The organism is Acinetobacter zhairuonensis (assembly GCF_022601715.1).
Taxonomy (GTDB): domain Bacteria; phylum Pseudomonadota; class Gammaproteobacteria; order Pseudomonadales; family Moraxellaceae; genus Acinetobacter.
In genome coordinates this window covers 115,344-172,462 of record NZ_JAKVIM010000004.1, presented here as the reverse complement: position 1 = coordinate 172,462, position 57,119 = coordinate 115,344, and the positions used below count along the sequence as shown (strand labels likewise).

General features: G+C 43.8%; 59 protein-coding genes and 1 pseudogene (3 of these 60 running past the window's edge). 30 read left to right on the top strand and 30 right to left on the bottom strand.

Annotated elements, in window-relative coordinates; all coding sequences use genetic code 11:
* Positions 1-16: the end of an aminotransferase-like domain-containing protein gene (locus MKI85_RS05135; protein WP_241625622.1), read on the top strand. Its footprint begins 1,430 nt before the window's first position; 16 of the gene's 1,446 nt are visible here — the last part of the coding sequence; its start codon lies beyond the left edge, outside the window; it ends in the stop codon at positions 14-16.
* Here the strand turns inward: MKI85_RS05135 and ahr are convergent.
* From ahr to MKI85_RS05095, 8 genes are all read right to left on the bottom strand, one after another.
* Positions 1-1,023: the 5' portion of an NADPH-dependent aldehyde reductase Ahr gene (gene ahr / locus MKI85_RS05130; RefSeq protein WP_241625621.1), read on the bottom strand. It extends 15 nt beyond the left edge of the window; 1,023 of the gene's 1,038 nt are visible here — the first part of the coding sequence; the start codon lies at positions 1,021-1,023; the stop codon falls past the left edge of the window. The two genes, MKI85_RS05135 and ahr, sit on opposite strands and share 31 nt — an antisense overlap.
* 29 nt (positions 1,024-1,052) lie before the next feature.
* Positions 1,053-1,619 carry a DNA-3-methyladenine glycosylase I gene (locus MKI85_RS05125; RefSeq protein WP_241625619.1) on the bottom strand — a complete coding sequence of 189 codons (567 nt, stop codon included), beginning with the start codon at positions 1,617-1,619 and terminating at the stop codon, positions 1,053-1,055.
* Positions 1,620-1,644: 25 nt separating this feature from the next.
* A complete protein-coding gene (locus MKI85_RS05120; protein ID WP_161932825.1) occupies positions 1,645-1,890 on the bottom strand; it encodes a hypothetical protein in 246 nt (81 codons plus the stop codon).
* Positions 1,891-1,907: 17 nt separating this feature from the next.
* Positions 1,908-2,447 (bottom strand): M23 family metallopeptidase, encoded by a 540-nt coding sequence (locus MKI85_RS05115; RefSeq protein WP_241625616.1) that lies wholly within the window; start codon positions 2,445-2,447, stop codon positions 1,908-1,910.
* A gap of 59 nt (positions 2,448-2,506) precedes the next feature.
* On the bottom strand, positions 2,507-3,541 hold the full coding sequence (gene mutY, locus MKI85_RS05110; RefSeq protein ID WP_241625614.1) for an A/G-specific adenine glycosylase: 1,035 nt from the start codon (positions 3,539-3,541) through the stop codon (positions 2,507-2,509).
* 129 nt (positions 3,542-3,670) lie between these two features.
* Complete coding sequence (locus tag MKI85_RS05105; RefSeq protein WP_241625612.1) at positions 3,671-4,036, bottom strand: HIT family protein; 366 nt, start codon at positions 4,034-4,036, stop codon at positions 3,671-3,673.
* A gap of 75 nt (positions 4,037-4,111) precedes the next feature.
* Positions 4,112-4,852 (bottom strand): dienelactone hydrolase family protein, encoded by a 741-nt coding sequence (locus MKI85_RS05100; RefSeq protein WP_241625610.1) that lies wholly within the window; start codon positions 4,850-4,852, stop codon positions 4,112-4,114.
* 291 nt (positions 4,853-5,143) lie between these two features.
* Positions 5,144-5,302 carry a DUF1328 domain-containing protein gene (locus MKI85_RS05095; RefSeq protein WP_241625608.1) on the bottom strand — a complete coding sequence of 53 codons (159 nt, stop codon included), beginning with the start codon at positions 5,300-5,302 and terminating at the stop codon, positions 5,144-5,146.
* A 188-nt stretch (positions 5,303-5,490) separates the two neighbouring features.
* Here MKI85_RS05095 and MKI85_RS05090 point away from each other — a divergent pair, with 188 nt between their 5' ends.
* From MKI85_RS05090 to MKI85_RS05080, 3 genes are all read left to right on the top strand, one after another.
* Positions 5,491-5,943 carry a YcgN family cysteine cluster protein gene (locus MKI85_RS05090; RefSeq protein WP_413351728.1) on the top strand — a complete coding sequence of 151 codons (453 nt, stop codon included), beginning with the start codon at positions 5,491-5,493 and terminating at the stop codon, positions 5,941-5,943.
* A gap of 78 nt (positions 5,944-6,021) precedes the next feature.
* Entirely contained in the window at positions 6,022-6,936 is a 915-nt protein-coding gene (locus MKI85_RS05085) for an alpha/beta hydrolase (protein ID WP_241625604.1), read from the top strand.
* A gap of 82 nt (positions 6,937-7,018) precedes the next feature.
* Positions 7,019-8,293 (top strand): replication-associated recombination protein A, encoded by a 1,275-nt coding sequence (locus MKI85_RS05080; protein WP_241625602.1) that lies wholly within the window; start codon positions 7,019-7,021, stop codon positions 8,291-8,293.
* A 227-nt stretch (positions 8,294-8,520) separates the two neighbouring features.
* Here MKI85_RS05080 and MKI85_RS05075 read toward each other — a convergent pair whose 3' ends face one another.
* From MKI85_RS05075 to MKI85_RS05055, 5 genes are all read right to left on the bottom strand, one after another.
* A complete protein-coding gene (locus tag MKI85_RS05075) occupies positions 8,521-9,297 on the bottom strand; it encodes an ABC transporter ATP-binding protein (protein ID WP_241625600.1) in 777 nt (258 codons plus the stop codon).
* An 11-nt stretch (positions 9,298-9,308) separates the two neighbouring features.
* On the bottom strand, positions 9,309-10,022 hold the full coding sequence (locus tag MKI85_RS05070) for an ABC transporter permease (RefSeq protein ID WP_241625598.1): 714 nt from the start codon (positions 10,020-10,022) through the stop codon (positions 9,309-9,311).
* Positions 10,019-10,708: an ABC transporter permease gene (locus tag MKI85_RS05065; RefSeq protein WP_100241114.1), complete on the bottom strand. Its 690-nt coding sequence runs from the start codon at positions 10,706-10,708 to the stop codon at positions 10,019-10,021. Before MKI85_RS05065 ends, MKI85_RS05070 begins: the two co-directional genes overlap by 4 nt.
* Positions 10,709-10,802: 94 nt before the next feature.
* Positions 10,803-11,588 carry an ABC transporter substrate-binding protein gene (locus MKI85_RS05060; protein WP_100241115.1) on the bottom strand — a complete coding sequence of 262 codons (786 nt, stop codon included), beginning with the start codon at positions 11,586-11,588 and terminating at the stop codon, positions 10,803-10,805.
* A 347-nt stretch (positions 11,589-11,935) separates the two neighbouring features.
* Positions 11,936-12,505: a LysE family translocator gene (locus tag MKI85_RS05055; protein WP_241625596.1), complete on the bottom strand. Its 570-nt coding sequence runs from the start codon at positions 12,503-12,505 to the stop codon at positions 11,936-11,938.
* Positions 12,506-12,644: 139 nt separating this feature from the next.
* On the opposite strand from MKI85_RS05055, the gene MKI85_RS05050 reads away from it, so the two are divergent.
* A complete protein-coding gene (locus MKI85_RS05050) occupies positions 12,645-13,103 on the top strand; it encodes an Lrp/AsnC family transcriptional regulator (protein ID WP_241625593.1) in 459 nt (152 codons plus the stop codon).
* 115 nt (positions 13,104-13,218) lie between these two features.
* Here MKI85_RS05050 and purC read toward each other — a convergent pair whose 3' ends face one another.
* Genes purC through dapA form a run of 3 tightly spaced genes read right to left on the bottom strand, consistent with a single transcriptional unit; the run spans position 13,219 to position 15,497 of the window.
* A complete protein-coding gene (gene purC, locus MKI85_RS05045; RefSeq protein WP_241625591.1) occupies positions 13,219-13,938 on the bottom strand; it encodes a phosphoribosylaminoimidazolesuccinocarboxamide synthase in 720 nt (239 codons plus the stop codon).
* 37 nt (positions 13,939-13,975) lie between these two features.
* The gene (locus MKI85_RS05040) at positions 13,976-14,584 is read right to left on the bottom strand and encodes a lipoprotein-34 precursor (NlpB) (protein WP_241625588.1); all 609 of its coding nucleotides are present in this window, start codon (positions 14,582-14,584) and stop codon (positions 13,976-13,978) included.
* Between the two features lie 13 nt (positions 14,585-14,597).
* Positions 14,598-15,497, bottom strand: a complete 900-nt coding sequence (gene dapA, locus MKI85_RS05035) for a 4-hydroxy-tetrahydrodipicolinate synthase (RefSeq protein ID WP_241625586.1) — start codon at positions 15,495-15,497, stop codon at positions 14,598-14,600.
* 626 nt (positions 15,498-16,123) lie between these two features.
* On the opposite strand from dapA, the gene mhpT reads away from it, so the two are divergent.
* From mhpT to ppk1, 4 genes are all read left to right on the top strand, one after another.
* Positions 16,124-17,335 (top strand): 3-(3-hydroxy-phenyl)propionate transporter MhpT, encoded by a 1,212-nt coding sequence (mhpT, locus tag MKI85_RS05030; RefSeq protein WP_241625584.1) that lies wholly within the window; start codon positions 16,124-16,126, stop codon positions 17,333-17,335.
* A 148-nt stretch (positions 17,336-17,483) separates the two neighbouring features.
* A complete protein-coding gene (gene pncA / locus MKI85_RS05025; RefSeq protein WP_241625659.1) occupies positions 17,484-18,113 on the top strand; it encodes a bifunctional nicotinamidase/pyrazinamidase in 630 nt (209 codons plus the stop codon).
* A 53-nt stretch (positions 18,114-18,166) separates the two neighbouring features.
* A complete protein-coding gene (locus MKI85_RS05020) occupies positions 18,167-19,132 on the top strand; it encodes a bile acid:sodium symporter family protein (RefSeq protein WP_241625583.1) in 966 nt (321 codons plus the stop codon).
* A gap of 154 nt (positions 19,133-19,286) precedes the next feature.
* Positions 19,287-21,347, top strand: coding sequence for a polyphosphate kinase 1 (gene ppk1 / locus MKI85_RS05015; protein ID WP_241625580.1), 2,061 nt, complete (start codon positions 19,287-19,289; stop codon positions 21,345-21,347).
* 58 nt (positions 21,348-21,405) lie between these two features.
* Here the strand turns inward: ppk1 and MKI85_RS05010 are convergent, their stop codons facing one another.
* A complete protein-coding gene (locus MKI85_RS05010) occupies positions 21,406-22,659 on the bottom strand; it encodes a hypothetical protein (protein ID WP_241625577.1) in 1,254 nt (417 codons plus the stop codon).
* 77 nt (positions 22,660-22,736) lie between these two features.
* On the opposite strand from MKI85_RS05010, the gene serB reads away from it, so the two are divergent.
* The 3 genes from serB (at position 22,737) to MKI85_RS04995 (ending at position 25,542) form a co-directional block, all read left to right on the top strand.
* Positions 22,737-23,957, top strand: coding sequence for a phosphoserine phosphatase SerB (serB, locus tag MKI85_RS05005; RefSeq protein ID WP_241625576.1), 1,221 nt, complete (start codon positions 22,737-22,739; stop codon positions 23,955-23,957).
* A gap of 412 nt (positions 23,958-24,369) precedes the next feature.
* Positions 24,370-24,702 (top strand): ciprofloxacin tolerance protein AciT, encoded by a 333-nt coding sequence (gene aciT / locus MKI85_RS05000; protein ID WP_241625573.1) that lies wholly within the window; start codon positions 24,370-24,372, stop codon positions 24,700-24,702.
* A gap of 360 nt (positions 24,703-25,062) precedes the next feature.
* The gene (locus tag MKI85_RS04995; protein ID WP_241625572.1) at positions 25,063-25,542 is read left to right on the top strand and encodes an SCP-2 sterol transfer family protein; all 480 of its coding nucleotides are present in this window, start codon (positions 25,063-25,065) and stop codon (positions 25,540-25,542) included.
* A gap of 69 nt (positions 25,543-25,611) precedes the next feature.
* Here the strand turns inward: MKI85_RS04995 and dtd are convergent, their stop codons facing one another.
* Positions 25,612-26,052 (bottom strand): D-aminoacyl-tRNA deacylase, encoded by a 441-nt coding sequence (gene dtd, locus MKI85_RS04990; protein ID WP_241625569.1) that lies wholly within the window; start codon positions 26,050-26,052, stop codon positions 25,612-25,614.
* A gap of 156 nt (positions 26,053-26,208) precedes the next feature.
* On the opposite strand from dtd, the gene pncB reads away from it, so the two are divergent.
* From pncB to asd, 3 genes are all read left to right on the top strand, one after another.
* Positions 26,209-27,417, top strand: a complete 1,209-nt coding sequence (pncB, locus tag MKI85_RS04985; protein ID WP_241625567.1) for a nicotinate phosphoribosyltransferase — start codon at positions 26,209-26,211, stop codon at positions 27,415-27,417.
* Positions 27,418-27,527: 110 nt separating this feature from the next.
* Entirely contained in the window at positions 27,528-28,376 is an 849-nt protein-coding gene (locus MKI85_RS04980) for a sulfurtransferase (RefSeq protein ID WP_241625566.1), read from the top strand.
* Positions 28,373-29,224: an archaetidylserine decarboxylase gene (gene asd, locus MKI85_RS04975; RefSeq protein ID WP_241625563.1), complete on the top strand. Its 852-nt coding sequence runs from the start codon at positions 28,373-28,375 to the stop codon at positions 29,222-29,224. The genes MKI85_RS04980 and asd overlap by 4 nt, the downstream gene beginning before the upstream one ends.
* A gap of 71 nt (positions 29,225-29,295) precedes the next feature.
* Here the strand turns inward: asd and phoR are convergent, their stop codons facing one another.
* The 3 genes from phoR to MKI85_RS04960 form a co-directional block, all read right to left on the bottom strand.
* A complete protein-coding gene (gene phoR, locus MKI85_RS04970; protein WP_241625561.1) occupies positions 29,296-30,654 on the bottom strand; it encodes a phosphate regulon sensor histidine kinase PhoR in 1,359 nt (452 codons plus the stop codon).
* 10 nt (positions 30,655-30,664) lie between these two features.
* The gene (phoB, locus tag MKI85_RS04965) at positions 30,665-31,375 is read right to left on the bottom strand and encodes a phosphate regulon transcriptional regulator PhoB (protein WP_241625560.1); all 711 of its coding nucleotides are present in this window, start codon (positions 31,373-31,375) and stop codon (positions 30,665-30,667) included.
* A gap of 220 nt (positions 31,376-31,595) precedes the next feature.
* Positions 31,596-32,282 carry a TetR/AcrR family transcriptional regulator gene (locus MKI85_RS04960; RefSeq protein WP_241625557.1) on the bottom strand — a complete coding sequence of 229 codons (687 nt, stop codon included), beginning with the start codon at positions 32,280-32,282 and terminating at the stop codon, positions 31,596-31,598.
* Positions 32,283-32,493: 211 nt separating this feature from the next.
* Here MKI85_RS04960 and MKI85_RS04955 point away from each other — a divergent pair, with 211 nt between their 5' ends.
* On the top strand, positions 32,494-33,333 hold the full coding sequence (locus MKI85_RS04955) for an SDR family NAD(P)-dependent oxidoreductase (RefSeq protein ID WP_241625555.1): 840 nt from the start codon (positions 32,494-32,496) through the stop codon (positions 33,331-33,333).
* Between the two features lie 54 nt (positions 33,334-33,387).
* Here MKI85_RS04955 and MKI85_RS04950 read toward each other — a convergent pair whose 3' ends face one another.
* The 5 genes from MKI85_RS04950 to MKI85_RS04930 form a co-directional block, all read right to left on the bottom strand.
* A complete protein-coding gene (locus tag MKI85_RS04950; protein WP_241625552.1) occupies positions 33,388-34,761 on the bottom strand; it encodes an MATE family efflux transporter in 1,374 nt (457 codons plus the stop codon).
* A gap of 119 nt (positions 34,762-34,880) precedes the next feature.
* Positions 34,881-36,035, bottom strand: coding sequence for a methionine aminotransferase (locus MKI85_RS04945; protein WP_241625551.1), 1,155 nt, complete (start codon positions 36,033-36,035; stop codon positions 34,881-34,883).
* A 99-nt stretch (positions 36,036-36,134) separates the two neighbouring features.
* Positions 36,135-37,439 (bottom strand): DUF445 domain-containing protein, encoded by a 1,305-nt coding sequence (locus tag MKI85_RS04940; RefSeq protein WP_241625549.1) that lies wholly within the window; start codon positions 37,437-37,439, stop codon positions 36,135-36,137.
* 25 nt (positions 37,440-37,464) lie between these two features.
* Positions 37,465-38,022, bottom strand: a complete 558-nt coding sequence (locus MKI85_RS04935) for a CC0125/CC1285 family lipoprotein (RefSeq protein ID WP_241625547.1) — start codon at positions 38,020-38,022, stop codon at positions 37,465-37,467.
* Between the two features lie 54 nt (positions 38,023-38,076).
* Complete coding sequence (locus MKI85_RS04930; protein ID WP_241625545.1) at positions 38,077-38,616, bottom strand: DUF924 family protein; 540 nt, start codon at positions 38,614-38,616, stop codon at positions 38,077-38,079.
* 317 nt (positions 38,617-38,933) lie between these two features.
* Between MKI85_RS04930 and gshA the strand changes: the two genes are divergently transcribed.
* On the top strand, positions 38,934-40,511 hold the full coding sequence (gshA, locus tag MKI85_RS04925) for a glutamate--cysteine ligase (protein ID WP_241625543.1): 1,578 nt from the start codon (positions 38,934-38,936) through the stop codon (positions 40,509-40,511).
* 18 nt (positions 40,512-40,529) lie between these two features.
* Positions 40,530-41,045, top strand: coding sequence for a disulfide bond formation protein B (locus tag MKI85_RS04920; protein WP_241625541.1), 516 nt, complete (start codon positions 40,530-40,532; stop codon positions 41,043-41,045).
* A 62-nt stretch (positions 41,046-41,107) separates the two neighbouring features.
* Here the strand turns inward: MKI85_RS04920 and MKI85_RS04915 are convergent, their stop codons facing one another.
* On the bottom strand, positions 41,108-42,439 hold the full coding sequence (locus MKI85_RS04915; protein ID WP_241625539.1) for a GPI inositol-deacylase: 1,332 nt from the start codon (positions 42,437-42,439) through the stop codon (positions 41,108-41,110).
* A 244-nt stretch (positions 42,440-42,683) separates the two neighbouring features.
* On the opposite strand from MKI85_RS04915, the gene MKI85_RS04910 reads away from it, so the two are divergent.
* From MKI85_RS04910 to urtE, 7 genes and pseudogenes are all read left to right on the top strand, one after another.
* On the top strand, positions 42,684-43,268 hold the full coding sequence (locus tag MKI85_RS04910; protein ID WP_241625537.1) for a YqiA/YcfP family alpha/beta fold hydrolase: 585 nt from the start codon (positions 42,684-42,686) through the stop codon (positions 43,266-43,268).
* 14 nt (positions 43,269-43,282) lie between these two features.
* Positions 43,283-45,163 (top strand): DNA topoisomerase IV subunit B, encoded by a 1,881-nt coding sequence (gene parE, locus MKI85_RS04905; protein ID WP_241625536.1) that lies wholly within the window; start codon positions 43,283-43,285, stop codon positions 45,161-45,163.
* A 312-nt stretch (positions 45,164-45,475) separates the two neighbouring features.
* On the top strand, positions 45,476-46,759 hold the full coding sequence (gene urtA / locus MKI85_RS04900) for an urea ABC transporter substrate-binding protein (protein ID WP_241625534.1): 1,284 nt from the start codon (positions 45,476-45,478) through the stop codon (positions 46,757-46,759).
* A gap of 203 nt (positions 46,760-46,962) precedes the next feature.
* Positions 46,963-48,474 (top strand): annotated as a pseudogene (urtB, locus tag MKI85_RS04895) (urea ABC transporter permease subunit UrtB); the annotation flags it as partial.
* 5 nt (positions 48,475-48,479) lie between these two features.
* The gene (gene urtC, locus MKI85_RS04890; RefSeq protein ID WP_241625530.1) at positions 48,480-49,553 is read left to right on the top strand and encodes an urea ABC transporter permease subunit UrtC; all 1,074 of its coding nucleotides are present in this window, start codon (positions 48,480-48,482) and stop codon (positions 49,551-49,553) included.
* Positions 49,550-50,368: an urea ABC transporter ATP-binding protein UrtD gene (gene urtD, locus MKI85_RS04885; protein ID WP_241625528.1), complete on the top strand. Its 819-nt coding sequence runs from the start codon at positions 49,550-49,552 to the stop codon at positions 50,366-50,368. The genes urtC and urtD overlap by 4 nt, the downstream gene beginning before the upstream one ends.
* Before the next feature lie 10 nt (positions 50,369-50,378).
* A complete protein-coding gene (gene urtE / locus MKI85_RS04880; protein WP_241625526.1) occupies positions 50,379-51,077 on the top strand; it encodes an urea ABC transporter ATP-binding subunit UrtE in 699 nt (232 codons plus the stop codon).
* A 28-nt stretch (positions 51,078-51,105) separates the two neighbouring features.
* Here urtE and MKI85_RS04875 read toward each other — a convergent pair whose 3' ends face one another.
* The gene (locus MKI85_RS04875; protein WP_241625524.1) at positions 51,106-51,855 is read right to left on the bottom strand and encodes a hypothetical protein; all 750 of its coding nucleotides are present in this window, start codon (positions 51,853-51,855) and stop codon (positions 51,106-51,108) included.
* Between the two features lie 233 nt (positions 51,856-52,088).
* Here MKI85_RS04875 and MKI85_RS04870 point away from each other — a divergent pair, with 233 nt between their 5' ends.
* Entirely contained in the window at positions 52,089-52,589 is a 501-nt protein-coding gene (locus MKI85_RS04870) for a DUF1877 family protein (RefSeq protein WP_241625521.1), read from the top strand.
* A gap of 72 nt (positions 52,590-52,661) precedes the next feature.
* Here MKI85_RS04870 and MKI85_RS04865 read toward each other — a convergent pair whose 3' ends face one another.
* Both MKI85_RS04865 and puuE read right to left on the bottom strand, forming a co-directional pair.
* Positions 52,662-53,387 carry an outer membrane protein OmpK gene (locus MKI85_RS04865; protein WP_241625520.1) on the bottom strand — a complete coding sequence of 242 codons (726 nt, stop codon included), beginning with the start codon at positions 53,385-53,387 and terminating at the stop codon, positions 52,662-52,664.
* Between the two features lie 513 nt (positions 53,388-53,900).
* Positions 53,901-54,875, bottom strand: a complete 975-nt coding sequence (gene puuE, locus MKI85_RS04860) for an allantoinase PuuE (protein WP_241625518.1) — start codon at positions 54,873-54,875, stop codon at positions 53,901-53,903.
* Between the two features lie 240 nt (positions 54,876-55,115).
* Here puuE and MKI85_RS04855 point away from each other — a divergent pair, with 240 nt between their 5' ends.
* The 4 genes from MKI85_RS04855 to dsbD all read left to right on the top strand — a co-directional run.
* Complete coding sequence (locus tag MKI85_RS04855; protein WP_241625516.1) at positions 55,116-55,493, top strand: HPF/RaiA family ribosome-associated protein; 378 nt, start codon at positions 55,116-55,118, stop codon at positions 55,491-55,493.
* A 143-nt stretch (positions 55,494-55,636) separates the two neighbouring features.
* Positions 55,637-56,179, top strand: a complete 543-nt coding sequence (locus MKI85_RS04850; RefSeq protein ID WP_241625514.1) for an ankyrin repeat domain-containing protein — start codon at positions 55,637-55,639, stop codon at positions 56,177-56,179.
* 14 nt (positions 56,180-56,193) lie between these two features.
* Positions 56,194-56,964 carry a transporter gene (locus MKI85_RS04845; RefSeq protein ID WP_241625513.1) on the top strand — a complete coding sequence of 257 codons (771 nt, stop codon included), beginning with the start codon at positions 56,194-56,196 and terminating at the stop codon, positions 56,962-56,964.
* Positions 56,965-56,981: 17 nt separating this feature from the next.
* Positions 56,982-57,119 carry the start of a protein-disulfide reductase DsbD gene (dsbD, locus tag MKI85_RS04840; RefSeq protein WP_241625511.1) on the top strand. The gene runs 1,683 nt beyond the window's last position, so 138 of the gene's 1,821 nt are visible here — the first part of the coding sequence; it begins with the start codon at positions 56,982-56,984; the stop codon falls past the right edge of the window.

The following is a 57,119-nucleotide window of genomic DNA, read 5'->3' as shown; positions in this document are numbered from 1 at the left end:
TGCAAAGTCGGCTTGAAGTACAATCCGATAACGGGCTTTGCCTGAATGTAAGCGTTCAATCGCTTGATTCAGTTGTGACATTGGGAATAACTCAATTTGCGGTGCAATATTTTTCCGTGCAGCGAATTTGAGCAGTTGGCGTAAAGCCGCAGGTGAACCCGTTGGGGAGCCTGTGATCGACTTTGCGCCACTAATCAGACTGCCCGCATTCAACTGGATAGGCTCTAATGGCACTCCTAACAGATGGATTGTGCCATTCGGTGCTAGCGTACTGATATACGCAGGCCAATTTAGAGTGACATTCACGGTGCTCAGTAACAGATCGAATTTTCCACGCTGAGTTTTAAGCGCATCCACATCGCGGCTATTCACCACATGGTCTGCGCCCATGGCTTTGAGTTCATCGGTCTTGTCTAAACTTGAAGTAAAGGCAGTAATTTCACAGCCCCATGCTTTCAGTAATTTAATCGCGATGTGTCCCAAACCGCCAATGCCAATCACACCGACATGATGCGTAGCTTGAATTTGATGTTTGAGTAAAGGATCAAATACGGTAATGCCACCACAGAGTAATGGACCTGCATTTTCAGGCGCGAGATCATCAGGTAAGGGGATCACCCATTGCCATGCGGCACGGACTTTATCGGCAAAGCCCCCTGCATGACCCACGATAGTTGCAGTACTGCCACCTGTACACAGCACGGGTTGTCCTGCTACACACGAATCACAATATTGGCAGCTTTCCGCGGTCCAGCCTAGCCCGACACGTTGACCAATCTCCAGCCCTTTGGCTTCAGTTCCAAGACGGGCAATGATACCAATTACTTCATGTCCTGCTACCACTGGATAAACTGCATTGTTCCACTCGTTTTCAATCATCGAAAGATCTGAATGACAAAGCCCGCAATATTCCACTTTAATTTCAACTTGATGGGGAAGCAGTTCCCCTGCATCAAATTGAAACGGTATCAATGCTTCACCTTGTTGCAGGGCAGCATAGCTATTGATCAGGTTGTTATTCATGGTGACATCCTCAATTTTTTTATCGTGTTTTATTGGGTTGCAGTGTTCTTGGCTGGACAGCAGTCTTCATGATCATCGACCATGCCCACGGCTTGCATAAAGGCATAACAGGTGGTGGGACCAACAAATTTAAAGCCCTTTTTCTTTAAGGCTTTGGACATCTGCTGGCTAATGTCCGTTTGTGCAGGTGCAGTCTTATAGTTAGGTACCGCATTCAAAATAGGCGTGTGATTGACAAAACTCCATAACCACTCCACCACATCATGTTCTTGTTTCAGGTTCTGCCAAGCCCGTGCGTTATCGCGAATCGCATGCAGTTTACCGATGTGTCGAATCAGCCCAGCATCTTGTAATTTGGCTTCCAGCTCGGCATCGCTCAGTTCTGCAATGTGTTGAATGGAATGCTGGAAAAAATGCTGGCGATAACTTTCGCGTTTTTTCAGCACGGTAATCCATGACAGTCCTGCCTGTTGTCCTTCAAGACACAGCATTTCAAACAGATGTTGTTCATCATGTACAGGCTGCCCCCATTCATGATCATGGTAGGCAATGTAGAGAGGATCCTCGGTACACCAGCCACAGCGTTGTTTTGTCATTCTTCCTCTCTATCTTATTTTCAGTTTATAAGGTGAAGTCCACCCATTGATCTGCTTTATTGTCCCAGTAGGATAAAGCGGCTTGTTGTAAGTCGTTAAACGAAATCCAGAAATCTTTGCCTGACTTGTCTGCAAAACCTGTACTAATTAACAGGGCATCATCAGTAATTTCCATGATCCAGCCTTGATAGCTTTGTCCTGCAACCACAATTTTTTGTTGATTGCCTGATTCTGCAAATTCAACCAGACGATTCATCAACACTTCAGACATGTGTATTTCCTAAAAAATTAACGTAAATATGGAAAAGGATTGACCGCACCGCGACCTTTACCTGCTAAATAAATTCCATAATGTAAATGTGGCGCCGTATGTCGGGCATTGCCCGTGTTACCTACATAGCCGATGAGATCGCCTTTTTTCACGAAATCTCCAACGGATAAGCCACGTTTATGCTCATTCAAGTGCGCATAATAATGCCACGAACCGCTAGGTCCCAACACCCAAATTACTTTACCACCCAAATTGTTATCGCGTAAGTCTGCAATTAAGCCATCCGTGGTGCTATACACTTTTGTTCCACGTGGAGCCATGATATCGATGCCTTCATGTCGACGCCCCTGACTGCGTGAAGCGCCCCATGTGTCGCTCAGATGTTTGGCTCTAATATTTTGTACAGGGATGGGGAGGTTTGATTTGAGCGGCATACGTTGCAGCTCTTGTACCGTTGAGGGTGGAAGCACTGAGCCTGTCTTCTTGGGTGTCGAGGTACAGGCGGTCAGGGTTATTAGACCGATAGTCAAACTGGTAATCGCAAAATGACGAAGCACAATTTATCCCTTTCGTTATTGTGATTTTCAAGACGCTAAAATTTCAGTTCCTGACTATGTCATATCTCTAAGGCAGAGATCAATTTTTTCATGGCAGTAGGCAGCCCCATTTGTGTAGCTTTTTGTGGCGTGTACCAAGTGCCTGAAAGTTCGATGGCAATATGTTCTTGCTGTTCAGGTTCCACGTGGAAACAGATGGCATCTAGCAGCCATGTGAAATGCGTAAAACTATGCGAAATTTGCGTGCGTTTACTGTTTGCTTTTAAACCCAGCATTTGCGTGGTTTGACTCAGTTGCGCACTCTCTTCATAGATCGGCAAGCTCCATAACCCACCCCATAAACCTGAATTGGGACGTTGTAGCCATAGCCATTGATCTTGGCACTGCAACACCATCACTTGTGCAGATTTTACAGGAACTGCTTTTTTGGGCTTTTTATACGGCAGTTCGGTTTCGAGTCCCTGTTGATGGGCTTTGCAGTGTTGCTGCATCGGGCAATACAAACACAATGGTTTTTTCGGGGTACAGATGGTTGCCCCTAAATCCATTATCGCTTGAGTGTAATCATGATTACGTGGCTCTGGACACAATTGTTCAGCCAATTGCCACAGTGCACGCTCATGGATAGGTTTGCTCAAGTCATCTTCAATGGCATAAAAGCGTGCCAAAACCCGTTTCACATTGCCATCCATAATCACGCCATATTGGCGCAGTCCCAAGGACATCAGTGCGCCAGCGGTGGAACGACCAATGCCAGGCAGCGCCATCCATTCTTCCAAGTTACGAGGGAAATGACCTTGCTGTGCCACAATGCCAGCGGCTTTGTGTAAGTTGCGCGCGCGGGCATAGTAACCTAAGCCTGCCCAATAGGGAGCAACATCATCCCATGAGGCACGCCCTAAATCTTCAACTGTGGGAAAGCGCTCGATAAAACGCTCGAAATATTGCAGGACGGTTTTGACTTGTGTCTGTTGCAGCATAATCTCGGAGACCCAAACTTGGTACGGGTTATCTGCGACTTGCCAAGGCAGGTCATGTCGACCATGAAGATCAAACCAGCTTAAGAGGGCTTCAGAGAAAGAAAACAGAGACATGCGAACTCAATACAATTGCAAGCCGCTTAGTATAGCGGAGCCATCGATATTGTGCGGTGTGAGAGCTAGAAATTTTTGCAATAAAAAAATGATGCAGAAGCATCATTTTTTTATAGGTCAGAAAGGCAATTAAGCTTCGCTTAACATACCCCAGCGCGAATCCAGTTTAAGGGGTTGCTCTTCATAACGTGGAATAATATGAATATGTAGGTGTTCAGAGGCATCGCCAAACACGCTGCCATCATTAAAACCCACGTGGAAACCTGAAGGCTGATGACGCAGTTTTAACTCGTTACGCGCCAGTTCTAACAACGACATTAAGCTTTTACGTTCTTTGTCCGTGATGTCAAAGAAAGAGCTGACATGGCGTAGAGGGATAATGACGCAATGTCCTTTAGAGAGTGCATTCGGCTCAGGCAAAATGACACCAAACTCATTTCTATCGATGATATCAAACTCATCAAAATGGCAGTATGGGCAGTTGTTCTCAGTCATTATCTTGTCCTCTTAAAAAATCAATCAAAATTTAAAATGGATGCAGGATCAATCCAGCATCTACTTTTCTACTTTTTATTCGCCTAAACGACGTTGAAGCAATTCGTACATTGCTTCAAGTCCTTGGCGCTCTGCTTCAGCATTGTAGCCTAAGTCAACACCATTGGCTTTGGCTTTCTCATCGGCTTCAGGGTTACTAAACCCGTGCTTGGCATCTTCAAATACAATCACGTCATGCGGTACTTGCGCGGCATACATTTCTTCACGGAAATGTGCCACATCATCTAGGCTGACCATGCTGTCGAGTTCGCCATGCAGAACCAAGATTTCAGCTTTGACCTGACCCACTTGAGCAGGGGTTTGCGCTGAAAGGTTGGCATGGAAGGTCACGACGGCTTGTAAATCTGCACCAGAGCGCGCCAAATCCAGCATGACTTTACCGCCATAGCAAAAGCCAATTGCAGCCAGTTTATCTGCATTTACCTCGTTTTGTGCAGCCAACGCTGCTAATCCTGCTGACGCACGAGTCACAATGGTGTCTGGTGTCTGAAAGGTTTGCATCATCCATTCGCTGGCTTGTGCCGCAGAGGAAGTCACTTTTTTATCGCCATACATATCAATTGCTAAGGCTGCATAACCATGTTCCGCTAGTTCACGCGCACGTTGTTCGGTATATGCATTGCGTCCCCACCATTCAGGTGCGACCAATACGCCTGCAACAGGTGCCGCAGTGCTTGGTGCGGCAAAATATCCAATCAGGCGAGTACCGTCTGCTGCGGTATATTCGATTTCGCGTGTCTGAATGTTGCTGGTCATCCTTTAGTCCTTAGTATTATTGCGTATCAGAATGATCTGATTAAAGCATAAAAATAATCAATGATTTTTAAAAATTGATGTCGACAGCGCAAAGAAGTGTAAAAAAACATCAATGAATTTGTTTTTTTGAATTTAATTGCATGATAATTAATATTATTTTTGGTATAAAATTTATCGATAAAATATTGGAAATAACGCATAGCTGCTTATTTTTATGTATAAATGGCTAAAATTTAAGACAAAAAAAGAAGGAAAAATCCTTCTTTTTTGAGTTAACCTGATGACCGTATTCTAAGCTTTCCCTCTTGAGATAAAGCCAATGATGGCTAAAATGACAGCAATGACCAATAAGATCACTGCGAAGTCTTTGGATAGCCCTGCAACACCACCAAAGCCGAGTAAGCTTGCAATTAATGCAATCACTGCAAAAATAATAGCCCAACGGAACATAAGTCTTCTCCATGTTTTTGTTGTCTTATAATCAGTATAGGTTCGGGTAGGCATTCAGAGTGTTGAGCTTTTGTCTAAAAAGTGTTCATGTCTTATAGTAAGCCTATGATTTAACGTAAATGAGATTGCTGCATTGTTGCAGGAGTTTATTGATATAATGGTCATGTTATTTTTAATTTATGCTGACCATGACTAGTGAATTACGCCCGCAGTTCTGGAAAAAATACCCGCTTGAAGCCCTGAATTCACAGGAATGGGAGGCTTTATGTGATGGCTGTGGCTTATGCTGTCTGGTGAAATTGGAAGATGAAGATACGCATGAAGTGGCGTATACCAAAGTGGCGTGCAAGTTATTAGATTGCAGCAGTGCGCGCTGTAGCAATTATCCAGAGCGGTTGCAATATGTACCTGACTGTATTCAACTCACCCCAGAAAAATTAGAACAAATCCACTGGTTGCCAGCCAGTTGTGCTTATCGACGGCTGAGTGAAGGCAAAAATTTACCTTCGTGGCATTATTTGAATACGGGTTCTCGGCAGAGTGTCATTAAAGCCAGAAAATCAGCTGCGGGACGCTGTATTTCAGAAACCGAAGTGAATGAAGATGAGATTGATGACTATATTGTGCGGTGGGTACGCTAATTCATTATCTGGACTTTATTGATAATAATTCTTAATCTTATTAGTGTGAGCATGCCCGCTTATTCCTGAGAAATTGAGATGTCGACTGTTCGTATTAAAGCTGTGCTAATGGCAGGCTGGATGTGTTTGAGCTTTTTTGCGCTGACCACCCAGCTACAGGCGAAACCGAGTCTCACTGCCTTAGCTCCCAATATTGCGGATACAGGTTCAGCGTATTATCAGTTTCAGATTCGTTATTTCAGTTCCGCAGATCAGCAACGTCGCTATAAGGTCTGGTTAGGGCTGCCGCGTACCGTACAGTCCCAAGCAAAGCCAGCTCCCGCATTATTTATGCTGGATGGTAATTCTGCGATGTCCTATTTAAGCGAAGAGCTGCTGCAAAAACTCAGTATTCATCAGGCACCCGTCTTGGTAGCAATCGGTTATGACACCAATCGACCATTTGATACAGCAGCACGTGCCTTGGACTATACCCCTGCGGATGCGACAGGAAAAATATCGGCAGATCCACATCAGCCCGAACGTTTAAGTGGTGGTAGTGCGCAATTCCGTGAAGTGTTGCTACAACAGATCCAACCGTGGGTGGCTTCTCAAGTGCAATTAGACCCTCAGCGGCAAGCTTTGTGGGGGCATTCTTATGGCGGCTTATTTGTGCTGGACAGTCTGTTGCATGCTCAGTATTTCAGTCACTATTTTGCGGCAAGTCCATCCTTGTCTTGGGCGGATGCACGGATGATGAACAAACTACAAAGCAAAGCGGCAGCCGCAGTTCAGACGTCAACCTTATGGGTCATGGAAGGGGATTTGGCTGCCCAGCATCAAGGACGCGCTAGCCCGAATTTTAATCCGAATACAGTTCAAGATAACCGCCAAGTGATCGCCAGCTTTGAACAGCGTGGGGTACAAAGCAAGTTATTGCTGTATCCAAATCGCAGTCATGGGCAAATGTTCTCGGCATCTTTGCTGGATGTTTTGAACTATAGCTTATTCTAGGCGGATCTTCAGCATTCAGGTGTTCAGTCTGATTGCCATTCCAGTGTAGACTAGAGCCACACTTATTGGCTGAAATAACCGTATGTCAGACACCCAGATTCCACTTCCAGAACGTCTTCGTCCTCGTGATTTGTCTGAAATTATTGGGCAAGATCACCTATTGGGAGAACAGGCACCGTTACGTCAGATGATTGATCAAGGACATTTGCCTTCGATTATTTTCTGGGGACCGCCAGGAGTGGGCAAAACTACCATTGCTTTATTGTTGGCGCAGGCGGTGGACCGTACTTTTGTCAGTCTGTCGGCATTGAATACAGGTGTCAAAGAACTACGGGAAATTATTGCAGAAAGTGGCGATTTACTCACGCCAGTGGTGTTTATTGATGAAATCCATCGCTTTAATAAGTCTCAGCAAGATGCATTATTGAATGCGGTAGAGAAAGGCAAAATTACCCTGATTGGTGCAACCACCGAAAATCCATCTTTTGAGGTGAACAGTGCCTTATTGTCGCGTTGTCAGGTCTATACCTTAAATGCACTCACGAATGAGGCGATTCAGGAACTGATTCTGCGCGCGGTGCAACAAGATTCATTTTTAAAACAACGCTACATCCAGATTGAGGAGTTTGATGCCTTAATTCAGTTTGCCGCTGGTGATGCGCGGAAGGCATTGAATTTATTGGATCTGATTGCCAGTACCTTTGAAGCCGATGTCGAAAACATCATCACCAATGCCATTGTGGTCAAAGTTGCTCAGCAAAATATTGCCCGTTATGACAAATCGGGCGAGCAACATTATGATTTGGTTTCGGCTTTTATTAAGTCTATTCGTGGTAGCGACCCCGATGCGGCTTTGTATTGGATGGCACGAATGTTAAAGGGCGGCGAAGACCCTGTATTCATTGCACGTCGCATGCTTATTTCCGCTTCGGAAGACATCGGGAACTCCAATCCGAATGCATTACTATTGGCAGGCGAGTGCTTCCGTTCTGTTCAAGCGGTCGGCATGCCTGAGGCTCGGATTATTCTGGGGCAATGTGCGGTGTATCTGGCGACCAGTGCCAAAAGTAACAGTACTTATTTAGCAATCAATAAGGCTTTGGATTTGGCAGAAAGAACTGCGAATTTGCCTGTACCATTACATTTACGCAATGCGCCAACCAAATTGATGAAGCAGCAGGGCTATGGGGTGGACTATCTCTATCCGCATAATTATCCTGAGCATTTTGTGCTGCAAGAGTATTTGCCACCTGAATTAAAAGGCACCAAGTTGTACGAATCGGCACGTAATAAGCGGGAAGTGGAAGGCGAGCGTTTACAGCAACGCCGTTGGATGCAAGAACAACAGCAGCAGTAAGAGATTACTTATAGATATAAAAAAAGCCCGACATCCTGTCGGGCTTTTTCGTATGCGTTAATTAGGTATAACTCCTGTCGTACCTCACATCCTGGTGGTGTCACTTATGATTATTGTTTTATGTGTTGGAACATCCTGTTCTCTATGTCCCCATCATATGCAAAACATGCAGAGCGACATAGAGGACATCGTCTCGAATCTTTGTAAGCTTTAGCCTACAAAGTGAATTATTTAAAGTTGCCTTCTAAAAATTGCTTTAAGCGCTCACTTTTAGGTTGAGTGAGCACAATTTTCGGGTCGCCTTGTTCTTCAATTTTGCCTTGATGCAGGAAAATCACATGATTGGAGACATGTTTTGCAAAGCCCATTTCATGCGTGACCACAATCATGGTTCGACCTTCTTCAGCCAAACTTTGCATGACTTTCAACACTTCACCAACCAACTCAGGATCTAGTGCACTGGTTGGTTCATCAAACAACATCACTTCAGGTTCCATGGCCAAAGCACGTGCAATTGCAACCCGTTGCTGTTGTCCACCAGATAAGAAGGATGGATATTTACCTTCTACACTTTCAGCCAGCCCGACTTTTCTTAAGTATTTGCGTGCACGTTCTTCAGCTTCTGCACGTTTTAAGCCCAAAACATGAATCGGACCTTCCACGATGTTTTCCAATACAGTCATATGTGACCATAAATTGAAATGCTGGAATACCATCATCAGCTGGGTACGCATTTTTTGCAGTTGGCGTGGACTGGTAGCCTTAAGATTGCCTGATTTGTCGATTACTGTGTCCAGTTGTTCGCCATTCAGTTGAATCGAACCTTGACTCGGTTGTTCTAAGAAGTTGATACAACGAAGAAAAGTACTTTTACCTGAACCCGAAGATCCAATAATACTGATCACATCGCCTGCATTGGCATCCAGTGACACCCCTTTAAGTACTTCATTGTCGCCAAAGGTTTTATGTAAATCACGAATCACCAGTTTTGCTGAGTTTTCCATCTATGTTTCTCCTAATGATTCGATGGTTTTAAAAATGCCAACCAACGTTGTTCCAATTTGCGGAATATCCAAATCAAGATAAATGCCAAACATGCGTACAAGATTGCCGCGATACCAAAGGCATCAAAGGTGGCATAGGTTGCCGCATTTACATCTCGTGCAATTTTCAAAATATCAGGCACAGTTGCGGTAAAGGCAATGGTGGTCGCATGCAGCATTAAAATGACTTCATTGCCATAGAACGGCAATGCGCGGCGTAACATGGATGGAATGATAATACGGGTATAACGCTTCCACGGAGACATACCAAATGCGCGTGCTGCCTCAATTTCGCCATAAGGAATAGAGCGAATGGCGCCTGCAAAAATTTCCGTGGTGTAGGCTGCGGTATTCAGGGCAAAAGCCAAAATGGTACAGTTCAATCCTTCGCGGAAGAATTCATCTAGGCGTTCATGCGCATGAATGTATTCGAGGCTATAAATACCAGTGTAAATAATCAGGAGTTGCACATACAGTGGCGTACCGCGGAAGATATAGGTGTACAGCCAAACAGGCAGGCGTAAAAAAGGATTTTCTGATACGCGCGCAATCGATAACGGCACCGCCATGACAAAGCCGATGGCAATGGAAAGCACCAACAGCCATGCCGTCATAGCAACGCCTGTCATTTGAAAACCATCGGTCCAAAGGTACGACTGCCAATATTGTTGAAGAATTTCAATCATAGTTGTCCCTTTTTCACGCCAACAGAATAACGACGTTCCAACCACATCAGGATCAGATTCGAAACCGTGGTAATTGCAAGATAGATGACCGCAGCAATCACACTGAAATAAAAGACGTCCATGGTGCTACGACCGGCATCTTGGGTAATTTTCACAATGTCGGTTAAGCCAATCAACGAGACCAAAGCCGTGGCTTTAATCAGTACTTGCCAGTTGTTACCAATTCCCGGCAAGGCAAAACGCATCATTTGTGGAAAGAGGACACGTCGAAACACTTGCAATGGGGTCATGCCATAAGCGAAAGCAGCTTCCATTTGACCCTTGGGTACAGCTTGAAATGCACCACGAAATGTTTCGGTAAAATACGCGCCATAAATAAAGCCCAAGGTAATTACACCTGCAACAAATGGATTGATGTCAATCTGATCCATGTTCAGAGATTCTGTAATTGAATTGAGACCCAGCTGCAGGCTGTAAAACATCAGTAGCATGATCACCAGATCAGGAACACTACGAATGAGGGTGGTATACGCAGTCGCAATATTGCGGACAATTTTTAGACTAGAGAGTTTAGAACTTGCACCAATCAATCCAATCACGATGGAAAGTAACAGTGATAACAATGCAAGCTGTATGGTCATCCAAGTGCCCTCAAGCAACACGGGACCATAACCAGACAAAAACATACTCATCTACTCCGAGTAAAAGCGGTAAAGAAGATATTGATGTAACTCAGTGAGATAGAAAAAGTGCCGGTATAAAACCGACACTTTTTTGTCATCAATAAATGCTGAACGAGAAGTACTTCTTCTCAAGTTTTTTGTATGTTCCGTTGGCAATAATCGCAGCTAAAGCTTTATCGATATCTCGTTTAAGCTCTACATCTTCTTTACGCAAACCAATCGCAGCACCTGCACCCAGTGTTTTCACGTCTACCACGTTGCCACCCGCAAAGGCAAAGGCTTTGCCCTTAGGTGATTTCAAGAAGCCGCCATCGACCATAATTGCATCTTGTAATGTTGCATCTAGACGCCCAGACACCATGTCTTGGTAAAGTACGTCTTGGTTTGGATAAGGAACGACATTCACGCCTTTAGGCGCCCAATAGGCTTTCGCATAGCCTTCTTGGATGGTTCCTTGTTGTACACCAACACGTTTGCCTTTGAGTGAAGCCACGGTTGGTTGTAATGGAGAACCCTTCTTCGCAACCATGCGCGTTGGTGTGTTGTAGATTTTATTACTGAATGCGATTTGCTTCGAACGATCCGCAGTAACGGTCATCGAAGACAAGATACCATCAAATTTTTTCGCTTTGAGTGCAGGAATCATGCCGTCAAATGAGTTTTCTACCCAGACACATTTGGCTTTTAATTCGGCACAAATGGCATTACCTAAATCGATGTCAAAACCCACCAACTTGTTGTCAGGAGTTTTATATTCAAAAGGTGCATAAGAGGATTCTGTACCGAAACGAATGACTTTCCATTCTTTGGCTTGTACAGTGCTGCCAAGAGCTGTCAGCATTAATGTAGTTGAAAGTAAAACTTTCTTTTGCCAGCTTTTCATCGTAAATATAGCATCCGTAAAAAATCAAATTTCAAAAAAATAAGACGAAGACAAAACTTACTCCACCTTTTGCTTTGAAATAAAAGCAACATATATACCAAAACTTCCATTTATTGGTGGTTTATTCAGCTTTCCACCTTTATATTGGTGGAAATTCGGGCATTTTTACGGGTTCGATTCATTTTGTTTTGCAACATCCTATTTGCAATCCTCCATCATATTTAAAAGCCAATACAGCACATAGTGGGAAAAATCTTGAAGCTGTGTACGCTATGGCGTACACAGTTGCTGCTTTTTTTTACAGTTTTACTTAATAATCTTACTCAAATGTATATCCAATCAGCGATTTAAGCATGCAGTTTGATAAATTGTAAGCAAGCAGGTAAGACTGCGACCAGCAAAGCGAGTGCCATACTGAGATTGAAAATGAAGGAAAATTTGGGCTGCATGAGTAGACGACGTAAAAACTTGCCTGCAACCGCCCAAATGCCGACACATGGAATTGAAATCAAGAGCAAAATTAAGGCAGCATACACAATGGCACTAAATTGATGGTTGACCGCAAAGTAGGTGGCAATGGTGCTGATCGACATGATCCATGCTTTGGGGTTGACCCACTGAAAAATTGCGCCTTGTACAAAGCCCATGGCGGGTTTTTCTTCAAGCTTGATCTGTAGCGGACTACTCATCGCAATTTTCCATGCCAGCCACAAAATATAGGCGGTTCCGATCAGACTTAAGAGCAATTGAAGCTTAGGGAACCATAGAAACATTTGATTCAGTCCCATCCCAATCGCGATCAGTTGTAAGGCGACACCACAGGCAATGCCTAAAATTAAAGGCAGGGTTTTCTTGAGTCCAAAACGTGCACCTGAAAGCATGACCAAGGCATTATTGGGACCGGGGGTACTGGTCATGACCAAACAAAAAAGCAAATAAGAGATAAAAAGGCTGCTGTTCATGCGGATATAAAACGGAAAATAAAAAAGAATTTTATTGTTGAATAGACACAATTTGATTGTATATTGAGCTTAAAATTTAAATAAACTGCAATAAATGATTGAATTAGACCGCTTAGACCGAAGAATATTGTGTGAGCTTGAAAGCGATGCACATATCACCAATGCCAAACTTGCAGAACGTGTCGGTTTGTCTGCATCTGCCTGTCTAAGACGGGTACAGGAATTAGAAAAAAGGGGCGTGATCAAGGGTTATAAAGCCATTATAGATCGTTCCCTGTTAGGTATTGGCTTGATCGTCTATGTGACCATTGGCTTGTCGAGTCATTCCAAGGCATGTTTAAAGCATTTCGAAGACGTGATTGATAGCGCACCTGAAGTCACTGAATGTCACACCATTACTGGAGCGGTGGAGTATTTACTCAGGGTTGAAGTGACGGATATTAAATCCTATAAAAAGTTTCATACCGATGTCTTAGGTACCATTCCATCCATTTCATCAATTACCAGTTTATTGGTGATGGACACCACCAAAGATTTACGTGTCCAAGTATAAAAAAAGAAGATTGATCAGATTCAATTAAAGTTATAGAAAGTGGAAAGTATTTAATTCAACGCATAAAAAACCGAGCCATCAGACTCGGTTTTTTATTTTGAAGCTTGAGACAGGATTAGATGTCTGAAAGATCGATGCCAATACGTGTAGCAACTTCTTCATAAGCTTCAACCACACCACCTAAACCTTGGCGGAAACGGTCTTTGTCTAATTTTTTCTTGGTGTCTTTGTCCCATAGACGGCAACCGTCTGGAGAGAATTCGTCACCTAACACGATACGGTCATGGAATACACCAAACTCAAGTTTGAAGTCGACCAAAATCATGTTGCCTTTGTCGAAAAGCGCTTTAAGAACGTTGTTCACTTGGTAAGTGAGTTCTTTCATTTTTTCAAGTTGCGGAGCAGTTGCCCAACCTAAAGCAATCGCTTGAGATTCATTGACCATTGGATCGCCAAGCGCATCGTCTTTGAAGAACAATTCGAATGTTGGAGGAGTGAGTTCTTTGCCTTCTTCAACACCTAAGCGACGGCACAATGAACCCGCTGCATAGTTACGAATCACACATTCCACAGGAATCATGTCTAATTTCTTTACCAACACTTCAGTTGGAGAAAGTAATTTTTCAAAATGAGTTTCAATGCCAGCAGCAGCCAGTTGCTCCATGATAAAGGCGTTAAAACGGTTGTTCACCTTGCCTTTACGATCTAGTTGTTCGATTTTTTCGCCATTGAACGCAGAGGCATCATCACGAAATACTAAAATCAGGTGGTCTTGACTATCTGTTTCATACACAGATTTCGCTTTACCAGTATAGAGCAAGGTTTGTTTTAACATGGGGGAACCTTTTGCAAAAAAAAATGCCTAGTATGATCTAGGCCGGCCAGTTTTGGTAAATCTGGGTTAACAGTTCTGCAGCTTTTTCTTTATCTGCAAAGCTGTTATCGGCATTAAACACTGCCAAGTTATGACTTGAACCTATTGATGTAAGTCGTAGTACGTAGATCTGCTGATCGATTTTAAGCGTTACTTCGTAACGGTTTTTACTTTGACCTACAATGTTCTGGTTCAGGCTGCTGAGCGTGGCAAGTGTATACTGCCAAATTGTATCAGAATTTCCGTCAATTTTGAGCAATGGATTTTGATTTCCATCAGTCAATAATTGCGGACGACCGAGCACAGCATTTTGTTCTGAAGCAGCGGTTGTTGAGCTGTTTGGCGCAGCAACATCTGGGCGAGGCAGAGCAAAACGGTTGCCCTTGCTATTTTCAAGCTTTGGCGCATGTTGAATCGCAAGTGGTTCAACCGTTGGTGCTGGATACAGTGGCGTTGCTGGACGAACCATTGACCCTTCAGGATATTGTAGAGGTTCGAGGGTTGCTGTTTCTTTATAGTTCAAAGATTTGTTGCTAACTGCCAGTGAACTACAACCCGCTAAACTGAATACTGAAAGTGCAAGGGTTAAACCTAAACGTAACTGCATAATATAGTGCTCTTTATTTGATTATACCTGTCGCAACCAACGCTTCACGAAGCGGTGCGCGGTATTGTTCTGCAAGAGGTGTTAATGGTAAGCGAATGCCCGTACCAATTAAGCCCATTTCGTGTAGCGCCCATTTCACAGGAATTGGGTTCGATTCACAAAATAGAATATTGTGTAAATTTGCAACTTGCGCATTCAGTTCTTCTGCACGCGCAGCATCACCTGCAATTGCAACAGCACACACTTCGCTCATTTGTTTCGGTGCAACGTTTGCAGTTACCGAAATGTTACCTTTAGCACCATGTTCGATTAACTGGTATGCAGTTGCATCATCACCTGAGTACACGAGCATGTCTTTGCCAGCTAAGCCTTTAATTAGCGCTTGACCACGCGGAACATCACCTGTGGCATCTTTAATCCCAACAATTTGAGGGATATCTGCAAGGCGAATGACGGTTTCATTCGCCAAGTCGACGCCAGTACGACCAGGTACGTTATACAGGATTTGAGGTAAATCAACAGCTTCAGCAATTGCTTTATAATGCTGATATAAGCCTTCTTGGGTAGGTTTATTGTAGTAAGGGGTGACCAATAGCGCTGCGTCAGCACCCAGTTGTTTTGCTTCTTTTGTCAGTTCAATCGCTTCGCGTGTTGAGTTTGCACCAGTGCCAGCAATAATCGGAATACGTTTGTTCGCTACACGAATGACTTCTTTAATCACTTGTGTATGTTCAGCCATGCTTAATGTAGAAGCTTCACCAGTTGTTCCAACTGCAACAATACTATTTGTTCCCTGTTCTATGTGCCACTCAACGAGCTTCTCAAGACCCTTCCAATCTACGCTGCCATCTTCAAACATTGGGGTGACGATTGCGACTATTGAGCCTTGAATGATCTGTGCTTGCTGAGTCATTTTGAAAAAATATCCTATTTGTCCATCCAGTGAGGTGAAAAACGTGAGGTGGATGGGTGCGTATTTTGATTTATAGCAATTTCAATAAGATTATGGCGAATTGAATAATGCTTACGCAAATTATGACTGAACAAGCGATGAAGAACAATATGCTTTAGTCAAAGCGACTCAAAACTTTAAAAAAAGCAAAAATAAATTGCAGTAAAATTACAAAATACAGTTTTAAACTGCCAACCGAAATTTTATTTTTTAAAGATTGATTGTAGAAAAATAAACAAGATTAAGAGCTTATAGGACTTAATCAAGAGTTTATAGCACTATTTGGTCTGCATAAATTTGAGCTAAATGATCCCTAAATATAACGCCAATCATAAATTTTAACGATAACTCAATATTCTGAAACGCTATGCTAAGTGCTTCATGTTATGTTGAATTGTTGACTAATTTAGTCAAATTTCATTTGAATTAATTGTTTTTACGACTAGACCGACTGAACGCATAAAATGTGATTTATCTCTTAATCGATAAAAAAAGACCAAAAATCTTCCACTTAAGACGAGTTAATTAAAATGCGTGCTTCACAGATGATGATTGCTGGTTGGAGGGGTTAGAACAAGGATTTTGAGATGAATGCATCATCAGACAAGCAGCACTCAGTCATTACGGTTGCCATTTGCTTTTTAATTGCTGTCATTGAAGGGTTGGATATTCAGGCAGCAGGGATTGCCGCAGCAGGGATTCGTGAACATTTTGCCTTAGACAGTTCCCAGTTGGGCGTTTTTTTTAGTGCGGGCATTTTAGGTCTTTTGCCTGGGGCTTTGGTCGGCGGACGTTTTGCAGACCGTATAGGACGTAAAACCGTATTAGTCTGGTCGGTTGCGGTGTTTGCGGTCTTTACCTTATGTACGGTATGGGTCAACAGTTTTTATAGTTTATTGCTGGTCCGTTTTTTGGCGGGTGCGGGCTTAGGTGCCGCCATGCCGTTATTGATTACATTGGCTTCCGAAGCGGTGAGTCCTGAAAAGCGTGGGCGTGCGGTTGGGTTGATGTATTGTGGTATGCCTATGGGTGCCGCTATTTTATCCTATATCGCCAGTCTGGATTTTGGTTCGAATTGGAAAAACATTTTCTATTTGGGTGGACTGCTTCCGATCATTGTGCTGCCAATCATGATCAAGTTTTTACCTGAGTCGCGTGAATTCTTAAAAGCACAAACCCGCGCTGAAGATAACACTGCGGCACCAGCCACTTTTCAAGATTTGTTTAATCGACATAATCTGATGCGTACAGGCTTAATCTGGGTGAGCTATTTCTTCACCTTGATGGTGGTGTACATCATGCTGAGCTGGTTACCGTCTTTGTTTATGGAACTCGGCTTTTCTCGCAAAGAAGGCAGTACGGCACAGTTTTACTTTATGTTAAGTGCGACAGTCGGTACGGTTATTTTAGGCATGCTGACTGACCGCTGGAAAAAAGCCTATGTCATTTTGTTAATGTATGGCGGCATTTTAGCAGGTCTATTTGCACTGAATGCAGCCGCTTCGCTTACGCAAATGTATTTGGCATCGGCATTGGTCGGCGCATTCGTGATTGGTTGTCAGGGCGTACTCTATGCTTTCGGTAGTATTGTTTACCCAACAGAATTACGCGGTACAGGTGTGGGCATGGCTTCGGCAGTGGGACGTATTGGTGCGATGCTAGGTCCGACCATTGCAGGGCAATTGCTCGCCGCAGGCTTTGGTGCAACAGGCGTAGTGTCCGCAGCCATCCCATGTATTGTGATTTCAGCGTTGTTGATGTTGATTTTGGTACAGCGACTACAAAAAACTACAGCTTAATCAATATTATGCTTCATGGATAGCCCGTTATGACGGGCTATTTGCTTTTGTAGCGAAGCGATGGATGGAGACGACTTCGTTCACTACAAGGCTGTGGTTTTGTTATATGCTAGCCCACAATCAAAAACAAACAGCGAGCCACACCGACATGCAAAACAAGAAAGCCCTGATTGTCGTGGATGTACAAAATGGATTTACCCCTGGCGGAAATCTAGCAGTTGCCCATGCGGACCAAATTATTCCAAAAATTAATCAACTGGGTGCTTATTTTGAGCAAATCATTTTGACTCAAGACTGGCATCCTGCACAGCATATTTCTTTTGCAGAGAATCATGTTGGTAAACAGGCTTTTGAGCAGATTCAACTGCCTTATGGCACACAGGTATTGTGGCCTGCGCATTGTGTACAAGGCAGTCATGATGCCGATTTTCATCCCGATCTTGATTTACCTCAAGCCCAGTTAATTATTCGTAAAGGTACCCATCGCGATATTGATAGCTATTCGGCCTTTATGGAAGCCGATCGTCAAACTACAACTGGTCTGGCAGGCTATTTAACAGCACGGGGTATCGACACGGTCTATATCGTGGGGATTGCGACAGATTTTTGCGTGGCGTGGACAGCCATTGATGCCAGCCAGTTGGGTTTTAAAACCTATGTTATTGCGGATGCCACCAAGGCGATTGACTTGAATGGCTCGCTGCAACACGTTTGGCAAGATATGTTAGCTGCGGGAGTAAAGCGGATTTATCTAAAAGATATTTTTGCTGCAGCATAAGCTGATACTGTTGCTGATCTGATTTTCCCTTTGTCCAGCTGTTGAGTTTGCGCATGTCTGCATTTTTGCAATTGAGCCGTTTTATTCAGAAAACTTTTGCCTTGTGGGTGGTGTTATTTGCAGGCATCGCGTTGATTCTGCCCGAAGCCTTTGTTTGGCTCAAAGCCTATATCCCGTGGATGCTTGGCATTATTATGCTGGGAATGGGCATGACCATGCAGCTCGACGATTTTAAAGCGGTATTGCAAACCCCGAAAGCCGTGTGCGTGGGTGTGGTGGCGCAGTTTGTGGTAATGCCCATCTTGGCTTATCTGCTGTGCATAGTATTTCAGTTGCCTGCTGAACTTGCGGTTGGGGTAATTTTGGTCGGTTGTTGCCCAGGGGGAACGGCTTCCAATGTGATTACCTATATGGCAAAGGGCAATACCGCGCTGTCTGTGGCTTGCACTGCGGTATCGACTTTATTGGCACCTGTGCTGACGCCCTTTATTTTCTATCTGTTGGCGAGCCAATGGATTGAAATTAATGCATGGTCGATGCTGAGCTCCATTTTACAAGTGGTGTTGTTGCCGATAGTTTTAGGTTTGGTGATTCGCAGTTTGTTCAAGCAGCAGGCGCAACAGTATATTCAGGTGATGCCGCTGATTTCGGTTATTGCGATTGTGTTGATTGTGGCGGCGATTATTGGCGGCAGTAAAGCGCAGATCTTACATTCTGGCTTACTCATCTTTGCGGTGGTTGCCCTGCATAATGGCTTAGGATATTTGATAGGGTTCTGGAGCAGCCGCTTTTTGCGTTTAACGTATACCGATAGTAAGGCTGTGGCAATAGAAGTCGGGATGCAAAACTCAGGCTTAGGCGTGGCATTGGCAGCAGTTCATTTTGCGACAGCCCCTCTGACTGCATTACCCAGTGCTATTTTTAGTTTGTGGCATAATATTTCAGGTCCTTTATTGGCCACCTATTGGGCGAGAAAAAACTCACCGCAGAAGTCAGAAACACAGCAGCATTCGATTTAAATTCTCAAAATTTGATAAAATTTTAACATTAAGTATAAAAAATAGGCAGTGCATCGGGTTTTTTTTGAGTGTAACACAACCGTCATAAACCCAATCTAAGATGCCAAGCACAGAGGGTAAAGTGTTGATAAAAAATCAACCATATTGAGAGAAAATGGAAAATTTTCAACATTCATCAGAAACTTATTTTAATCGTGAATTGGCATTATTGGAGTTTAATCGACGGGTTTTGGCGCAAGCCCGAAATACGGATTTACCGCTTTTAGAGCGACTCAACTTTTTGATTATTTTTTCCCGCAATTTGGACGAGTTTTTTGAGATTCGTGTTGCGGGTTTAATGAAGCAGCAGGATTTAAACGCCCTGACGCGCATGCCCGATGCAATTCCCACCGATGTGGTGTTGGCAGAGCTGTCACAACGGGTTCATCAGGCGGTGCAAGAACAGTACGATATTTTAAATCATGCCATTTTGCCGCAGTTACAGGGTTTGGGCATTCATTTTATTCAGTACCAAGACATCTTGGAAAAGCATAAAGCGTGGATTGCCGCGTATTTTGCCAAACAGGTTCAACCCGTATTGACCCCGATTAGCCTCGATCCATCACATCCATTTCCACGCTTGGTCAATAAAAGCCTGAATTTTATTGTCAGTCTGGAAGGTAAAGATGCCTTTGGACGCGAGATAGAATTGGCGATTGTACCTGCACCGCGTTCTTTACCCCGTTTAATCAGTTTGCCTGAAAGTGTGGAAGGGCAAGAAGAGCAAATTTTTCTGACCGCCATTATTCAGCAACATATCAGTGACTTGTTTCCTGGGATGAAAGCCACAGGGTGTTATGCTTTTCGTGTGACCCGTAATGCTGACCTGATTTTGGCTGAAGATGTCGATGATTTGGCAGTCGCGTTGAAAGATGAATTATCTTCGCGCCGATTTGGGCGTGCAGTGCGGTTAGAAATTGAAGACGATTGTCCATGTGAAATTGTGAACTATTTGCTGGATCAATTTGACTTAGATCAACAACAATTATATTTAATTCAAGGTCCGATTAATCTATCACGCTTGTGCACCAATTTTAATCGTCCTGACTTAAAATACCCTGTGTTTAATCCCGTCATTCCAAAGGTATTTCGTAAGCAACAGTCCATTTTTGATATTTTGAAGAAGGACGATGTGTTATTGCATCATCCTTTCGATTCTTTTCAGCCTGTGATCAGTTTATTGCGCGAAGCTGCAAAAGATCCGAATGTGTTGGCAATTAAACAGACCTTGTATCGCAGCGGACCCGATTCCGAGATTGTACAAGTGCTGGCAGAAGCGGCACGTAATGGTAAAGAAGTCACTGCGGTAATTGAACTTCGTGCACGTTTTGATGAAGAGTCCAACATTACCGTTGCCAATGTATTGCAAGAAGCAGGCGCAGTGGTGGTGTATGGCATTGTGGGTTATAAAACCCATGCCAAAATGATTTTAATCGTGCGTCGTGAAGAACAGCAATTAGTGCGTTATGTGCATTTAGGCACTGGCAACTATCATGCGGGCAATGCCAAGTTGTATACCGATTATGGCTTGATGACCACGCAACCCGATATCTGTGAAGATGTACACCGTATGTTCCAAGAACTGACGGGCATGGGAAAAATGGCAAAATTAAAAACCTTGCTGCATGCGCCATTTACCTTACATGCTGAATTACTCAAGTTGATTGAGCAGGAAATTGAATATGCGCAAGCAGGCAAAACCGCGCGCATTATCATCAAGGTGAATGCCCTGACCGAACCGCAATTGATTACGGCCCTGTATCGAGCATCACAGGCTGGGGTGAAAATTGACCTGATTATCCGTTCCATATGTTGTCTGGTGCCGCAACTGGCAGGATTGTCTGAAAATATTCGGGTGCGATCAATTGTGGGACGTTTTTTGGAACATACCCGCGTGTATTATTTTGAGCAGGGTGGGGAAAAGAAATTGTACTGTGCCAGTGCTGACTGGATGGGACGTAATTTATTTTCACGGGTCGAAACCTGTTTCCCGATTTTAGATCCGAAGATTAAAAAGCGGATTTTGCAAGATGGCTTACTGAGCTATCTGTCGGATCAACAAGGAACTTGGGAATTACAAGCTTCTGGAGAGTGGTTAAAAGCCCAAGCGCCTGAAGGACAGATTCCACATTCGGCGCAGGAATTTTTAATGAATAAGAGCCAGCAGAAAATTTAGGCGTATTTATATTCGTAGAAGAGATAAAAAAAAGCCTGACAACTGTCAGGCTTTTTACTTAAGAGGCTTTGGATTGCTTGCCTTTTAAAATTTCGGTTCGAATGCTTTGCGCCAGTTCAGCAACGCTGCTGTCTATGCCATTCACCATAAAGGCATGACGGGTTAAAACATTGGTCGGATTTGGCAAAGAGACCAAGTCATAATGGTCGCTGATTTGTTTTAACAATTCGTTGCTTAAATGCACCGCACTTTCTTTGGCAGAAAGTTGGTGTACCAAACGTTCAGCTGCTTGTACCGCAGACAGTTGCATCGCTTCAACAGAAGAGGAGATGGCACAGCGAGTCTGCAACACGAAACGTTTTTCTTCACGGTAACGTTTGTACAGCACATCTGAAAGCAACTGGAATACCGTGCCAATCATTGCCAGACACGGTACGGCATCAGGCATTTCTGCTGATAGGGTAATGGTGGCACCTTGCGCATTAAACTGTTGTACAGTGCTAATGTCAGAACGATTTAATTTGTAATGCTGAACTGCCAGTTCAATGGTTTTATTTAAGAAAATCTGGCACAAATTAAAATAAGGTACCGAGACGGTCTGGTTCACAGACTCAAGCAACTGCTTCGGATCATAATATTGAATATTCAGTGCAACAGAACAATCATCTACAATCACAGGCTTGATTTCTTTGGGCTTGTTCTTATTTTGGAATTGTTGTTGTGCCTGTGCAATGGTTAAAGCCGCATTGTGCTTCTCTTGTTCCAAAGCCTGCGTTAAGGCTTGAATCTCATGTTTTAAACGGGATTCATTGTTAATACGTGCCAAATATTCCGAGCGGCTTGGACGTGCAATGGCGCGATACGCTAACCACAACAGACCATGAATAAAGAACGAGAATAAAATCGCGAGCCATTGGGTTCGCAAGATTTCACCAATACTTGGTTGAATCAGGGTGATTTCAATGGTGCCGACTTTTTTCTCATTTTGTAAGGCATCACGAACAAAAACTTCACCATCACGGGTTTTGGATATACCACCCGTCGCCAAGACCTGATTGGCGCCATCTAAAATTCGAATAGAGGCTACACTTGGATTGGTGGCGTAACGATTTACCAATAACGCCAGTGAAACCGTATTGGCAGGTTCAAGTTCCGATAAACTGTCTGTGACCAATTGGCTGGTCATCAACTGTCCCTGATTCGCACGGTTTTCATTCAGTTGGTGAGTGGTTGCAATCACCAATAAAAAGGTATGAAGTGCAAAACTTATTATCAGTAGGCTAGCAAATAGCCCTTGTCTAGGCGCATTCAACGTAAACTTCCAAGGCAATTCTATTCAAATTCGATTATGATTCTCACAATAGTTGTAGCTCAGACCCGAGTCAATTCATGCGAGAAATCATTCTTATATCATTTTTGGGACCCGACCAGCCTAATCAATTCACCCGATTAATGCAGGTATTGTCCACTCATTCCTTACAAATTCTAGATGTTGGACAAGCCGTCATCCATAATCAACTGACTCTAGGTATTGTTGTTTCGTCAGATGACCAGACTGCAACAGCATTAGCCATGAAGGAAATTCTGATTCTAGCACATGATATCGGCTTAACAGTGCGCTTTAAACCCATCTCTTCATCAGAATATGATCAATGGGTGAGTGAAGGTGGGCGGACACGCTATATTGTCACGGCTTTGGCACCAGAACTGACTGCCGCGCATTTACAAGCTGTTACCAATATTGTGTCTAATCAAGGTTTCAACATTGAAACTGTGACTCGTTTATCAGGTCGTCCACAGTTACAAAGCCAGTCTGAAGGACCAAAACGTTCATGTGTACAGTTTGGTTTAAGTGGACAAATGCTGGATGCCACTGCCATGCGCGCAGCCTGCTTAAGTTTATCGTCTGAGCTGAGCATTGATGTAGCCGTGCAAGAGGATAATGCTTACCGCCGTAATAGCCGTTTAGTGTGCTTTGATATGGATTCGACGCTGATTGAGCAAGAAGTCATTGATGAGTTGGCAATCGAAGCAGGTGTGGGCGAACAAGTCGCAGAAATTACCGAGCGTGCCATGCAGGGTGAGCTGGATTTTCAGCAAAGTTTCCGTGCGCGTGTTGCCTTACTTAAAGGTCTAGATGCTTCAGTGCTGCCTAGAATCGCAGAGCGTTTGACCATTACTGAAGGTGCAGAACGTCTTATTACGACTTTAAAATCATTGGGTTACAGAACTGCAATTCTATCAGGTGGATTCCAGTACTTTGCAGAATATTTGCAAGCCAAACTTGGCATTGATGAAGTGCATGCCAACATTCTGGATGTAGAAGATGGCGTTGTCACAGGTGAAGTGAAAGGGCATATTGTGGATGGTGCGCGTAAAGCATTTTTATTACGTGAGCTCGCAGATAATATGGGAATTTCGCCAGAACAAACCATTGCCGTAGGGGATGGTGCTAATGATTTACCAATGCTCTCCATGGCAGGTTTAGGCGTTGCTTTCCGAGCCAAACCACTAGTGCGTAAGAATGCCAATCAGGCGATTTCAAGCGTGGGTTTAGACGGGGTGTTATACCTGTTGGGCGTACATGATAAAGATCTTAACTGCCCGTAATCATTGCGGTTTAATGACAAAAGCGCAATCTTTGGATTGCGCTTTTGTATTTTTGATGATGAGTTTTGTATAAAAAGCTCGTCAGCTATTTCCATGTACACAGGGTCAATTTTAATCGAGAAAAAAATAATTTTTACCGTATAAAAACCCGTTGTTTTTTTGTAATGACACGCCAACTCATAGCATCTCTTGCTTCCCTTCAAGTCGAAATGACAAAAAATGTAATGACAAAATAATATTGCGACAACATATGTCGCTCATTAAAAAAGCATGGCTTTTTTTCTGTTTAAAACTGCTCATAATGCTTGCATAGAGACATAGATAGACAAATTTCACAAAATTAATATAGGTCATGTGGATTGCTGCTCGGGCACCTGCCCAGACATCATCCCCATTGAAGACGGAGGTTTTTATGGTCACAGCGAATTTAGCAACCATAATTGGCTTGAGTTGTGTGACTGTTGCACTGATTGCGGTTTTCTTCTCGCCTTATCGTCGTTGGCTGAGCTTTATGTTCGCAGGCATGATGTTCTGGGGCTTGCTAGAAATGATCCGCTTGAGCATTCAGGTCATGTTTGAATTACCAATGGCATATAGCTATCTGGCTGCGGTCAGCATCGCCATGGGCATGCTTACCTTGTTATTGTTCCGTGAAGATCGTCGTGCAGAACGTGCGAACTCAAAACGCCGTTATATCGAACATACCCCTGTGTATGAAGATGATCAGCAATATAGTAGTCGTTAATTTTCAGGCTCCTTTTCATCTTGAATGAGAGGGAGCGCAGTTTTGAGTCAATTGTGATTCAAAAGAATAAAGAAGCATAAATCTAGAGTGTTCAGATGGGTTTATGTTGACTCAATATGCTGAAAAATTTGGTTTCCCATCTTCAATTCAATCTTTATAAAAAAAGAATTTGGCACCTGAGAGTAGACCGTCTTACAGACTCGACAAAAATTCAATGCTTTTGTGATTGGGATAAAATTTCAGCGTGTGACTTTTACACTCAGATCAGGATTGTTATACAAAGCCTAGCTTCCATCAGAATTAAGTTATGGTAGGATGGAGCAGTCAATTTTTCTACAATTACAATAGGCTTCAAACGTCATGAAACTGTCTTCAATTCCAGTTGTAAAGCTACCATTGGTCGATGTGAGCACGGACCCACTAGATCTACTTGTGGCGAGTTTAGTTTTACGCATGAAACAACTGGCTCGTACAAGTCCTAAATTTATTGAGTTGATTCATGACCGTCAATTTCGTATTCAAATTGGGACAGATCAAGGCGTAGCGCGTCAGATTATTATCAACAACGGACAAATTGATACAGTTTCAGGGGATACCGAGAAAGCGGATTTTATTTTGCAATTTGCGGATAGCGAGCAAGGCGTGAAAACCTTATTAAAAGGTGATCCATCGGCATTCATGACTGGCATGCAAAATGGCAGCATCAAAATGGAAGGTGATTTCAGCTTATTGGTTTGGTTCAACAAAGCTGCAAAATTGATTCCACCTAAGTTACCAAAACCTGTGAAAGAAAAAATTCAATTGGCACGCCAATTTTTAAAAGAAAAGACTGGTCGTTAAGACTCAAAAAGATTGCACAACAATCTAAAAAGCCTACAGTCAATTGTAGGCTTTTTTATGCTTTGGCTTTTATTCGACTTCAAGCTGAAAAGTCACAGGACCATCATTGACCAAATGGACTTTCATATCTGCGGCAAAAATACCTGTTTGCACTTGCTCAAATTGTGATTTGGCATAGTCGACCAGCTGCTCATACAGCACTTTAGCCGCATCAGGCGGCATCGCAGGACCAAAATCGGGGCGTAAGCCTTTTTGGGTTTGTGCCATTAAGGTAAATTGCGATACCAACAATAAGCCACCTTGTGCTTGTGCCACATTCCAGCCCATTTTGCCTTGTTCATCATCAAAAATGCGGTACTTCAAAATTTTATCAATCAGCTTTTTACCTTTTTCCAGCTGATCTTCTTTACCGAGTCCCAAAAAGACCAGCAAGCCATGTTGAATTTCACCCGTTACTTGACCGTCGACCACGACTTTGGCTTCAAGTACTCGTTGTAATAAGGCACGCACGAGAATCCCTCAATATTTGATGTGCTGGGCATTGTAGCAAAGATCATGTGATGCAGATGAAGCATGCTTCTGATTTGTTGCGTTTTATACAATCAATGGCTTTTTTCACTCTGAAAGTGTGCTTTAATGCTAGAAGTTGATAAAAACTGAACCTTTATGTCTGCAATCATTCAATCTTTACTCGATACTGACTTATATAAATTCACCATGCTACAAGTGGTGCTGCATAAGTTTCCGCAAACGCATAGTGTCTACCATTTCCGTTGCCGTAATTTGGATGAAACTGTGTATCCCTTGGTGGATATTCTGCAAGATTTGAATGAACAGTTGGATTATTTGTGTCAGCTCCGATTTAAAGAAGACGAATTACAATATTTGCGTAGCCTGCGCTTTATCAAAAGCGACTTTGTTGATTATTTAGAATTATTCCAACTCAAACGCCGCTTTATTCATACCGGAATAGACAGCGAAGGTCGCTTGGACATCTGGGTCGAAGGTCCGATGGTGCAGGCGATGATGTTTGAGATTTTCGTGCTCGCGATAGTGAATGAACTGTATTTTCAGCGTATTCGCACACCTGAAGTGTTAGAAGAAGGTCAGCGCCGCTTAACCGCCAAGATCGAATTTATTCAGCAATGTGAACTACAGCAGCGCCCTGAAGATCCGCCATTTTTGGTCTCAGATTTTGGCACTCGTCGACGTTATAGTTTGGCGTGGCAGAGACATGTGATTCAGGCATTTCATCGTGCTGTACCGAATGTATTCCGTGGAACCAGTAATGTACTGTTGGCAAAAGAATTGGGAATTTCACCGATTGGTACCATGGCACATGAGTTCTTACAGGCATTTCAGGCTCTAGATGTCCGTTTACGTGACTTTCAAAAAGCAGCGCTTGAAACATGGGTGCAAGAGTATCGGGGTGACTTGGGGATTGCCCTGACCGATGTGGTCGGGATGGATGCCTTCTTGCGAGATTTTGATCTGTATTTTGCCAAATTATTCGATGGTCTAAGACACGACAGTGGGGATCCCTTTGTGTGGGGGGATAAAGCTTATGACCATTACCAAACCTTAAAAATTGACAGCAGAACCAAAATGCTGACCTTTAGTGATGGTTTGAATTTAAATAAGGCATGGGCTTTACATCAATATTTTAAAGACCGCTTTAAAGTCAGTTTCGGGATTGGCACTAACTTAACCAATGACATGGGGCAGACCCCGTTAAATATTGTGTTGAAACTGGTGGAATGTAATGGTCAATCGGTGGCGAAAATTTCGGACAGTCCAGGCAAGACCATGACTGATAACGATACATTCTTGGCTTATTTACGTCAGGTCTTCCAGATTACTGAACCTGCTGTTTAATCCATTTATATTGCAGATTTTCTGCTTAGATTTGCAGGAAAATCGGCATTCTGTAGCTATAGGCTTATGCTAACATCAAGCAGTTGCCAGAACAAAACGTGTAAAAAAAGATGACGGAATCGACGCTGAATTTGGGTTTATTAATCGATGTGGAAGAATTGCTTCCACTTTTAGGAAATGAAAAATTACGTATCGTGGATTTAAGTAGAAGTTCAGTCTATGAGCAGCTGCATATTCCACATGCCATTCATCTCAAACCTGCGCAACTACTTCGCCAAGAAGAAAATGCCACGGGCTTGTTGCCTGATGCTGAAGCTTTGACAGCGTTAATTCAGTGTTTGAATATTACGCCTGAGCATCATGTAGTGGTTTATGATGATGAAGGCGGGGCTTGGGCAGGACGTTTGATCTGGGATTTACACTGCTTAGGTTTTTATAACACCTCACTGCTGAATGGCGGGATTCATGCTTGGTTGGCACAAAGCTTGCCGACCACGTCTGAGCAAGAGCAATTTGCCCCTGTAGCACCCTTAGTTCAAGTCAATTTGGCTGAGCAAGATCTGGTGCGTATTCAATATAAAGAGCTGTTGCCGTTAGTCGAGCAGCAGGCAATTCAGCTGTGGGATTGCCGAACAGAAGATGAATATACGGGTCTCAGATTGGCAGCTCGTCGTGGCGGTCATATTCCAAATGCACGTCATTTTGAATGGAGTACTGCACTTAATCGTGAAAATCATTTAAAATTGCACGCTTTAGAACGCACACAACAACGCTTAGAACAACAAGGTTTCAATTTACAGGAACCTGTCGTGGTGTACTGTCAGTCACATCATCGTTCAGGTTTGGCTTATATTTTGGGTCGTGTATTGGGTTGGAATATCCGAGCTTATGATGGTGCGTGGAGTGAATGGGGCAACCGCCTCGATAGTCCAATCGTTACTGGAGAGTTACCGTCTTGAGCCTCACCTCACGTTTAACAAAACAATTCTTTATTCAAGCACAACGTGTTGTGCCGCAACATCAGCTCTCCCGTGTGGTGGGTAAGATTGCTGCCAGTGAAAACCAGTTGATTAAAAACACGGTCATTTCTGCATTTAAAGCGCAATATGGCATTGATATGTCAATTGCAGAGCAAAAAAATGCTTTGAAATACAAGTCATTCAATGAATTCTTTACCCGTGCTTTGCAAGATGGTGTGCGTGAAATTGATACTGATGCCAACAGCATTGTGTCGCCTGCGGATGGTGCGATTTCACAATTGGGTCACATTGAGTCAGGTGAAGTGTTTCAAGCCAAAGGTCAAAGTTTTTCGGTGGAAAAGCTGATTGCAGACCCACAGTTGGCGGAGCCATTCAAACATGGTGAATTTGCAACGGTGTATTTGTCGCCGCGTGACTATCACCGCGTGCATATGCCATTTGCAGGCACGTTAACCGAAACGTTGTATGTTCCAGGTGAGCTGTTCTCTGTGAATCAAACCACGGCTGAAAATATTCCAGGCTTGTTTGCACGTAACGAGCGTATGGTGTGTTTGTTCGATACCGAATTGGGTCGTATGGCCGTGGTCTTGGTGGGTGCGATGATTGTAGCGGGCATTGAGACTGTGGCAACAGGCAAAGTTAAACCAACAGGGCGTTTAGAACTGAACCAGCACAATTTGTTCCTTGAAAAAGGTGCGGAGTTGGGACGTTTTTATTTAGGTTCAACCGCAATTATTTTGTTTGAACAAAATAAAATGCAGTGGGATGAGCAATTTAAAGCCAATTCAACTGTGGTGATGGGGCAGGCGCTGGGTCACACGGTTTAAGCATAAGGTTGAGATGGCTGTATTAGACAGCCATCTCAATATAAACTTTTAATAATTTAAAAAATAATGATTTAGCTCATGTGATAAAGACGTTCTTTCGGGAACACCACTTTAAAGGTTGAGCCTTGATTCTCTTTCGATTCAATTTCTAAATACGCGTTGTGTTGCATCAGCACGTGCTTCACGATTGCCAGTCCTAAACCCGTTCCCCCAGTTTGACGGCTACGCGCGCTATCCACACGGTAGAAACGCTCGGTTAAACGTGGTAAATGTTTGGGATCAATGCCAATGCCCGTGTCTTCTACGGTGAAATAACCATGTTCGCCATCATCATGCCAACCCATGGTAATGGTACCGCCTTTCGGGGTGTATTTAATCGCATTGGTGATTAAATTACTAAAGGCACTCGCCAACTCAGTATCTGAACCAATCAGGTCGCAATGACTGTCGATATCCAGATTCAGAGTATGACCATAATCCACGTTATACGCCTGCGCATCATCAAATAACTGATTCATCAGGCTTGGCATTTCAATAATCTGGTTTTTGGCAATCTGCTTATTGTTTTCCAGACGCGATAGCAATAACAGGTCATTCACCAAAGCATTCATGCGTTTGGTTTGTGCCTGCATTTGCTCAAAAGCACGTTTCCAGCGGGGATTGAGATCTTCTTGATCGGTAAAGGTTTCAATATAGCCAGAGAGTACCGTTAAAGGCGTGCGTAATTCATGCGAAATATTATCGACAAAGTCTTTACGCATTTGCTCCAAGTTGTGCATGCGCGTCACGTCATAGGCCACCAGTAGACGGCTTTCACCGCCAAAACGGGTCATTTTGATTTGCACATAGTGATCTTCGAACACTGAGGACTTCATTTTGATGCCATCAGGAATTTGATCGCTTTGTTTGAAATATTCAATAAAACTCGGTTGTCTCAAAATGGTCATAATATTACGACCACGATCGAGTGACTGAATACCCAACAGTTTTTCCGCCGCGGGATTCCACCATTCTATTTGATGTGATTCATCAATCAGCACCACCGCTTCCGCAAGCGCCACCAAAGAAGATTGTGCACGGTCAATCAAGCCAACCATTTCAGCTTGCACAATACGTTCTTGGCGTTGGGCACGATAGACATTGAACAGTAATGCACCCCAAATCCCATTCAGATTAGGTGGGACATCATAGGGACGATTGGAAATCCATTCATTGACCAAATACAAAGAACGTAATTGGAAAATAAAAAAAATCGAGAAGCCGGCAAAAATGCAGATCCAGAAATACCCAATGCCAAAACCGACTAAGCTTGCAATCAGTAAGAGAAAAGCCAGTAAGCGTAAATCTTGTTTGGCAAAAGTCCACAAACTGCTATAGCGGAATTTTTGATGCTCACGGGCCAGTTCGGGGACGGGGTATGGTTCATACATAAAACTAAAATTAACCTAAAGCAACATCTGCACGAGTAGAGAAGCGGTAACCTGTACCACGTACGGTTTGCACAAAACGGTCTGCACCATACGGTTCTAAAACTTTGCGCAGGCGACGAATATGCACATCAATAGTACGGTCTTCGATATACACATTACCACCCCAAACTTGATCGAGCAGCTGTGCACGGGTATAAGCACGTTCAGGATGTGTCATGAAGAACGCCAGTAAACGGTATTCTGTTGGACCCATTTCTAAAATATTGTTGCTAAAACTTACGCGCTGGCTCACAGGATCCAGCATTAAGCCATTGGCATCAATGGTTTTTTCACCACTGAGCGCATTGGCACGACGTAGTACCGCTTTAATTCGAGAAACCAATTCTCGAGTTGAAAAAGGCTTGGTCATGTAATCGTCCGCACCTGCATCGAGACCTTGGACTTTATGGTCTTCTTCTCCACGTGCAGTCAACATAATGACAGGAATTTCTGCCAGATTTTCATCGCGTTTCAGGCGACGGCACAGGTCGACACCACTTACGCCACCAGGCATCATCCAGTCGAGCAGGATCAGTGCTGGACGTTGATCCACAATCATTTGATGTGCTTGTTTTGCATCTTCTGCTTGTAAGCATTGAAAGCCTGCCATATCCAAAGAGGTGTGAATCATCTCTCGAATCGGAAGTTCGTCATCGACGATTAGTATGTAGTCATCTTTCACAACGCAATATCCTATTGATGATAACGGTAGGCCGTTTTTTATTTATGACAGGCTTATTACAAAGATTAATTATGACAGTATCATTGCAGAATAGGGGAGAATGCCGATTTTCGCAAAGTTTTGTGACAATTTATAGTCGAAAACATGAACAATTTTAGACAGTCGGGGACAGGGTCGCTTAAACCATTTCAAATTTCTGTAAAAATTAAATAGCTGTAATTTAATTTTTTTTATCTGAAAATGATGCAAGTAATGTCAAAAACACCACTCTGCAAGAAGCCAAAACATCCTCCAAGGACTGTTTAAAACCACTCATCACCCAACGAATGGCAATTTGCGTAACATATCCATTTAAGCCTGTAGAAACCCATGAAATTTCACGTTCTGAATGCGGTATATTGGGCATCATCAACATGACAAACGCATGAATCATACGGTCAAACCGTAGCATGGTTTCATGAATGGTGGCCTGGTTATGCAGTTCTTGCACCAACATAGCATCAATATAAATAATACGTGCCATACGCGGGTTATCTTTCAGTGTTGTGAGTAAGGCAGTTAACCCTGCATCGACCATTTTTTCATGGCTGCTGGAGGCTTGCATAATTGCCTGCATCACATTTTGCTGTAGCTCATCAATCAATTTCAAGAAGATGGTTTGGAACAGTTGATCGCTTTTTTTAAATGATTCATAAAAATAACGTTCAGTCAGTTTGGCTTCATTACAGATATCTTTGACGGTTACAGCAAAGAAACCATGGGTGCCGTAAACTTCGATACCTGCTTCGATGAGTTTCTCACGACGTGCCTGCTTACGTTCAGTTAAGGACAGTCCTTTAAACTGACGTTCTCTACTTTTGGTGGGATTGTTATTTTGTTCCGTATTGTTGCTATTGGTATCAGTCATAAGGGCAAAACGTAGCAAAGACAGGCTCTAGTTTAACAACTATTGTAGTAAAAACCTAAATTTTAGCCATGCTTGAAGCAGAGATGAGATTCGTCAGGCAATTATTGACAATGGTTATTGTCAAATTTATATTGAAAGCGTCAACGGCATAGTGCAAAAAATAACAGTGCTGGTATTGTGTCAAAGCCTATGCCACCCATAAGGATAGAAAATGAAAACATTTAACAATAAAGTAGCAGCCGTCACTGGTGCGGGCTCAGGGATCGGTCAGCAACTGGCAGTGCTGTTAGCGAAACAAGGCTGCCATCTTTCTTTAAGTGATATTAACGAACAAGGTTTGGCGAAAACTGTAGAACTACTCAAAGACAGCAATGTTCGTGTCACGACCCAAAAACTGGATGTATCTGACCGCGAAGCCATGCGTGTATGGGCAGAAGAAACCGTACAAGATCATGGTTCGGTGAATATGATTTTTAACAATGCTGGAGTGGCATTGGGCTCGACGGTGGAAGGTGCGAGTTACGACGAACTGGAGTGGATTGTCGGGATTAATTTTTGGGGTGTGGTCTACGGTACCAAAGAATTTTTACCGCTGATTAAGCAAACAGGTGATGGACATATTATCAATATTTCTAGCTTATTTGGCTTAACCGCTCAGCCAACGCAATCGGCGTACAATGCCACTAAATTTGCGGTACGTGGCTTTACTGAATCTTTACGTCAAGAACTGGATATTGAAAATTGTGGCGTGAGTGCGCTGTGTGTACACCCAGGCGGCATTCGTACCAATATCGCCAATGATGCGCGAATGAATGACAGCTTGCGTAGCTTGGGCATGAATCCTGAAAAATCGGCACGGTCGTTCAACAAGATGTTACGTATTCCACCTGAAGAGGCGGCGCGTGAAATTCTAAATGCGGTGCAAAAAGACAAGCGTCGTGTATTGATTGGTAATGATGCGAAATCTTTAGATCTGATTCAGCGTATTTTGCCGACAGGCTATCAGAAAGTGACGGCTATGGCGACGTCATTAAGCAAGCGTTTTAAATAAAAAAAAGCGCGTATTAATCTGCGGATCAATACGCGCTTTTTCTATAGCGTGCTTTCAAATTAAGGTTTTTACCGTTTTCTTTTTCCAGACAAATTGATAATACAGTCCTTGCATAATACACAGGCTGACAAATGCCAGAGCATAGCCATACCAGATGCCTTTTAAGCCAAACCATTGACTAAACAGATACGCACACGGCACTTCAATCAGCACAATCGCAGCAATGTTAATTAGCATTGGAATATTGACGGTTCCACTGGCACGCATAATCGAAGCAAAAATTGCGCTGGCACCAAAAAATAGAATCGACCACAGCACAATAAACAGCAATTGTTGCCCTAAAGCGACCACATTAGGATCGGTAATAAACAGCGCCATTAAATATTTGGAAAACAGATACGCCAAAATCACCAAGATGCCTGTGATGATGATATTCATACGCAGGGCAGTGCGGGTGACTTTGGTGAGTAAATCAGCTTTGCCTGCGCCAATCGCTTGGGCAGCGAAAATCGAGGCTGCAATTGAAATGGAAAGTGCAGGAAACTGGATGTAGTTCAGCACCTGATTGACCGCACCATAGGCTGCAGTCGCCTCAGAACCATAACGGTTGACGAGTCCGACTATGACCAAGCCTGCCACCGACGTGGTGACCATTTGTATGCCGGTTGGAATGCCCAGACGCAGAATAATCCGACTCAGTTCAGGTTGATGACGGATATGCCTGAATAATTCGCGATCTGGACGCAGTGGGTGATTTTTTTTATTCAGATAGACCATTAAAAACAGTAGCACTGCGGCATAGCCAATAATGGTCGCAATGGCTGGGGCAATGATACCCAATTGAGGAAAACCAAAATATCCTGCAATTAGCACAGGGGTGATTACCAAACCAATTAAACTGGTCATACCGAGTGCAATCAGCGGGGTAATACTGTCGCCTACACCGCGTAAAATGGAGGTATAAATAATATACACAAACAGCAGGGGGCTACCTGCCATCATCCATTGTACATAAGGTAAAGACATATGCATGATTTCAAGGTCGATCCCCAACAATAATAAAATCTGTTTGGCAAAGAGTACCCCAAACAAGGCAATCACACTTCCGCCAATCAGGGTCATAAATAGGGTAGAACCGACCACGCTACGGACTTTTTCGAGATTTTGTGCGCCCCAAGCCTGCCCAATCAGCACCGTTGAACCTGCCGACAAACCAATGATAAAAGCCAGTAAGCAAAACAAGATGGGAAAATAGACCGATACAGCAGCAACCGCATGAACCCCAAGCATTTGTCCGACAAACACTGTATTAATGGTGCCAGACAGGTTTTGTAAAATATTGGTGGCAATCAGCGGCAGCAGAAACCAAAGAAATGCTTTCCAGAACTTGTCAGAATTGATCAAGGGACCATGAGGGACGGCAGCCATATTCGTGATTTATCATCCATAATTTTTTATTGTGTCCTTTGCAACATAACACAAGCCACAAGGAAAAAAAGCAGGAGATCTGTTGAATTTTCACTGTTCGCTAGGGCGAGAAAAATTGCCTAGCAACGGTTTAGAATCTCGATCGCCTGTTCCAAGGTCTGTTCTGTTTTGGCAAAGCAAAACCGGATCAGGCGTAAATCTTGAGGCGGTTGTTGATAAAACACGGAAATTGGGATGGCGACAATGCCATGTTGTTCTGCAAGGAAGTGGCACATCTCAACATCATTCAAATCGGGACGGATGGCACGATAATCCAGATTCTGGAAATAGGTGCCCTGTGACGGCGTAAATTGGAAACGGGAAGTAGTTAGACCAGAGGTAAACAAGTCACGTTTATGTTGGTAAAAACTGGCGAGCTGTTGTACATGTTCAGGATGCTGTTGCATATACTCGGCTAAAGCCACTTGCACTGGAGTGACTCCGCAGAAATTGGCAAATTGATAAACCTGACGGAAAACCCTCATTAATTCTGGTGCCGCCACACAATAACCGGTTTTCCAGCCGGTGACATGGAAGGTTTTACCAAAAGAACCGACCACGAAACTGCGTTCACGCAGTTCTGGAAAAGACAGGGCGGAATAATGCGGTTGTCCATCGTAAACCAAGTGCTCATACACTTCATCAGACAACACCACAATATTACGAGTTTGAATCAGTTGAATCAGCTGTTGCCAATCTTGCTTCGACCAAATGGCACCGGTTGGGTTATGTGGAGTATTCACAATCACCATACGGGTTCTGTCATTGATGGCTTCTGCCACTTTATTCCAGTCCACTTGAAAATCTGGTGCAGTTAAAGGAATACGAATGGCTTTGGCACCGACCAAGGCAATACTTGGCGCATAGCTGTCATAGCTCGGGTCAAAAACAATCACTTCATCCCCCGCATATAGCATGGCTTGAATCGCACTAAACAGGGCAATGGTCGCACCAGGGGTAATGGTGATTTCGTTGATGGGGTCGATCACCAGTTGATCGCGCTGTAAAAATTGTGCTGCCACTTGCTGGCGCAAACTGAGTAAGCCATCTCCCGCAGCATATTGATTAGAACCGTGCAAGGTCGCATGGCTTAAGGCTTCCAGTAAGGCTTGGGGTGGGGAAAAATCAGGAAAGCCCTGTGAAAGATTCAGGGCATTCAGGCGCTGCGCCATCGCAGTCATTTGGCTAAAAATTGTGACCCCTTGTGCAGGAAGTTTGGAATGAATTTCTAACATGACCACAGCCCCATCGGATAATAAACCGATTTAATTTAGCATGTTGCAGGGCATGTACAAGTCTAAATCCATCTATTTTCAGGTCTGAAAAACGGTGGATTAAAGCAGAAAATCCACTGCAGCACGGATAATACCCAGCGCGAGACCAATAAAAGCACCCACTACCACACCATTGACGCGAATCATGTGTAGGTCGCCACCCACTTCATTTTCAATTTTGCCAATCATTTCACGGGAGTCCCATTCATGAATGCGTTCGCTAATAAAACGGATCACTTTCTCGCTGTATTGATCACTCAAATTCACCGCCAAACTACTCATGCGATCATTTAATAACTGACGTACCGCTTGATTGGCGATGATATTTTCACCCACCTGTTGAATGGCCACTCGCAGATTGGCCGCAATGCCTGAATCTGCCTGCATGAGGTCTGCTTTGATGGCATCGCATAAAATCACCACTGCACCCCGAATAAAATTCAGTACTTGCGGGCTATCCAGCAGGGCATTTTTGCTACGATTCAAACGTTGGCTGGCGCTACTGTTACGGTCCTGTAATTGATACATCAGTTCTTGGGCAGTTTCTTCAATCTGTTGTCGCCAAGGATGTTCTGGGTTCGCCAACATTGATTCCACCCGCTCGATCATGGAGTCGATGGTGCGTTGTTGTACATCAATCCCAATCCAGCTGGCCCCTTTGGCCAGTTTAGATACCCCCAGTTCTTTAAACAGTTTTTTCGTCAGTTCTCGGGTTTGATCAGGATGGTTAATCATCCAATCATGTACCACATCTAGACCGCGTTGCAGCACATCTTGGTGGAAATCGTTTTCAATCACGGCACGCAGCATCTCACTGGCCAGCATGTTGATGTCGGTATTGCGCACCCATTGCACACTGTTGTTTTGAATAAAGCGACCAATCTGTTCCTGCCCGACAAAGTCAAAAATCTTGGGTACAGTTTGCTGAATCACTTGCGTGACTTGGGTGTTGTTGTGTGGATTGGCTAGCCATTGACCGACGGCTAAACTCAAGTCGATATTTTTCAGACTGCGTTCCACCACTTGCGGTGAAAGGAAGTTTTCTTGCACAAAGCGACCCATCGATTCGGCAATACGGGCTTTGTTACGCGGAATAATTTCGGTGTGGTCACGTAAAAACTTAGGGATTGGCATCTTCCCGAAGGGATTACGGAACAACACGGTAATGGCATACCAGTCCGCCAGTCCCCCGACTACCCCTGCTTCAGCAGACAACATCAAGATATGAATCAACCATACGTATTCAGGAAAAAATTTGGCGACCACCATCAGGATCAGCCAAGCCAGCACAGCCATGATCAAGGCGATGGTCGCAAAGCGTTTACTGCGTTTTAGATTGTCCGAACTGGTGCTCGCAACATGCATATCAAGATCCTAGGTCATGTGTTGATTAATTGGCGGGTGTCACGGGTTGCGGCTGAATCACTTCACCAGTGGCGGTTAACCCATACTTTTGCCCTAAAGATTGCAAAATTAGGGTGGCATCAAAGGCATCACTGGGTGCTTTGCTTTTTTCTTTATAGCACTCAATGGTATAGGAGACTTGCACAGGGTCAATATTCACCACTTGTGGCGTATCGTAAAATGGATCTGGCCAATAGCCTGGAAAGCGGCGAGGGTAATAACCATAAGGATAGAAGGATGGGGAACGATACACCACCGCCTGACGTGGCGGTTTATTGGTGAGATTGCTTGGGTCATCCAGCACTTTAAAATAACGGAAGCCATTTTTGACCGTGGTTTGCGCCGCTTTGACCAAGGTAATTTCTTCCGCCATGCCATAGTTCATATTCGGGTCGGCTTCAAAACTGACTCGATAGGTTTGCGTATTCATTGGATAGGTATTAAAACGCCCCAATTGATCGAAAGTGCGCGGTTTGGGCGGTGTAGAGGCACAACCTGCCAGTGCGAGCGTGATCAGGGTCAGGGCAATAAGCTTGGTTTTCATGTTCATACTCCACTGATTGCTGGTGAAATAGGGGGAGAAACTGCCACAACGAGTTTAAAATTGGTGATTTGATTGTGTCAAAAATTCTAATTCTTCAGCACTGGATGCTCGTCCTAGCAGGATATTTCGCTGCGGATAGCGTCCAAATCGGTCAATAATGGCTTTATGTTGTCGTTCAAATTCTAAGGCAATCGGATGCCCCAGCTGTTCAAATAAGTTTAACCCAAATTCATGCACCCGTTGTGATTCGCTGTGCATAAACGGCATGTATAAAAAATAGCGCTGTTCGGGACTGAGCTGTAAATGATGGTGCCCCAAAATGGCTTCTTGTGCCAAGCCGAGTGCGAGGGCATCGTGGGCAAAAGCAGCGGCTTGGTCACGGAATAAATTGCGGGAGAATTGATCCAGAATGATGACTTCGGCCAGGCGACCTTCAGGTTGTTGTCGCCATTCCCAGAGTTCGCCCAAGGCTGCCTGTCGATGGATCTGACTAAACTTCTCCACCAAAATTTGATCAAATTCGCTGCTTTTTGCAAACCAGTTCGGCTGGGTTTCGGGCGCATACCAAAAGTTCAGAATATCCTGATAATTCATTTTTATTACAGATCCTTAGCACTTACTCTTCAATAAAATCATATTTTTTTGGTGCCTTATAGAGTAACTTTGTGATAAAAAATTGCCGCAATAGGGTGTACTTTTTAAGAATTTTTTACATCGACCCGTTGAACATGAGCGATGTCACCCATATTAATGCCAGTTATCTGATTTACTGAATCTTTTCCATAGATGCCACAAATGTTGCGAATCTGTTGGAAAAATAAACAGCGTGTCATGTAGCGGCATCAAATCACAGTATACTGATATAAACTGATGATTTTATTTTAGTAGTTCTTCCAATAAGCGAGATGATAATGAGTCAACCCGAATCGACCTCTCAAGCTGTGTTTCCGACTTGGGTGGATTCTTCGCTGTTACAAGGGATGTTACGTGGTATAGAACGTGAAAGTTTGCGTATGCAAAGCAATGGTTTTCTATCGCAGGCAGATCATCCCAAAGCTTTGGGATCGGCATTGACCCATCCGCATATTACCACCGATTATTCAGAAGCTTTGATGGAGTTTATTACTCCTCCACAAGACACCATTGGCAAAGCTTTAACGTATTTAAAAGACATTCATGCGGTGGTCCATCGTCATTTAGAGCATGAAGAAAAGCTCTGGCCTTTGTCGATGCCGTGCATGCTGGACAGTGAAGAAGACAACATTCGTTTGGCGCAATATGGCAGCTCCAATATTGGTCGCTTCAAGACCTTATATCGCCGTGGTTTAGGGGTACGCTATGGTCGCCGTATGCAGACCATTTCTGGGGTACATTATAATTTATCTTTTCCAGACAGCTTATTTGCCGCATTACAACAACAAGAAAGCGATGAAGCATTACGCCAACTGTCTGCGCAAGATTATCGCAGTCATCGTTATTTTGGTCTGATTCGTAACTTTATTCGCCTGACGCCGCTGGTGATGTTCTTGCTGGGTGCCAGTCCATCGGTATGTAAATGTTTTATGACAGGGCGTGAGCATCATTTGCTGCCGTTATTAAAAGGCACCTTGTATTTGCCCTATGCCACCGCTTTACGTATGGGGCGTTTTGGCTATCAGAACTCGGCACAGAAGCAACTCGGCATTCATTACAACGACATCCAAGGTTATTTAGACGGTTTACAAAAAGCGGTCAAAACTCCGTATGCAGATTTTAGCCGTTTAGGGTTAAATGATGCGCAAGGTGAGCCGATCCAAATTAATGACCACGTGCTGCAAATTGAAAATGAGTACTACAGTCTGGTGCGACCAAAGCAAGTGCCGCAAGCAGGCGAAACACCTTCCGAAGCCTTAATGAAGCGTGGTGTGGGTTATGTAGAACTGCGTGCAGTCGATGTGAATCCGTATAGCTCGATTGGGATTGATGAAAGCAGTGCAGGTTTTCTGGAAGTACTGGCATTGTATTGTTTATTACAAGACAGTCCAGCGCTATTAGATGCCGAGCAAGAGCAGATTGAGGAGAACCAAGCTGAAGTCGTGAATCGCGGTCGTGCCCCGAATGCACAAATTGTGGAAGATGGGCAGAATTATGCGATTGAAGACTGGTGTCAAAAACATGTTGATGCCATGCGCCCCTTTGCAGAACTGCTGGATCAAGCCAATGCCACACAGCTTTATGTGCAGGCTTTAGAATTAATGCAGCAACGCATTGATGAAGTGGATCATACGCTTTCGGCACAGGTGATTACAGATACCCTAACCCATGGCGGGACGTGGAATTTTGGTAGTGTACTGGCTCAACAACACGCAGCAGTGTATGAACAGCATCAACTGAGCCCTGAAACGCAGGCGTATTTTGATGAATTGGGACAGACATCGCTACAACAGCAACAACAACTTGAACAAGATAGCACCATCAGTTTTGATGAATATCTTGCACATTATCGATAAAAATTAAGAGGTTTGACCATGCAATGGAGTTTTCGCTTCGTGAGCGGGTTTTTAGTCATCGCAAGTATCGTGGGTATGGCGTTTGCGCTGTATCTCGAACATGTCCAAGGTCTTGAACCATGTCCGCTGTGTGTATTCCAGCGAGTCGGTTTAATGGGATTGGGCATTATTTCATTGGTAGCACTGATTCATAACCCAAGTTCTGCATGGGGCAAACGCCTTTATGCCTTATTGGGCAGCCTCTCTATTTTATGGTCGGCAGGTGTTGCAGCGCGGCATGTCTGGTTACAGAACCTGCCACCAGATCAGGTGCCAAGCTGTGGTCCAGGCTTAAACTATCTGATTGATGCTTTACCGTTAAAAAATGTGTTAGCGCAAGTGCTGACTGGTTCAGGTGAGTGTGCCGTGATTGACTGGACGTTTCTGGGGCAGTCTTTACCTGTATGGTCGCTGGTCTTTTTCACTATTTTGGCAGTCGTCAGCTTGTGGCAATTGCTGCGCCGTTATCCAACGGTAGCAAAAGCGAAAAAATAACACCGACAGCATTCCGTCTGCATAAAAAAAGCCAACTGTTGTTGGCTTTTTTTTATGTGGCATCAGGTCAGGGCAATGCCTTCATAATCATCCAGACCAATCATATGTTCATGCGCATGCAATTGATGGTGTTGTGCTTTTTCAGGATAGAACCAATGCACAATTTGCTCTGCGACGCTGGAATGATACTGAATCTCCAGATGATTCAGCCCATAGAAAATGGCTTTATGTGATTCGGGTAGTTTCAACTGAAACCGTGGATTGGGATGTTCACCCAAGGCACTTTTGACACTGACCAGATAGTCGCCAATCACTTTCAAAGTTTTGTTTTTACGGTGTTCGAACTCCAGTGTTCCCGCCACCAGATAAGTATTGATATGTGAAGGCAGTGGCGCAGGTTTACGGTTATCATCAAAGAAGCCGATGCGGGCTTCATTATGTTCCCAGTCATCATCACGGACGCTGCCATAACGTAAATCTAGAATGCCATTACTGCGAATATTGACCAGATGTCCTGCCAATTTCACAATCGGAAAGCGTCCCAGTTTTTCCTGTACTGCAAAACCAAAACGTTCGAGTGCAGCACCATGATGCGGTGAGCCTAAGCAGACCAGATTTTCCACCATGTGCAGCCATTGATGCATGTTTTGCTTACCATAGAATAAGGCACTGCGCGCCACCAGTCCGCCCATACTATGCCCAATAATATCAAGACTAGTAATCCGCGGATTACGTTGAATTAGATCTTCTAGGGTATTGGCAAGGCTGCGACCATTGGCAGAAATGCGCCGTCCAGAGTTGTAGTTCAAGTACAACATGGTGTTGTGGTCACGCTGTGCCAGTAACTTTTCACCAAAGCCGCCATTGTTGCGGTTGGTCCAGTCCAAGTGATTCATACACAGACCATGCACAAAAATCACCACACGCCCCGATAAATCCCCGCGCTGAATTTCACCATAGTGATCATACAGCACCATCGGCAGTGCGATGGGATTGTGGTATTGCAGCAGATAATCGCCGATCACACCGTTCACAACACCCACTAAAAAATGCAGACTGGGCGTGAGTGGTTTCTCATGCAGCTTTGGATATTTTTCAATAATTTGTCGCAAACCTGGTGCCAAAAGATAATGCCCGTAGTTTTCCAGAATATTCATGCTCAGGCGGTTAAATTTGACGATTTGCGGAAGATTTTGTAGATATTTAAACTCTTGTTCATCCACTCCAAAAATACTGGAGAAGATTTCCCGCTGAATGGTCCGCATAAAGTCCTGAACCACATTGTTCAAGGGCGTACTGAGTAATTGAGCCAGACCTTCCAGTAAGTCAGCTTGACTGGGTGGGGTCCGATCCCATTTACAATACGTTTCATGCAGCGGTGTTAAACTCGGCATTTGTGATTATCCTTGATGCTTTGTTTGGTTCATCTCAATGCTTTCATTTTGCTTAAGATAGAGGTATAACTTTTTTCAGTTTCATCATATCGAGTTTGACTCGAATAATTTTAAAATACCGATGAATATCGCGGAATAAGGCTTATTTTGTCTAACAATTCGAGTCTTTCGACGAATTTAAAACAATCCTGCGTCAGAATGATGAAAAATGAGGACAAGCTTGCAGCGGGTTAGCAAAAAAAGTATGAATATTATATATATCCACGGCTTTCAAAGCAGTCCAAATTCAATTAAAGCGCAGCAGTTAGAGCAGTATTGTGCGAAAGAGGGCATATGGACGGTTCATGTCCCTGATTTAAATGTGCCGCCAGCACAGGCGCTGCAACGGCTACATGATTTGGTGAGTCAGCATGAGGATGCGGTACTGGTGGGTAGTAGTTTAGGCGGTTTTTATGCGACACAACTGGTCGCAACACATGCTGTGCCTGCTGTATTGATTAACCCTGCTATGCGACCATGGCAACTTTTTCGGGATTTATTTGGGCAACAGCAGCTTCCCTATGCCGTGAATGCCACATGGACACTGGATGAGCCACAATTGGACTATTTAGAGCAAATTGCGGTATCAAATGTTCAGCAAGCAGACAAAGTGTTGGTGTTATTACAACAAGGCGATGATGTTTTAGATTATCGTGAGGCTGAACAGTTTTATGCGTCGCAGCAACCACGGGCATTGGTCATGACCGAGGCGAATGGGAATCATGCCATGGATGATTTTGCTGCCAAAATACCCATGATTTTACAATTTTTATCGTCTTCCAGATCATAAGGAAATCGTACAACGTGTCTCAATATACGGCTCAATCGCTTGAAGTTTTATCTGGTCTAGATCCAGTTCGTCGTCGTCCCGGGATGTATACCGATACCTCTCGTCCGAACCACTTGGCTCAGGAAGTGATTGATAATGCGGTGGATGAAGCACTGGCGGGGCATGCCAATAAAATCACGGTGACGGTGTATAAAGATGGCTCTTTGGCTGTAGCGGATAATGGACGTGGTATGCCAGTTGATATTCATCCTGAATATGGACAAAGCGGGATCGAAATTATTCTGACCAAACTACATGCTGGCGGAAAATTCAGTACTGATAACTACCAGTTTTCTGGTGGTTTGCATGGTGTCGGCATCTCGGTAGTGAATGCGCTTTCTGACCGCGTTGAAGTGGAAGTCCAGCGTCAGGGTAACCTGTATCAGATGGCATTTGAACATGGCGAACCTGCAGCGCCTTTAGCCATTTTGGAAGGCAAAGTACCAAAACGTGCAACGGGCACGCTGGTACGTTTTTGGCCTGAAGCCAAATATTTTGATTCACCTAAATTTGCCTTAAAAGCACTGAAACATAACTTAAAAGCCAAAGCGGTTTTAGCAGCCGGGCTACAGATTATCTACGTTGATGAAATCAACGATGAAAAAATCGAATGGCAGTTTGAAAATGGTCTGGTCGACTATTTGATGGATGAGCTGGAAGAGCGTGAAATTTTGCCTGCACCTGCTTTTGTCGCCACTGGCGATGCCGAACGTGCCAGTGCTGAATTTGCCATTTGCTGGAATGTCGAAGGTGGCGAACAAATTCAGGAAAGTTACGTCAACCTGATTCCCACTGCGCAGGGCGGAACGCATGTCAATGGCTTGCGTTCAGGCGTCACCGATGCATTACGCGAGTTCTGTGAGCTACGTAATTTGTTGCCGCGTAACTTGAAACTTTCTGCGGAAGATGTCTGGGATGGCGTGAACTATATCTTGTCGTTGAAATTCCAAGAACCGCAATTTTCGGGACAGACCAAAGAGCGTCTTTCCAGTCGTGAAGCCGCAGGTATCGTACAGAATATTGCCAAAGATGCTTTCGCACTGTGGTTGAACCATCACTCTGAAATTGCCATGCAATTGGCGGAAATGGCGATCTCCAAAGCGGGTCGTCGTTTAAAAGCCTCGAAAAAAGTTGAACGCAAGAAAATCGTGTCAGGTCCAGCCTTACCTGGGAAGTTGGCAGACTGTGTCGGTCAAACCCGTGAAGATTCGGAACTGTTTATTGTGGAAGGGGACTCTGCGGGCGGTTCAGCCAAACAGGCACGCGATAAAAACTTCCAAGCCATCATGCCGATTCGAGGCAAAATTCTAAATACCTGGGAAGTCTCTTCGGATGAAGTACTGGCGTCGCAAGAAGTACATGATATTGCCATTGCGATTGGGGTAGACCCAGGCAGTGATGACTTGTCCGAATTGCGTTATGGCAAAGTGTGTATCTTGGCGGATGCCGATTCGGATGGTCTGCATATTGCCACGTTGTTGTGCGCGCTGTTTGTGAAGCATTTTCCGAACTTGGTAGAAGAAGGGCATTTATACGTGGCGATGCCGCCGTTGTTCCGTATTGATGACGGCAAAGATGTGCATTATGCCTTGGATGAAGATGAGCTTGAGTCAATTTTGAAAAAAGCCAAAACTAAGAATCCGCAAATTACCCGCTTTAAAGGCTTGGGTGAGATGAATGCCAGCCAGTTACGTGAAACCACGATGGATCCGAATACCCGCCGTCTGGTGCAACTGGATTTAGATGATAGCCATTTAACCGCAAGCTTATTGGATAAGTTGCTGGCGAAGAAGCGTTCGGGAGACCGTAAACACTGGTTAGAGCAAAAAGGTAATCTGGCGGATATTGCGGTTTAATTGCAGTCTGCTCTATTTTTCAAGCCATCCAAGGTAACTGCTTTGGGTGGCTTTTTTAGTGCACAGCAGTATCTTCTGCTGTAAAAAAAATGTGCAATTTCAGTAGGGAAGAATACAATGAGCGGATGAAAAATGCACCATCCTGAGTCGCGAAAATACAAATCAGGAGGCAATGATGTATACAAGATTATTAATTTAGATAGAGGGTTTTAAAAATTTATATAATAAAAACATATGTTTAATTAGTTGGCATAAAAATTGAATACTCTGGGCAGACATAACCAAAAAACACAAAATGCTTGGAGAACTAAAATGTTCCAACAAAAACTATTGAGTAAAACTCTTTTGGCGGCAGCAGTGGCGGGGAGCATTGCATTAACAGGCTGCTCAAAACCAGCAGAAAAAACAGAAACCGCAGCATCGGAAGCCAAAGCGCCTGCAGCCAGTGGCGATACCATCAAAGTGGGGATTTTACATTCGCTGTCAGGCACCATGGCCATTTCTGAAACTTCACTAAAAGACACGGCACTGATGGCGATTAATGAAATTAATGCCAACGGCGGGGTATTAGGGAAAAAATTAGAACCTGTGGTGGTCGACCCTGCTTCAGACTGGCCCCTGTTTGCTGAGAAAGCCCGTCAGTTGATTACTCAAGATAAAGTGGCGGTGATTTTTGGATGTTGGACCTCGGTATCGCGTAAATCTGTCTTGCCAGTGGTGGAAGAACTCAATGGTTTGTTGTTCTATCCTGTGCAGTATGAGGGACAAGAGCAGTCGAAAAATATTTTCTATACTGGTGCTGCACCGAATCAGCAAGCCATTCCAGCGGTGGAATATCTGATGAGTGAAGAGGGTGGCAAGGCGGGGCGCTTTGTGCTGTTAGGTACCGATTATGTTTATCCACGCACCACCAATAAAATTTTACGTGCGTTCTTGAAGTCGAAAGGCATTGCCGATGCGGACATCATGGAAGAGTACACCCCATTTGGTCATAGCAACTATCAAACCATTGTCGGTAATGTGAAAAAGTTTGCCGCAGGCAAGAAAACCGCGGTAATTTCGACCATTAATGGTGACTCGAATGTGCCGTTCTACCGTGAATTGGGCAATCAGGGCATTAAAGCCTCGGATATTCCAGTGATGGCCTTCTCGGTGGGTGAAGAAGAACTCCGCGGTATTGATACCAAACCATTGGTGGGTCATTTGGCGGCATGGAACTACTTCATGTCGGTGAAAAATCCGAAAAATACTGAATTCGTGAACAAGATGAAGCAGTATGCGGTGGAATACAAACTGCCAAATGCGGATAAATTGGTAACCAATGACCCAATGGAAGCGACCTATGTTGGGATTAACATGTGGAAGCAGGCCGTAGAAAAAGCCGGCACAACCGAAGTGGATAAAGTCCGTGATGCCATGGCGGGTCAAACGTTTGCTGCACCATCGGGTTACACCCTGAAAATGGATGAAAGCAATCACCACTTACATAAGCCAGTGATGATTGGCGAGATTCGTGGCGATGGTCAGTTTGATGTGGTGTATAAAACTGCCAATACCATTAAAGCGGAGCCTTGGAGCCCGTACATTCCAAAATAATTCCCCTCTACCTACTGCTACGGCAGTAGGTCTTTCTATTTCTTCATTCCGATGACAGACCATTTGCCTTGTGAGGGGGGAGTCTTTTCATGTCGATTAAACGCTATTGTGTGGCACTGTTGTGTACCTGCCTGCACTTATTCTGCAATCCTGTCTGGGCAGAAACATCTGCACCTGATGCACCGCTGCAAGTCCAGCAGGCAGATCCGATTCAACGGTTTGTCAAAGCCGATTTTGCTGAACGCCGTGCCATGTTGAACCAATGGCCTGCCAGTATTGAAAGCCTCGATCAGTTGGTGGCGTATATTGAGCAAAATGAATTGTATCGAGATGGTGCAGGTCAAACCTATATCTTAAAAAATGATGAAAAGTTGTATCAGTATCCTGCCATGCAAGAGCTGAGCACGTGGCCTGCGGATTTATCTCAAGTTACTTTGGTGAATACCTTGCGTAAAGCTTTGAGTTTTGGGCAAGCCAAAGTGAAACTGAAGTCAGATGAAGCAACACAGCGTTTAGCAGCGATTGATATTTTAGAAAATAATGTAGATGAGCTTGATCCAGTCTGGATTCGTCAACTCTATCTGCAAGAACAAAACAACAAAGTCAAAGCACGTTTGCAACAGCTCAAAGCGCGTATGGATTTAAGCAGTTCCGATGCGCTGGTTAAGTTACAGGCGGTAAATACATTGTCTGCATCGGATCGTCCTGATGTACTGGCAGTGATTGAACATGAACTCACTCAAGCGAACCTGAATCCTGAACTTGAAGCGGCTTTGCAGGCAGCAAAAAGCAGCATTAAAACCCGATTACAAGCCAGTGAATGGGCAGGGCATGTGTTTTCAGGATTCAGTACCGCCAGTATTTTGCTATTGGCGGCATTGGGCTTAGCCATTACCTATGGTCTGTTGGGCGTGATCAACATGGCACATGGCGAGCTGATTATGATTGGTGCCTACACCACCTATGTGGTGCAAAGTCTATTTAAAACCCATTTGGGACAATATGTAGATTGGTATTTATTGATCGCAATTCCCGCAGCCTTTTTGGTCAGTGCCGTGATTGGCATGTTGATTGAACGCACGGTTATTCGTCCTTTATACGGCAGACAGCTGGAAACCTTGCTGGCAACCTTTGGGGTCAGCCTGATTTTAATGCAGCTGGTGCGTATGATTTTTGGCGCACAAAATGTCGAAGTGTCGAATATTTCATGGCTTTCAGGCGGTATCTCATTAACGCCAAGTTTAATGCTGCCGTATAACCGTATCGCCATCATTATCTTCACTGTCGCAGTGCTCTTGCTGTTGGTGTATCTCCTGAATAAAACCCGCTTTGGTCTGTTTGTTCGTGCTGTGACACAAAACCGTCAGATGGCGCGTGCGGTCGGTATTCGTTCGGCACGCATTGATATGTTGGCATTTGGCTTGGGTTCAGGATTGGCGGGTTTGGCGGGTTGTGCCTTGGCACAAGTGGGGAATGTTGGTCCAGACTTGGGGCAAAACTACATTATTGATGCCTTCTTGGTGGTTGTGGTTGGTGGTGTTGGACAAGTCTGGGGTGCTGTACTGGCAGCCTTGGGTCTGGGCATCAGCGGTACGGTGCTGGAAATTGGCCTAGGTGCGGTACTGGCCAAAATTATTCTGTTGGTGCTTGTGATTCTGTTTATTCAGAAACGTCCACAAGGTTTGTTTGCCATTAAAGGGCGTTTTGTGGAGTAAACCTGATGAAAATAACAACTTTATTTGCAGACAATTCCTATAGCGGCGTTGCGATTGCAGCCTGTTTTGCGGTGATGCTGGTGCTGCCTTGGCTGCATGTATTACCTGCTGAATCGGCTTTGCATCTTTCTGCCTATTGGGTCACCTTGATTGGCAAAATCATGTGTCTTGCCCTTGTGGCATTGGCATTGGATTTGGTCTGGGGTTATGCCGGCATTTTGAGCTTGGGGCATGGACTGTATTTTGCTTTGGGTGGTTATGCTTTTGGCATGTATTTGATGCGTGAATCGGCTGGATCAGAACTACCAGATTTCATGCGCTTTCTCAGTTGGACTGAATTACCGTGGTACTGGGTCGGAACGGAACATTTCTTATGGGCATTGGCTTTGGTGGTGTTGGTCCCAGGTCTAATCGCATTCATTTTTGGCTTCTTTGCTTTCCGTTCCAAAATTAAAGGGGTGTATTTCTCTATCATTACCCAAGCCATGACGTTTGCTGCAGCGCTGTTATTTTTCCGCAATGAAACAGGCTTTGGCGGCAACAATGGTTTCACAGGCTTTAAAACCATTTTGGGTATGGACATCACTTCGGCGTCTATGCGTGCAACCCTTTGCTTTTTAACGGCATTGGTGTTGCTGCTGTGTTATTTGGGCTTACGTCACTTGATGAATCAGCCTTATGGACGGGTGTTGGGGGCGATTCGTGACAGCGAGAACCGCTTGCAATATTTGGGCTATCGTACCCTTTGGTACAAGCTCTCGGCTTGGGTCTTGTCTGCGGTGATTGCAGGTATTGCAGGGGCACTGTATGTGCCGCAAGCAGGCATTATTAATCCCAGTGAAATGAATCCTGTGAACTCCATTGAAATGGCGGTTTGGGTGGCAGCAGGGGGGCGTGGCACTTTAATCGGTCCGATTCTAGGTGCGGGTTTAATTAATGCGGTGAAGACCTATTTCACGGTGGCATATCCAGAAGCGTGGCTACTGATTCTAGGTGGTTTATTTATTGTGGTGACTTTATTCCTACCAAAAGGAGTGATTGGGTTATTTGACCGTTTTAAAAAGGAGCATGATGCATGAGCGAAATTATCCAGCCGCATGGTGGACATGCTTCAGAAGGTTATGGGCGACCAAAAGAACACGGTGCAGATTTTAGTCACGGCATTGCGCTGTATTTGGAAAAAGTCAGTGTCTGGTTTGACTCTTTCCGTGCCCTCAATGATTTATCGTTATATATCGAAGAAGGGGAATTACGCTGCATTATTGGTCCCAATGGGGCAGGTAAAACCACTTTGATGGATGTGATTACAGGTAAAACTCGTCCCACGGAAGGTTCAGCTTTTTTTGGGCAAACCTATGATTTGGCAAAGATGAGTACCGAACAAATTGCTGAAGCAGGCATTGGGCGTAAATTCCAGAAACCGACGGTATTTGAAAATTTTACCGTGCTGGAAAATTTATTATTGGCTGCACCCAAAGATAAACGGGTGAAAAAAAGCTTTTTCAGTAAATTGGATGCAGATGTTCAGATCGCATTGGATCAAACCCTTGAGCAAATTCGTTTAAAAGAATTGGTCAAAAAGCCTGCGGGCTTGTTGTCGCATGGTCAAAAGCAATGGTTAGAAATTGGAATGTTGTTGATGCAGCGACCAAAACTGATCTTACTGGATGAACCTGTGGCAGGCATGACAGATGCGGAAACCGAACGTACAGCGGAACTGTGTCTGGAGTTAAAAAAAGAGCATACCTTGGTGGTGGTTGAGCACGACATGAGCTTTATCGACACCATCAGTGAAAAAGTCACGGTCTTGGCACAAGGGGCAATTTTGGCAGAAGGAACGCTGGCAGAAGTGCAAGCCAATGAAGACGTGATTGAAAAATACTTGGGGCGTTAAGGAGCAGCACATGTTAGAAGTTAAGGCGATAAACCAATATTATGGGGGCAGCCACATTTTACGGGATGTGTCGTTCCAAGCCCCGATTGGCGAGTGTTCGGTGGTGTTAGGACGTAACGGCGTCGGGAAAACCACCTTGCTGAAATGCCTAATGGGAATTTTACCGATCAAGTCGGGACAGATCGTATTGGATGGTAAAGACATTTCTAAACTCAGTCCTGAGCAGCGGGTAAGGGCGGGTTTGGCCTATGTTCCGCAGGGACGAGATATTTTTTCGACCTTAACTGTGGAAGAAAATATTCTAATCGGCATGGCGAAATTTTCGGGTACCAAAACCAAAAAAGTACCTGAGCATCTGTATGAAATTTTCCCAGTGCTAGATGAAATGAAGCATCGCCGTGGCGGGGATTTATCAGGAGGACAACAGCAGCAATTGGCGATTGCGCGGGCTTTGGCTTCTGAACCGAAGGTGCTGATTTTAGATGAACCGACAGAAGGTATTCAGCCTTCCATCATTAAAGATATTGGTCGTGTGATTCGTAAACTGGCAGATGGCGGTGATATGGCGATTATTTTGGTGGAACAGTTTTATGACTTTGCCGAAGAACTGGCAGATGGTTATACCGTGATGGCGCGTGGTCAGGTGATTGCCCAAGGTCGTGGAGCGGAAATGCCTGAAAAAGGCATTAAGGATTTAGTTGCGATTTAGAAAAAAGCCTCTTAAGAGGCTTTTTTTATTAATTAGTTTCTACTTTCATATACGTGCCGCTGGCAGATACATTATGCCCAAAACCACAGCCCGAGGTATTTTGTTGTTCTTCCACCACAATTTGCTGTCCGTGTTTTGCATCATTGGTAAAATTTAACTGAATTTGGCAGTCTTCATAACGATAAACTGCTTTTTTCTGTTGTAGTGGCATCTGTGTATCAAAGCTGCCTAAATTCGGTCCATAAATCAGCCCACGCAGCCCAAAATAATAGCCTTCAAATTCAATTTGATAAGCATTTTTTAGTTTTTTTACGGTGATGGTGTCCCATTGCCCAAAGCCATTTTTTGCAACATATGTCCCTGCTAAAGAAGTCGAAAGCTGAATAGTGGGTAATTGACTTAAATTGAACTGACTCATTTTTGAATCGGGGTTACGTAGAAACCATGCCCGTGCCCATAGGGGTTTACCTAGTTTGGCATAGGTCAGACCGACATTATTGTTGGCAATATCAATATCTCGATCAGAGACCTGAACACCACTTTCATCTGCATTGATTTGACAAAAATGTGACCAAGCAGCTTGATCTTGAAACTGGCTGAGGGCTTGAGCATATTGTTTGTGGTCGTAATGTTGCTTGCCCAGACGTGCATATTGTTTCAGTTTGCCACATCCTTGTTTTAACTCTTGTTCATAGTTTGATTCAGCTATGGTGATCTGTGGTAAAACCCAAACGGAGGTGGTTAAAACGATAAGGGATAAATTTTTAAAATTCTGCATTGTTATTAAAATTCAAAAGTGATGTGCAGATAGTCTAGGTAATCTGGCTAAATTTAAAAAGTATAAATCTGCGCAAAATGAGAGAAAAAGGTTGCTGGCTTATATTTAAAAAAGGGGGCTACTTATTTTGGCGGGCAGGTTACAAACTGCAATTGAATTAACACAGTTTGTACTGTGTCTTGCTCGTTGAATCGAGCTAAGCTAAAGGCAATAAGTATAACAAGGACCTCATCATGGACGCTTTTCTTTTTAGCATTGCCCCAAATGATTTAGAGAGTTTAATGCTCGATGCGGAGAACATGAGGGATATCGAACAGGCACCGTATAAACAAGATCAAATTGACTTGGGGGAACTATGGCCTGTTTTGGCTAAAATATTGAGCCAGCAGAGTTCAGCCAATCTAAATTTACATGATTTAATTTATGCAGAATATCCCATTTCAGAGCATCCCAAAATAAAATCCGTCGCACGATATAATCCTGCCGTGCATGTCATGGAATTGACACAAGCACTTGAGCAAATTAGCGTGGAAGAGTTGCAAAAATATTGTCGGAAACACCAGCATACCTCTGAGATTGCTCAGTTAATGGGTGATCACACAGCTCAATTGGATGAGGCGGAGTTGACTTTATTACTCACCCAATTAAAAAGTTTTTATCGGAATGCTGTAGAGCAGAATCATGCGGTTGTGAGTCTGATTGCCGAAAATATACGACCAAAACACCTGATTTAATTTAAGAAGGTATAAATTTAACCATAAAAAAAGCAAGACCAAGGTCTTGCTTTTTTGACACCAATTAAACCATTAGAAATGGTATTTAATTAAAGCACTGACGTTATTTTCGTCTTTACCTTTAATGCTGTATTTGTTGTTCCAAACCGACCATTCTGCACCGAGGTATAAGCGCGTGTCTGGAGAAATGTGTTTACCCACATTCCATTTCCACTGTGTGGTCCAGTTCATTTCGCTCGCATGACCATCTTCTTCCGCAGTAGACCAGTCTAGGAAACCATCCACAAGGAAATCTTCTGAGCCAACTTTAAATGGAACGCCATAAGCCAAAGTCATTTGGTAATCATCAGGCGTGTTTTTGTAGTTGTCTACTTTGTACAAGTTCACTTGTGCATATTGGAAATATGGAATCGCAAGATCGACACCAACACCATATAAGTAGTTGTTGAAACCTTCGCCACCTTCCCAAGTCGTAGCGATTAACACATCTTTGATTGGGCCTAACTCAAGTTTTTGACCTGAGATTGCACCAAGGCTCAAACGCGGTGAAGCCTCGAAATAAGTTTCGTTGCCACTCACATCATTATTGGTACGGTCAGCAAAAGCGAAAAAATCACCGTATTTTAACTTTGCTGTATATTCAAAAGTTACCGTCGTTTGCTCATCTTCACGAGCAATCAGTTGGTAATCTTCACCATATAAACCTGTGATACTAAAATCTTGCCAGATTGGCGCAGCTTGAGTAAAAGTCGCTGCAGTAGCCAATGCACATGTCGCCGCAATTTGAGTCAGTTTCATTAAAAAATATCTCCCCCGAGAAAGCGTTTAAAGGATACAGATTCTTTAGCAAAAATAAAGCCAAATTTGACCAATAATTTAAAAAATATGCCATTGAAAATTAAATTAAATAGAGTTAATAGATGTTGTTGATAATATTAATTATTTTACCAAATGGTATAGTTTTAACGGTGTTTGAAAATCGCATAAAATTGATTGAAAACTATTGGTGATAAAATATTCAAGATAAATAGTTTATATGACAGATATTTGCACTAATTTGGTGAGTTTTGGTTTAACCATTTGGTCAATTGTGGTGAATATTGAATTTATCTAAAAAATAGAATGCCATTTTGAAAGTATTGTTGATTTAGAGTCGCAGTCTGGCAGAAAAAAGCGAGCTGCTGAAATTCAAGATTAAGCAATGAAACTTATTAATGCCTGCATATGGGGTTAGTGGAAGATTGCCAAAAGAGCGCAAAATTTGCAGTTCTCTTTTGGCAGTGAGTGATACAGTTACAAGCTCAAAGCAACTCAGTTGGATGCTGCTGCTGGATGTTGCTGTGACCAATGTTGAGCGATGTCACCGCGTCGGCAAATCCAGACTTTTTCATGAGACTGAATATAATCCAAAAACTTTTGTAAGGCTTTAAAACGCCCAGGGCGTCCTAACAGTCGGCAGTGCATCCCGATCGAAAGCATTTTCGGTGCATGTTCACCTTCGGCATATAAAACATCGAAAGCATCTTTCAAATACTGAAAAAAATCTTCGCTGGTGCTAAATCCATTGGCGGCACTGAATTTCATATCATTGCTGTCCAGAGTATAAGGAATAATCAGATGTGGTCTGCTTTCACCTGCAAGATTGGTCAGGGTGGTCCAAAAAGGCAGATCATCTCCATAATAATCACAGTCATATTGAATTTGAGGGAATTCTGCCAGTAACTGGCGGGTGCGTGGGCTATCCCGTCCTGTATACCAGCCTATCGGGGCATAACCAAATAAAGCTTCTAATACACTCATTGCCTGATCCATGTGCTGACGCTCAGTGTCTATATCCATATTTTGATAATGCAGCCAGCGTTGCCCATGAGACACCACATCGTACTGTGCCGCTTGAATGGCTTCGACCACAAAAGGATTGCGAATTAATGCCATCCCCACACCAAAAATGGTCATGGGAAGCTGGCGACGCTGGAATTCTGCATGAATACGCCAGAACCCTGCACGAGATCCATATTCGTACATGGAGTCCATCGACAGATGCTTGTCTGGATAACTGGCAGCACCAAACATTTCCGAGAGAAACTGTTCTGAACCCGCATCGCCATGTTCAATGTGGTTTTCTCCACCTTCTTCATAATTCAGCACAAACTGCACCGCAATACGTGCTTGATTGGGCCATGCAGCATGTGGAACTTGCCCATGGTAGCCAATTAAATCACGTGAATAAGGGGTAGTACGTATCGAGTTGATGAGTTCTTGACCACGCAAGTAAGGAGTTGTCACGATTGGTTATCCTTTTGATAATTTTTTTAAAATAGCACTTGCATATTTTTGAGTTAAGCCCGATATTCAAAGGACAAGGACACGATTCTGCAGACTCAAAAGTGTTCATCATTTCAATGAGGAGGTTGGTTCCAAAATTGATTATAGATGTTCGAATGCTGTGTAAACAGCAAGCTACAAGCGTGCCAAGATAAAAAAGTTTTGCACAAAAAAGATTCAGATAGATAAGAGGATGAGATTATGAACATTGAAATCCGTACAGATAAAAACATTCAAAATAATGATCGTTTAATAAGTTATGTGCGTGCAGAACTAAATGAAGAATTCCAACGTCATAGTGAACGTATTACCCATTTCTCTGTACATTTAAGTGATGAAAATGGGGACAAAGGCGGCGATGATGATATTAAATGTATGATTGAAGCACGTGCAGCAGGATTAAAACCTGTGGTCGTGAATCATAAAGGACATAATGTTGATACCGCTTTGCATGGTGCTATTGATCGTTTGAAACGTAGTCTTGAGCATGTGTTTGAAAAAAGAGAAAATCCCCGAGGTGGGCAATTAGAATTTGCGGATGCTGATGCAGACAAAGATGTGATTGATGATGAAGATTAAGCTCAACTGATTGAGCCTATAAACAGAAAAAAGCCCTGCGGGGCTTTTTTTATAAGAATTAAAAACTTTAGATATACATTTACCTAAAACAAAACACCGAGAATTCGGCATAATATTCCGAAACTGATGAAAGAGTATGTTCCATGTTAACAGCACAACAACAAGTCTTTGTGCAGGCGATAGAAGAATTAGACCTGCCGCAAGTACAACGTCTTTTAGCTGAAGGTTTAGATCCTAACTTTATTGATGCTGAGAAAGGTCCTGCTGTTTCAGTCTGGTCAGACGGATTATTTCAGTGGTGGGAACATGTTTGCGAAGCTTATGAAGCTGGACAAGCGCTGACTGAAGAACAAAAACAGCAACAACTGGCTGCGCATCTGGAGATTATGGAGGCTTTAATTCAAGCCAAAGCCAACTTCCATTTATGGGACAGTGAAGAGTTATATGGTCCTTTATGGGATGCTGCCAGTTCAGCATGTGTGCCTGCGGTAAAGCGTTTATTAGAAATCAAGGTTGATCCAAATACCCGTGATGAACATGGACTCACGATTTTATCTTCGATCAGTGATTTATTTTTTGATTGCGACTTCGATGCCATTAACTGGGCAGAAGCCTTACCTGAAGAACGTCAAACTTTAGAATTGTTACGCAGTCAGGGCGCAAAAATGTCGAAAGAATTGGCTTAAAACTGAGGTAAATCATGAAAAATTTACAACAATGCAGCGTATTGGCACTAACCCTTGGTGTGGCTTGTCCAGTTTTTGCGGCAGACTTTTCTTTTGATCGTCCTGGTTCGGGCATTGGGACAGGGATTACACCTGTCGGGCAACTAGCTTGGGAACAGGGCTTGCCCAGTGCTAGCTATGAAGAAAGTATGGTCAATGGTGTACAGCAAAAAACCACGACCCTGAATGCAGACACCTTATTACGTACGGGGATTGCACACAACTTGGAATTACAACTGGGTTGGCAAGGTCCGTCATGGAGTCAGGTCAAACAAGCGGGTAAAACCGTGGATGAAGATGGTTTAGGCGATGTCAGCATTGGTTTAAAAAGTGCAATTGACCTGAACGATGACAACTTGACCATGGCAGTGCTTTTGGAAGCAGTGCTGGCAACAGGCAATGATGGCTTTACAGCAGAGGATGATATTTATGCCTTGGCGACTGCCGTATCCTATCAGCAAAGTGACTTGGTCAATACTTCCATCACCATGCGCTATGAAGTTCAGGATGGCGATTGGGCAGTCACTGCGATCCCTAGCATTGGCTACAAGCTGTCAGACAAATGGTCAGGCTTTTCTGAATTGGTCTATCGCAAAGCAGAAAGCCAAGACTATGAATACGCGCTGGATTCAGGTGTAATTTATGCCTTAAATGAGCGTACCCAGTTAGATGCCAGTGTGGGTGTGGTGCTCAGTGGTGCAGATAAGCGTTATCAATCAGGTTTAGGTGTTTCATACTTATTCTAAAGGTGTCAGTCTTGTTTATGGAAAAGTCTCTGCTGCTTTCAAAATCTTATGGGCGCAGTGTGCTCTGGCTCTGTGCTGCTTTACTGGCATTTTGTTCAACCTTGCTGCATGCGCAGCAAGCCTTGTTATCTGCCGAAGAGGCTTTTCCTGTTCAA

What these genes read in the sequence shown, in the direction of transcription:
- MKI85_RS05070 (WP_241625598.1), bottom strand. Translation starts at nt 10,022, where the DNA reads ATGATTGAAATTCTTCAACAATATTGGCAGTCGTACCTTTGGACCGAT.
- pncB (WP_241625567.1), top strand. Translation starts at nt 26,209, where the DNA reads ATGTCTGCAATCATTCAATCTTTACTCGATACTGACTTATATAAATTC.
- MKI85_RS04915 (WP_241625539.1), bottom strand. Translation starts at nt 42,439, where the DNA reads ATGCCGAGTTTAACACCGCTGCATGAAACGTATTGTAAATGGGATCGG.
- MKI85_RS05075 (WP_241625600.1), bottom strand. Translation starts at nt 9,297, where the DNA reads ATGGAAAACTCAGCAAAACTGGTGATTCGTGATTTACATAAAACCTTT.
- MKI85_RS04875 (WP_241625524.1), bottom strand. Translation starts at nt 51,855, where the DNA reads ATGCAGAATTTTAAAAATTTATCCCTTATCGTTTTAACCACCTCCGTT.
- MKI85_RS04870 (WP_241625521.1), top strand. Translation starts at nt 52,089, where the DNA reads ATGGACGCTTTTCTTTTTAGCATTGCCCCAAATGATTTAGAGAGTTTA.
- MKI85_RS05020 (WP_241625583.1), top strand. Translation starts at nt 18,167, where the DNA reads ATGTCTGCATTTTTGCAATTGAGCCGTTTTATTCAGAAAACTTTTGCC.
- MKI85_RS05060 (WP_100241115.1), bottom strand. Translation starts at nt 11,588, where the DNA reads ATGAAAAGCTGGCAAAAGAAAGTTTTACTTTCAACTACATTAATGCTG.
- MKI85_RS04845 (WP_241625513.1), top strand. Translation starts at nt 56,194, where the DNA reads ATGAAAAATTTACAACAATGCAGCGTATTGGCACTAACCCTTGGTGTG.
- MKI85_RS05120 (WP_161932825.1), bottom strand. Translation starts at nt 1,890, where the DNA reads ATGTCTGAAGTGTTGATGAATCGTCTGGTTGAATTTGCAGAATCAGGC.
- MKI85_RS05090 (WP_413351728.1), top strand. Translation starts at nt 5,491, where the DNA reads ATGACTAGTGAATTACGCCCGCAGTTCTGGAAAAAATACCCGCTTGAA.
- urtE (WP_241625526.1), top strand. Translation starts at nt 50,379, where the DNA reads ATGTTAGAAGTTAAGGCGATAAACCAATATTATGGGGGCAGCCACATT.
- MKI85_RS05085 (WP_241625604.1), top strand. Translation starts at nt 6,022, where the DNA reads ATGTCGACTGTTCGTATTAAAGCTGTGCTAATGGCAGGCTGGATGTGT.
- MKI85_RS04930 (WP_241625545.1), bottom strand. Translation starts at nt 38,616, where the DNA reads ATGAATTATCAGGATATTCTGAACTTTTGGTATGCGCCCGAAACCCAG.
- urtD (WP_241625528.1), top strand. Translation starts at nt 49,550, where the DNA reads ATGAGCGAAATTATCCAGCCGCATGGTGGACATGCTTCAGAAGGTTAT.
- MKI85_RS04855 (WP_241625516.1), top strand. Translation starts at nt 55,116, where the DNA reads ATGAACATTGAAATCCGTACAGATAAAAACATTCAAAATAATGATCGT.
- MKI85_RS05080 (WP_241625602.1), top strand. Translation starts at nt 7,019, where the DNA reads ATGTCAGACACCCAGATTCCACTTCCAGAACGTCTTCGTCCTCGTGAT.
- serB (WP_241625576.1), top strand. Translation starts at nt 22,737, where the DNA reads ATGCGAGAAATCATTCTTATATCATTTTTGGGACCCGACCAGCCTAAT.
- purC (WP_241625591.1), bottom strand. Translation starts at nt 13,938, where the DNA reads ATGTTAAAACAAACCTTGCTCTATACTGGTAAAGCGAAATCTGTGTAT.
- MKI85_RS05100 (WP_241625610.1), bottom strand. Translation starts at nt 4,852, where the DNA reads ATGACCAGCAACATTCAGACACGCGAAATCGAATATACCGCAGCAGAC.
- MKI85_RS05065 (WP_100241114.1), bottom strand. Translation starts at nt 10,708, where the DNA reads ATGTTTTTGTCTGGTTATGGTCCCGTGTTGCTTGAGGGCACTTGGATG.
- MKI85_RS05105 (WP_241625612.1), bottom strand. Translation starts at nt 4,036, where the DNA reads ATGACTGAGAACAACTGCCCATACTGCCATTTTGATGAGTTTGATATC.
- MKI85_RS04910 (WP_241625537.1), top strand. Translation starts at nt 42,684, where the DNA reads ATGAATATTATATATATCCACGGCTTTCAAAGCAGTCCAAATTCAATT.
- MKI85_RS05040 (WP_241625588.1), bottom strand. Translation starts at nt 14,584, where the DNA reads ATGCAGTTACGTTTAGGTTTAACCCTTGCACTTTCAGTATTCAGTTTA.
- MKI85_RS05095 (WP_241625608.1), bottom strand. Translation starts at nt 5,302, where the DNA reads ATGTTCCGTTGGGCTATTATTTTTGCAGTGATTGCATTAATTGCAAGC.
- mutY (WP_241625614.1), bottom strand. Translation starts at nt 3,541, where the DNA reads ATGTCTCTGTTTTCTTTCTCTGAAGCCCTCTTAAGCTGGTTTGATCTT.
- MKI85_RS04980 (WP_241625566.1), top strand. Translation starts at nt 27,528, where the DNA reads ATGACGGAATCGACGCTGAATTTGGGTTTATTAATCGATGTGGAAGAA.
- pncA (WP_241625659.1), top strand. Translation starts at nt 17,484, where the DNA reads ATGCAAAACAAGAAAGCCCTGATTGTCGTGGATGTACAAAATGGATTT.
- mhpT (WP_241625584.1), top strand. Translation starts at nt 16,124, where the DNA reads ATGAATGCATCATCAGACAAGCAGCACTCAGTCATTACGGTTGCCATT.
- urtA (WP_241625534.1), top strand. Translation starts at nt 45,476, where the DNA reads ATGTTCCAACAAAAACTATTGAGTAAAACTCTTTTGGCGGCAGCAGTG.
- MKI85_RS04865 (WP_241625520.1), bottom strand. Translation starts at nt 53,387, where the DNA reads ATGAAACTGACTCAAATTGCGGCGACATGTGCATTGGCTACTGCAGCG.
- MKI85_RS04850 (WP_241625514.1), top strand. Translation starts at nt 55,637, where the DNA reads ATGTTAACAGCACAACAACAAGTCTTTGTGCAGGCGATAGAAGAATTA.
- dapA (WP_241625586.1), bottom strand. Translation starts at nt 15,497, where the DNA reads ATGACTCAGCAAGCACAGATCATTCAAGGCTCAATAGTCGCAATCGTC.
- gshA (WP_241625543.1), top strand. Translation starts at nt 38,934, where the DNA reads ATGAGTCAACCCGAATCGACCTCTCAAGCTGTGTTTCCGACTTGGGTG.
- MKI85_RS05055 (WP_241625596.1), bottom strand. Translation starts at nt 12,505, where the DNA reads ATGACCAGTACCCCCGGTCCCAATAATGCCTTGGTCATGCTTTCAGGT.
- MKI85_RS04920 (WP_241625541.1), top strand. Translation starts at nt 40,530, where the DNA reads ATGCAATGGAGTTTTCGCTTCGTGAGCGGGTTTTTAGTCATCGCAAGT.
- MKI85_RS05125 (WP_241625619.1), bottom strand. Translation starts at nt 1,619, where the DNA reads ATGACAAAACAACGCTGTGGCTGGTGTACCGAGGATCCTCTCTACATT.
- MKI85_RS04955 (WP_241625555.1), top strand. Translation starts at nt 32,494, where the DNA reads ATGAAAACATTTAACAATAAAGTAGCAGCCGTCACTGGTGCGGGCTCA.
- MKI85_RS04960 (WP_241625557.1), bottom strand. Translation starts at nt 32,282, where the DNA reads ATGACTGATACCAATAGCAACAATACGGAACAAAATAACAATCCCACC.
- MKI85_RS04940 (WP_241625549.1), bottom strand. Translation starts at nt 37,439, where the DNA reads ATGCATGTTGCGAGCACCAGTTCGGACAATCTAAAACGCAGTAAACGC.
- MKI85_RS04950 (WP_241625552.1), bottom strand. Translation starts at nt 34,761, where the DNA reads ATGGCTGCCGTCCCTCATGGTCCCTTGATCAATTCTGACAAGTTCTGG.
- ppk1 (WP_241625580.1), top strand. Translation starts at nt 19,287, where the DNA reads ATGGAAAATTTTCAACATTCATCAGAAACTTATTTTAATCGTGAATTG.
- aciT (WP_241625573.1), top strand. Translation starts at nt 24,370, where the DNA reads ATGGTCACAGCGAATTTAGCAACCATAATTGGCTTGAGTTGTGTGACT.
- MKI85_RS04945 (WP_241625551.1), bottom strand. Translation starts at nt 36,035, where the DNA reads ATGTTAGAAATTCATTCCAAACTTCCTGCACAAGGGGTCACAATTTTT.
- phoR (WP_241625561.1), bottom strand. Translation starts at nt 30,654, where the DNA reads ATGTATGAACCATACCCCGTCCCCGAACTGGCCCGTGAGCATCAAAAA.
- MKI85_RS04995 (WP_241625572.1), top strand. Translation starts at nt 25,063, where the DNA reads ATGAAACTGTCTTCAATTCCAGTTGTAAAGCTACCATTGGTCGATGTG.
- MKI85_RS04935 (WP_241625547.1), bottom strand. Translation starts at nt 38,022, where the DNA reads ATGAAAACCAAGCTTATTGCCCTGACCCTGATCACGCTCGCACTGGCA.
- urtC (WP_241625530.1), top strand. Translation starts at nt 48,480, where the DNA reads ATGAAAATAACAACTTTATTTGCAGACAATTCCTATAGCGGCGTTGCG.
- MKI85_RS05050 (WP_241625593.1), top strand. Translation starts at nt 12,645, where the DNA reads ATGATTGAATTAGACCGCTTAGACCGAAGAATATTGTGTGAGCTTGAA.